Genomic DNA, 56,661 nt, shown 5'->3' with positions numbered 1-56,661 from the left:
AGTTCAGGCCCCACTTGATCTGGGTGGCCGGGTTCGTCTGCCAGTCCGAGCCGACGGACGACATCTTGGAGCCGGGCAGGGCCTGGAAGAGGCCGTAGGCACCGGAGGAGGCGTTGACGGCCTGGTAGTTCCAGCTGGACTCGTGGTCCACGATGTTGCTGAAGCACTGGAACTGGTCACTCGGCACCATCTGGCGCGCCATCGCCTGGATCTGGTCGATGGTGTACGAGCTCTGGATCGGGAAGTCCGCGGAGGAGGACCTGGAGGCCTTCGCCTCGGCCTCTTCGCGCTCCTTGGCTTCCTGTGCCGCCTTCTCGGCCTTCTCGGCGGCTTCCTTCTTGTCGATCGCGGTTTGGGCGGCGGCCTTGCGGGCGGCCTCCTCAGCGTCCTTCTTGGCGGTCGCGTCCGCGGCGATGGCCTGGACATCCGCCTGCGCCGACATGGACTCGATCTGCACCTGGGCCTGCTGGCCCGCGGGTATGTCCGCGAGAAGCGTCGAATCGGCAGCCGTCGCCTCGGCGTCGTTGTTCTGCGCGGTGCTGCCCGAGGCAACGCCGACGACGCTTCCGACAGCAGTGACCGCGGTGGCCGACGCCACTGCGAATCCCCTGACCGAAATCGGACTCACACGGTTTCCTTCCAGCATCGTCCGCTTCGGTGACCCTGGCGGACGCAATCGTGCCCCTGGCGCTGGCCTCCCAACTGCGGGGTCACGGGAGGCACGGACCCGGTGGGCAACTCCCGCGAGGGGAGCGCCGCGTGAAGACTCGGGCGGCATACGACGTCGCTATGCAGTTGGCTGTGGTGCTGCTGTGGTTCCGTACCGCTGGGGGTACAGGTGTGTCGTATGCGGGGCCTGACAGGAGTGAGACTCTGCCGTAACCCGACGCCGCAAGGCAATTCTGTGTTGCGTGTGAAAGCTCACACCTTGTTTGTGCCAGGGGTTTCACGGAAAGCCGCACACGCCGAGGCGCCGCCCGGATAGGCTCACTGCCTTTTCCGAACGGCGCCAACCAACGAGTAGCTACCGCAAGTTGAGCACTTGGGTCAGATCTGCCCGTCTTCCAGCATTTCGGTCACAAGGGCCGCGATCTGGGACCTCTCGGACCGCGTCAGCGTGACATGGGCGAACAGCGGATGTCCCTTCAGCTTCTCCACGACGGCGACGACACCGTCGTAGCGCCCGACCCGCAGATTGTCCCGCTGAGCCACGTCGTGGGTGAGAACCACCCGCGAATTGGCGCCAATTCGGGACAGAACAGTCAGCAGGACATTCCTTTCCAGTGACTGCGCCTCGTCCACGATCACAAATGCGTCGTGCAGCGAGCGTCCGCGGATATGAGTGAGGGGAAGCACCTCCAGCATTCCGCGCGCGGTGACCTCTTCGATGACCTCGCGGCTGGTGACCGCGGAGAGGGTGTCGAAGACCGCCTGCGCCCAGGGGCTCATCTTCTCGGCCTCGCTGCCGGGCAGATAGCCGAGCTCCTGCCCGCCCACCGCGTACAGCGGCCGGAAGACCATCACCTTCTGGTGCTGACGGCGCTCCAGCACCGCCTCCAGACCGGCGCACAGCGCCAGCGCCGACTTGCCGGTGCCGGCCCGGCCGCCCATGGAGACGATCCCGACGTCCGGGTCCAGGAGCAGGTCGAGCGCGATGCGCTGCTCGGCGCTGCGCCCCTTGATGCCGAAGGCCTCCCGGTCGCCGCGCACCAGCCGGACGTTGCCCTCCGGCGTGATCCGGCCGAGCGCCTTGCCACGCTCGGAGTGGATCGTCAGCCCGGTGTGGACGGGCATGTCGGAGGCTTCGGGGACGTAGATGTGTCCTTCCTCGAAGAGGATGTCCACCTGTTCGCCCGGCAGGGTCAGTTCGGACATTCCGGTCCAGCCGGAGGAGTCCGTGATGGCGAGTTCGGCGCGGTACTCCTCCGCGAGGAGGCCGACGGACGAGGCCTTGATCCTGAGCGGCAGGTCCTTCGACACGACGGTGACGTCGAACCCCTCGGCCTGCAGATTGCGGGCGACCGCGAGGATACGGGAGTCGTTGTCCCCCAGGCGGTAGCCGGTCGGCAGAACGCTGGGGTCCGAGTGGTTGAGCTCGACACGGACGGTGCCGCCGAGGTCCCCGATCGGAATGGGGGCGTCGAGGCGACCGTGCCGGACCCTGAACTCGTCCAGCAGGCGCAGTGCCTGCCGGGCGAAGTAGCCGAGTTCGGGATGGTGCCGCTTGGCCTCCAGTTCCGTCACCACGACGATGGGGAGCACGACCTCGTGCTCGTCGAAGCGGTTCAGGGCGTTCGGGTCGGCCAGCAGGACGCTGGTGTCGAGAACGTAGGTGCGCCGGTCTGGCTTGTGGCGCTTTGTGCTGGTCACCACGGAAGGACGTACCCCCTCGGATGAGGTCGGGGAGCGACGGAGTGGAGCTGGACCGGTCGTCGGCCGCCCTGCACGCCATGCACGGGCCGAAAACCGGCCCTCCACTGCTTCTTCCGTGCCGTGACCGCACGGTCGGGCTGGTGCAAAGGGCCTCCCGGGCGGACGGCTCCGGTGCCGCCCGCTGAGATACGACACCCGTGGTTCGGGTGTCGACCTGCTTGGCTTATGCCCTCGAACGTGCGATGCCATGCCAGCGCATATGACGGCGCGCCGGTGAACTCCTTGTTACTTCCGTCCCGCGGTGGGGTGTTTCTCAGCCGCCGTAACGCCGGTGCCGGGCCGCGTAGTCACGCAGGGCGCGCAGGAAGTCCACCTTGCGGAAGGCCGGCCAGAAGACCTCGCAGAAGTAGTACTCGGAATGGGCCGTCTGCCACAGCATGAAACCGGACAAGCGCTGCTCGCCGCTGGTGCGGATGACGAGGTCGGGGTCGGGCTGGGCGCCGGTGTAGAGGTGTCGGCCGATCAGGTCGACGCTGACGGACTCGGCGAGGTCCTCCATCGAGGTGCCCTTGTCGTGGGCGTCCACGATCATCGAGCGCACGGCGTCGGCGATCTCCTGGCGGCCGCCGTAGCCGATGGCGACGTTGACCAGTATTCCGTCGATGTGCGCGGTGGCTTCCTCGGCCTCCTTGAGGCTGGTCTGCATCCCGGACGGCAGCAGGTCAGGCGTGCCGACGTGGTGCACGCGCCAGCGGCCGTCGGCGGCGAGGGTGCCCACGACGTCCTCGATGATCCCGAGGAGCGGGCCCAGCTCGTCCTGCGGCCGTTCGAAGTTGTCCGTGGACAACAGCCAGAGGGTGACGACCTCGACGTCCGTCTCGGAGCACCAGCCGAGGAACTCCTCGATCTTCTCGGCGCCGGCCCGGTGACCGTGCACGGTGCTGGAACCCGCGGCCTTCGCCCAGCGCCGGTTGCCGTCCATGATGACGCCGATGTGCTTGGGCACCTGAGCGTGGTCCAGGTGACCTTCCACCCGGCGTGCGTACAGCCTGACCAGCAGGCCGCGCAGCTTGTCGCGCAGGTTCACGTGATTGTCCGCCCCTCCGTACGAATGCGGTCCCCGCGCATGGAGCGTACCGGGGTTTGGGGTGGGCGCGGCTTTGGGGGTGCGGGTGGGGTATTGGCGCCTTGTGTGGGGGGTGCCCTTGGGTGTGTGGGCGGGTGCGGGGTGGTGGGGGCTGGTCGCGCAGTTCCCCGCGCCCCTTGGGGGCGTGCAGCCCCCGGCGCTCCGATGCACCCCTTGGTTCGGGGCAAAAAAACGGGCCGGTCCGTGGGGGGGAGACGGACCGGCCCGAGGGGGGGTTTCCACCATAACCCTTCGTGAGTGATGCTGCGTGCATCGGCGTGCCACAACTACTCTCCGAAATCGCTCGGCGACGGCCCGCTGGCCCTGAGAGGGCTCTTCCGTGGCCGATTCGCGGCCGCTCAGGGGCGGATTACCAGGGGAAACGGGTGGGATGCGGCCGGATACGGAGGGTTTGGCGTGGCTTGGGGGCCGCTCGTGTGACTTGTCCGCGCTTCCCTCCCCCGGGTGACCCCGACCGCGAACGTCGGCTTGACGGGGCACATGGCTTCGCGGGTCGGACGTCTTTTCGATGCGACGCGCGTCCAGCAGGGGCGGGCGGGAGGGCATGGCACCGCGCAGCCCCCTCCGCTGCGCGGTGCCGCCGCGCAGCTTTGCGTACGCGAATTACCTTGGTCTGAACTTACGTGAGAGATGGGAGGAAATCGAGTCGGCCTCCATAACAATGTGGAGAAGGTGTGGGTTCCTTGGATGCGCAGGAGGCTGAGGCGGTTCGCGTACGGATGCACGGTTTGCACTCGGCTACGGCACCAGTGGCCGCACTTCCTCCGCCGCGAACCGTACGAACGCCTCCGGGTCGGGCTCGTCGCCCGTCGGCTGGAGCACCACGGTGTCCGCACCGGCGTCCGCGAGCCGCTGCACGGCCTTCGCCACGGTGCCGGCGTCCCCGGCGACTCCCAGGTCGGGCACGGATCCGAGTCCCTCGGCCTCGAGTTCGGCCTTGATGCGGGCGGGCCCGTCGGGTCCGGTGGCGGTGAGGAGGTAGACGACGACCTGGTGGGGCGAGTCCGGGTCCGGGGCGCGTCCGGCCGATTCCTGTCCCTCGGCGATGAGTTGCCGTGCCCGCCGTACCCCCTCCGGCGAGGTCGAGGCGGTGAGCAGCGTCCCGTCGGCCGCCTCGCCGGCGAGGCGCAGCGAGCGGGGCCCGGTGGCACCTGCGAGGACGGGCACCGGCTGGGCGGGCGGCCAGTCCAGGGCGACGTCGTCGAGCTTCACGTACCGCCCCTCGACGGTGACCCGCTCCCCGCGCAGCAGGGCCCGCAGCACGTCGAGGTGCTCGCGCAACAGGGTCACCGGCGACTCGACCCGGGCCCCGACCTGCCCCATCCAGTCCTGCACACCGTGTCCGACGGCGAGGATCGGCCGGTCCGGGAACATCCGGTGCAGGCTCGCTGCCTCCATGGCGGTGATGGCGACGTTCCGCAGCGGCACGGGCAGCAGCCCGACGCCGATCCTGAGCCGCTCGGTCCAGGCGAGGGCGGCCGCCGCGGTGGAGACGCCGCCCTCGCGGAAACAGTCCTCCCAGAGCCAGAGCTCCTCAAGGCCCGCGCTGTCGGCGAGTCGGGCGACGGAACGGAGTCGTTCGGGGGCCAGTTGGGGACGGAATACTGCGCCGAGTCCGGTCATGGAATCCTTCCTACCCGGAGGCACTCGGCGGACAACACGGTGGGGAACGGAGCCCAGGAGGCGGCGTCGGATGGGACAGCGGTGGCGGGACGGCCGGGGGACGCTGGTGGTGCACGGGGACCGGGGTGACGTCTGCGTCCCCCTGGAGATCGCCTCGTCGTACCGGGCCCGCACGAAAGGGCTCCTGGGGCGCGACTCCGTCGCCGGCGCGATGCTGCTCACGCCGGCCGGCGGCGTCCACACCTTCCGCATGCGCATCCCCATCGATGTCGCCTACCTCGACCGCGAGCTGAACGTCATCGCCGTACGCACCATGAAACCGGGCCGCCTGGGCCTGCCCCGGCTGCGGTCGCGGCATGTGCTTGAGGGGGCGGCCGGGGTGATGGCGGGGTGGGGGCTGGTGGCCGGGGTGCGGGTGACTGTGGAGGCCTAGGGGGTGTTTTGAAAGTCCCCCTAGTACTTACGGCCCTCGGTCCGCGTCACTCCTGCGAGGCGTCGCAGTCGTAGTCGTTCACCGCGTCGAAGGCGGGAAGGTTCCGCTCGCCGTACAGGGGGTCCACCACATCGCGTACCTTCGCTCCCTTCTTCAAGCCGCGCGCCGAGGTGTCGATCGCCTTGAGCACCACCCGGAACTCGTCGGCGATGTCCTGCGGCGCGTCAGCCTTCATCTCCTCTCCCATGCGGGCGATCAGCACAGCCCTCGTCCGCAGGTCTTCGAAGTCCAACGGCTGCCCCTCGATCGCGGCGCCCACGTCGGAGCGGAAGGTGACGACGCCGACCTGGAAGGCGTCCAGGTCCAGGCAGAACGCCGAGGTCGGTGAGGGCGCCGTGGGACTCGGCCGAGTGGTCGGCGGGCTGGAGGGCTGCGGGGCCGACGCGCGGGGCGATGCCGACGAGGTGGTGTCCGGGGAGTTCGAACAGCCTGCGGCCGTCAGTGCGGCGGCCAGCGCGAGGGGCCAGAGGGGCCAGCTGCGTGGGGCGGTCATGGGCGGAGAGTAGGGGGCGGGGGCCGGGAGGGGTCCCCACGGACGGAGAAGGTGTGGAAGGTGTGGGCAGGGGCTCGGGCGAGCGTCGTCACGGTGTCACGGTGTCACGGGAGCGGAACAGCCATGGGCCTGCGCGGAGTGCTCGGCGAACGCCCTGAGGGCGGTGCGTTCGTAGGCGAGATCCGGATTGCTTGCCGTGTTCCCGCGGTTGTCGTTGCGCTCGTCGGCGACATGCAAGGTGAACAGGGCCGTACCGTCAGCGCACTTGGCGGTCGTCCAGCTGACGCCGCCGTCAGCGTCGCGGTGGTGTGCGGGGACGTCGGGCGACGGCCCGTCCTCCCGTCCGTACTCCTGGTTCCGGGCGAACTCCTCCTGCGCGTAAGGACCGAACTCGGCTTCGAGCACATAGCGCGTATCGAGGTCCGCGTCGGAGAGTCGGCAGACCTCGTACGGGGCGTTCCCTCGGTCGGTTTCGGTGGCGACGGCGACGCCCCGTGCGGTGGGAATGCCGGAGCAGGTCCCCGCCGCCGTGCCCAGTGGTTCGTACGCGTCCTCTTTCACCGGCAGGCCGAGACTGCGTACGGGCCTTCCGAGCTGGGCTCCGCAGTGCCGGGTCTTCGACGCCTTCGCCGCCGTGGAGGTGGCGATCCTTGCGAACTCCGGCCTGTTCGCCGGGTCGTCGAGCGTCTTGTCGAGTCTGGTCTCGACGGTGACGGACAGGCCCTTCACGCTCGCGGTCCCGGCGCACCGCAGGAGCAGGCTCACGGTGACGTCCTCGTCCTCGTCGGCGTCGAGCGAGCCGGTCACGCGCTTCGGCTCCGCGCCGAAGAGCCCTGCCCACCCGTGGCCGACCGGTACGGAGAGCGTCTCTCCGCGCGGCCCGGTGTAGAGGGAGTTCCAGCCGTCCCCGGCGGACGCGGTGTCGAGGACGTGGACCTCGGCGGCGCCACCGCCGTCGACGCGCACCTGGCAGCCCACCAGGCCGGCCCCGGCACGGTCGTCGCTCTCGACCTCGACCGCTCCCGGGCCGAGGACGTCGCGGACCACGTTCCGGTCGAGGAGGCCGTCGCAAGCGCCGTCGAGCGCCGACTCGTCCTGCCACCGCTGGAGGTCTCCGTGGGCGTACAGATATCCGAGGACGCCGACGGCCGTGGCGGTCAGCGCGATGACCGCTCTGAGGACGATCCGCTTCACCGCCATTCCTCCACCTCCCCGAGGATCTCGGTGCCGTGGCACCGCTGCTGCCGGGGCCAGCCGCGCGGAGCGGTGAGGTAGCTGTCCATGAGCTCGCGGGCGTCTTTGGAGTACTTGGTCCGCTGTGCTTCGCTGAGCGTGCGTTCGCTGAGGTCGCCGACCTTCATGTCCACGGTGACCCGGTGGTAGGTGCTGCCCGCGGCGCAGGTCGACCTGGCCCACAGGGCGAGTTCGGTCGGCTCGTTCTCCGGTACGACCTTCGTACGCCGGCCCCGCTGGAAGTCGAAGCTGTCGCCCGTGGAGTAGTACTGGTCGAACGCGGCCCGGCTCAGCGGTCCGGCCCAGCTCGCCGCCGAGACATCGACGACCGCGTCGGGCTCCAGCCAGGGATCGGTCTCGGTCGGGTCGTCAGGATCCACCGCGGCGGCGGTGCAGACGTTCAGCAGCCGGGAGCCCTGAAGGTCGCCGCTGTCCCGCCAAGTGCCGGGGAAGCCCGCGCGTTTGCCGAGCCCACGGCATTTCCGCACGCCCAGGCCCGGCTCGTCGATCCGCACGGTCTCGATGTTGCCGCCGTCCGCATCCGCGGTCGTGTGTTCCTCGTAGGTGTCGATCACCTTGGTCGGCTCGGCCAGCGGGGTGCCGCCGCAGTTCTGCCGCGCGGTGATCCCGTTGGCGACCCGAACGGCGGTGGTGAAGTCCACGAGGTACTGGGCCCGCTTCCCCTTGCCGGGAACCGGCAGATCGACCTGGGCGGTGACGTACATGGCGGTCACGTCACGTACCTGACCGTCGAGCCCGCCCGCGCACTCGGCCACGATCCACAACTGCCCGTCCTCCTCACCGACCCTGCCGGTGAGCCCGGGCACCTCGTACCCCTCGGCCACGATGTCCTCGGCCTTCACCGACATCGGCATCGACGAGAGCAGCGGAACGGCCCGCACCCGCACCGACCCGCGCCCCGGCCACGTCACGGCACAGTTCACCAGCGAGCGACTCTCCTCGCCGGGCTCCAACACGGTGCCGTACTCGCTCACTTCGCCCTCGACCTCGTCGGGTACGAGGCCGCTGAGCTCCTCATACGGCAGCAGCCCGCCGCAGGCACGCCTCAACTGCGCGCGATTCGCCGCCGCATGGCCGCCGCCGTCCGAGTCGCCGGTGCCGTGCAGAACGACGACTCCCGCCGTGAGGAGCAACGCGAGCGGCAGCACGACGAGCAGCGGCTTGCGCCATCGCTGCGGCACCTGGACCACGTGAACGACCCCCGGTAGTGCCGGCGGTTTCGAGTCACCGCCGACGGATCAACACCCGGGAGCCTATCTGCATGAACACGCCAGCGACGCGCCGGTCCGGGGCGCCCGCGGAACGCTTCAGCCCGCCGAGCGCGGGAACGACACCTCCACCCGGCGGTTCTTCTTGCGGCCCGCCTCCGTCGCGTTCGAGGAGATCGGGTACTGCTCGCCGTATCCCCGCACCTCGTACGTCACCGTCGAGTCGCTCAGTTCCGCTTCCAGGATCCCCTGTACGGCGTTCGCGCGCTTCCTGGACAGGACGTCGCCGTGGGCGGAGGAGCCGAGGTTGTCGGTGAAGCCGAAGACCCGGATGCGGGTGGCGTTCTGGGTCTTGATCTCCTCGGCGATCTCCGCGATGCGGGCCTTCGCCTCGCCGGTGAGCTTCGCGCTGTCCTTGGGGAAGAGCACCTCGGCCTGAAGGGCGAACTTCACGTCCGCGTTGGTGTCTTCGCGCCGTTCCTCACCGGCCTGGTCCTCGACGACCTGCTTGATGTCCAGGACCTTGGGTTCGGCCAGGGTGGCGCCTTCCGGGATCTTGAGGTCGGGGTCGTTGGCGTCGACCTCTACGGGGGCCGACGCCGTGGCTTCCGTTCCCGGGGGCACGCTGGGATCGTCGGCCGCGTCGGCTGTCGTGGCCACGAGGAGGTTCGCGGCGACCATGACTGTGGCCGCGGTGAGGGTCAGGGTGAGGCGGGGGGTGCGGGTCATCGGGGGCCTCATCCGGAGATCTGGATGGTGGCGGCGGCGAAGGTCGGGAGCTGGAAGGTGACTTCGGACGTGTCCGTGGGCGGGGCCGGGAACTGCATGAACACGGCCAGGGTTTCGCCGGCCTTGAGAGTCGAGAAGCCCGTGGTCGTGAGCGGGCGGCCGTCCGTGTCGCGTAGGACGTAGTACCGCTTCTTGCTCTTCGAGTCGACGAGTGTGGCGCCCCCGAAGGACCGGCCGTTTCTGGTGATCTCGGTCTCGTTGCCGCTCAGCGCGGACGGGACCGACATGCTCTTGTCCCCGTCGTTCTTCAGGCTGCCGTTCACGGTGACGAAGCCACCGGAGTCACGCTGGGCGGAGGTGATCTGGAGAAGCAGTCCGTCCGAGCCCTTCAGCTCCGCCAGGGGCTCGTCCGACTGCCCCTCCTGGGCGCTCGGGTCGGATCCCCGTTCCGTGGTGGCGGACGCCGATGTCTCCGGCTTGTCGTTGTCGTCCCCGCCGCTGCCGCAGCCGGCCACGCCGAGGGCCAGACCAGCCGCAACGGTCAGCGCGACCATCCCCCTGTGGGCCTTCGTCGTGAACCGAATACTCATGCCTCTGCTTCCTTAGTCATTCGTCAGTCACTCGTCGTTCGCCGGTGAGTCGGCCAGATGGACGTCGAAGAGGTCCTCGGGAGCCGGGAGGGTGGTCGGATCGTCCGGGTCCGGGTCCCAGTTGCCGCTGTCGTCGCAGGTGAGGCGTGGCAGCGGCAGTGTGTCGTTTCCGTCGCCCGGCTCCGCCTCGCCTCCGGTGCCGCCCCCGGCGTCCCCGGCGTCCTCGCCATCCCCTTCGTCCCCGCCAGGGAGGTCGAACGTACAGCGGGGCTCGATCACGGCGGTGGCGGATGCCTTCGACTTGATGTCCTCCGTACCGGGGACGATCGAGTCGCCGACGGGTTTCGTGGATTCGACGGTGACCGTGTAGCCGAGCGGCTCCACCGGTCCACAGCCGTCGACAGCGGCGTCGTTCTGCGCCGCCAGCTCGTCCGCTCGCCAGCAGCCGTCGAACTGCGCCCCGACACCGTCGAAGATGTCCTGCCACTTCGTCGGGTCGAGTACGTCCTCCACCCACATGCCGGCGAGCTGGTCCCGGGTCTCCTGTGCCGCCGCCAGAGCCGCCGCGTCAGCCGCGGTCTGGGCGCCGTTCCGGTTGGCCGCGGCCTGGCCGACCGCGAGGTACGCGAACGCGAGGAAGAGCAGGCCCGCCACCACCGTGATGTAGATGGGGAAAGCCTGCCCTGAGTCGCCGCCGCCGTACCGGGGCCGCCGCATCAACCGCCGGTCACTTCGGTGATCTTGTCCGTGATCGCATCGAAGATCGTCTGGCCGATGTCCGTTCCCACGATGGCCAACACGATCGCCACCACCACCGCGATGATCCCCAGGTACTCCACCGCCGTCTGCCCCCTGTCGTCGCGAGCGGCGCGGGAGCGCAGGTGTGCGGCGGTGGTGTGGATCCAGTTGCTCATGGTGTTCCCCTCTGGTGTTCGGCGGTCGCCGGGCGCTGGGCTCGCAGGTCTTGGGAGAAGTCTTGCGAGAAAAGTAAGCGGAAATACCCGAAACACCAGAGGGTCCCTGGGCCCGATTCCGGACCCAGGCCGAAAACCATCGCTGTGTCATCGCCGTCAGCTCCGTCCAGGGGGCGAACCCGGAGCCCTGCCCGGCCACTTGGCGGTGGCCTGGGCACGGCTGAAGCTGTGGAGTTTGGCGAAGATGCGGTTGACGTGGCCCGATGCGACGGGGTTCATGGTCTGCGCCTCCCTCCTGCTCGGCCGGAACCGCGAGCGATCCGACGACGACTGTCCCACATCTGGTTGCATTTGCGAAAGGTGTTCCGGGAATTTCCTTGCGGTAGTTGACAGTTCGGCCTTTGCTTGCGCTAGTGATGCGGTTGCGCTCCCCCTACTCGCCGGTCAACGAACCGAAGTCCGTCCCCGACCCCAGCAACAACCCCGCCCCCAGCAGGATCATCGTCGCCGGCACCATGAACGTCGTGATCATCAGCGTTGCCCGCGGTACCGCCCGGGCCGCCTTGCGGCGGGCGTTCTGGGCATCGGTGCGGCGCATGTCCTTGGCGAGGGCGACGAGGGTCTCGACGATCGGGGCGCCCAGTTCCTCGCCCTGCTGGAGGGCGGTGACGAACATCGCGACCTGTTCGGAGTCGTTGCGGCGCCGCAGCTCCGCGAAGGCCTGGCGGCGGCTCATGCCGAGGTCCATCTGGCGGAGCGTGATGCGCAGTTCGTCGGCCCAGGGGCCCTCGTACTTCGAGGCGACCCGGTCGAGAGCCTGGCGGAAGCCGAGGCCCGCGCTGACGACGACCGCGAGGACGTCGAGGAAGTCCGGCAGGGTGCGTTCGATCTCGTCCTTCCTGATCCGGATGGCCGACCAGATGCCGACCTCCGTCCAGAAGGCGCCGAAGGCCAGCAGGAGCAGCGCCACCAGGAACTGTCCCCGCAGCAGGAACACCAGGAAGCCGACCGCGCCGAGGAAGCCGTACACCGCACGCCGCGCCGCGTAGCGGTCGATGGTCAGGCCGCCGGGGTTGCCCGCGAGGTCGATCTTGCGGCGGTACCTGGCGACCAGTTTCGGGCCCATCAGGCGCAGTACGGCGGGGGCGTAGCGCATGCCCATGCGGTCGATGAGGGAGTCCACGGCGCCGGTGCGGGTGGCGCCGATCTCCAGGGCCAGCGCCAGATCGCTCGGCAGCTTGGCGTCCGCGCGGTACATGCGGATGCCGGCGAAGATCCCCCACACGCCCGCAGCCATCAGCAGCGCCAGAAGCAGGCCCAGTGTTCCGGTTTCCATCGTCCTCGTCCTTCCGTCCCCGTCCCGTCCCTGTCCCGCCCGCCCCGCACCCGCGCCCGCGCCCGCGCCTCAGACGTCGATCCGTGACATCCGCCGGATGAGGACGAACCCCACCGCGTACAGGCCGAACGCGATCAGCACCGCCGCCTGGCCGACCGGCGAGCCCGTCATACGGTCCAGGGCCCCGTCCTGCACCCCGTTCATCAGGAACAGCGACCCGACGCCCAGCACGGGGACGGCGTACGACGTCATGCTCACCTGCGAGAGCTGGGTACGGACCTCGCGCCTGGTCTCCTTGCGCTCCTCCAGCGTCTCGGTGAGGTTGCGCAGGGCGCTGACCACCTGGCCGCCGGCCCGGTTGGACAGGACCAGCGTGGTGACCAGGACGACCAGCTCGCGGGACGGGAGGCGTTCGGCGAGCTCGCCGAGGGCGTCGTCCATCGAGGCGCCGAGGGCCAACTGGTTGGAGACCTTGGCCAGTTCCTCACCCGCCGGGGCCTCCAGCTCCTCCGACGCCATGCCGATGGCCGTGCGCAGGGCGAGGCCCGCGTGGGAGGCGTTGGCCAGGATGCGGGCCAGTTCGGGGAGTTGGTTGATGAAGCGTTCGATGCGCTTCTGGCGCTGCCAGTTCAGGAACTGGACCGCCGCTCCCACGCCCAGCAGGCCGGCGATCGGGCCGAAGAAGGGGGCCAGGGCCGCCTGGCCGACCAGCCAGAGGCCGGCCACCGTCGCCAGCATGTAGACGAAGAACTCGCCGGGGGTGACGTCCAGGCCCGTGGCCACCAGGCGCAGTTCCAGCCGCTTGCCCGGTTTCGTACGGCGCAGTCGGCGGTCCAGGTCGACGAAGCGGCGTCGGCGGCCGCCCCCGCCGGTGATCTGGCCGGCGGACGTCAGCCGGTCGACCAGGGCCTGGCGCTGGGCCCGGCCGGAGGCGTAGGCATGGATGCCCACGACGGCCAGCGCGCAGGTCAGCAGGGCGATGCCGGTCGTGAGCGTTATGCGGGTCTGGAGATCCATGGTTCTACCTGTTCTGCCTCTTCTGCCTGTCCTACCTGGTCCTGCCTGCTGGTCCTACCTGGTCCTGCCTGCTGGTCCTACCTGGTCCTGACTGCTGGTCCTACCTGGTCCTGGCTGTTCCTGCCTGGTCCTGCCTGGTCCTGCCTGGTCCTACCTGGCTTCTCGGGTCGCGAGTTCGAGCGGTGACTGGGCGACGCCGAAGGCCTGGGGTATCGGCTGGCTCGCCATGTAGAGGCGGTCCGCGGTGCGGCGCGGGAGGGGGTGGTACGCGAAGGCGCCGTGGACGCGGCCGTCCGGCGTCATGGGCTGGGCGTTGAAGCGGGCCACCGTCGCCACCCGGTACGGCTCGGCCCCGTGGCTGTCCAGGAGCGCGATCTCGGTGATCCTGCGGGCGCCGTCCGGGAAGCGGGTCAGCTGGATGATCACGTCGACCGCGCTGTTGATCTGGTCGTGCAGCGCCTCGAAGGGCACCGACACGTCGGACATGGACGCGAGGGTCTTGAGGCGCATCAACGCGTCCTCCGTGCTGTTGGCGTGCACGGTGGCCAGCGAGCCGTCGTGGCCGGTCGACATGGCCTGGAGCATGTCCAGGGACTCGCCGCCGCGGACCTCGCCGACGACGATGCGGTCGGGGCGCATGCGCAGCGAGTTGCGGACCAGGTCGCGGATGGTCACCTGGCCCTTGCCCTCGACGTTGGGCGGCCTGGACTCCAGGCGGATCACATGGGACTGCTGGAGCTGGAGTTCGGCCGAGTCCTCGATGGTGATGATGCGCTCGTGCTCGGGGATCAGCCCCGACAGGGCGTTGAGCAGCGTGGTCTTACCGGTGCCCGTCGCACCCGAGACGATGATGTTGAACTTCGCCTGCACCAGCCCGGCCAGCAGGTACACCATCGGCTCGTCGAGCGAGCCGAGGCCGGTCATCTCGTGCAGGGTGAAGGAGCGGGGGAAGCGGCGGATCGTCAGGGTGGCGCCGGTGAGCGACAGGGGCGGGATGATGACGTTCACCCGCTCGCCGGACGGCAGCCGCGCGTCGACCATGGGGTTCGATTCGTCGACCCGGCGGTTCACCGTCGACACGATCCGCTCGATGGTCTGCATCAGCTGGTCGTGGGACGGGAAGCGGAGCGGCAACTGCTCGACCCGGCCCGCGCGTTCGACGAAGATCGCGTCGGGGCCGTTCACCATGATCTCGGTGATCGAGGCGTCTTCGAGGAGCGGTTCCAGGATGCCGAGGCCCAGCGCCTCGTCGACGACCCTGCGGATCAGCTGCGAGCGCTCGACCGTCGACAGCACCGGGCCCTCGCGGCTGATGATGTGCCCGAGGACGCGCTCCAGGCGGGCCCGGCGTTCGGCCGCCGCCAGCGAGCTCATCTCCGCGAGGTCGATCTCCTCCAGGAGCTTGGCCCGGTACGAGGCGACCAGGTGGCCGTCCTCGCCCCGGCTGCCGGGCTCCTCGGGGGTGTTGATGCGTGACCTCAGGCTCATGTGGATCCTCGTTCAGTGGTCGAGCGGCATGGTCGCGGACTTCTGGGCGGGGTCGAAGTCCCAGCCGGGGACGATGGACGGGATCTGGACCACGGCGGTGACGGTGACCTCGTCGGCGCCCTCCGCGGGCTCGCAGCTGACGGACAGCCAGTCGCTGACCGCGTTCTGGCAGCCGTCCTGCGCGGTTCCCGGTTCGAGCGAGGCGGCGCGTGCCCCCGCCCGGGCCGCCGTGCCGGCCTGCTGGGCGGCGTAGGCGACCAGCCCGAGCTGTACGCCCGCCATGGCCACGAGGACGAGGATCGGGATGAACCCGAGGTACTCGATGGCGACCTGGCCGCGGTCGCGGCGGCCGCGGACTCCGGCGACCCTGCGGACACGTCGGACTCCGGCGACCCCGCGGACCCGACGGACTCCGCCGCCCCTGCCGTCACCGTGGACTTCGGCGTCGTACGACATCTCAGTCCTTCTCCTCCTGCACGGCCCCCGCGTGCCCGTCGACGGTGAACGGGAAGCCGATCGCGCCGGGGAAGAGCACGGGCACCTCCAGGTGGACGTCCGCCGTGGCGTAGCCGCCGCCCGCACCGCACTCCACCGAGGCGCCGCCCTCCCACGCGCCCGGCAGGTGCTGCAGCGCGGCCTCCTCGCAGCCCGCCTGGCCCTCGGACACCGCCCCGGCCCGCGCGGCCTCGTCCGCGGCGTTCCCGGCCAGCGAGAACGTGTAGCCGAGCAGCACGAACTGCCACAGCAGCACCAGCGTCAGGATGATCAGCGGCGTCATGCCGAGGAACTCGATGGTCACCTGACCCCGGTCGTCCCCGCGCCGGCGCCCCCTCACCGCCCTATCTCCTTGCGCCGCCGGAACGTCAGCGCCGCCCGGTCCCCGCCCCGCGCGCGGCCGTTACGGCGCTGCTGGGCGGCCCCCTCGGTGCCCTTGACCAGGCCGAGCTCCCCGGCGAGCGCCCAGAGGGCCTGTTTGACGGTGCCCTTGGCGTCCAGCTCGTGCACCCGGCCGGCGTCGACGGCGCCCTGGAGTTCCTTGAAGTTGGCCGGGACGGCGGTGGCCGCGACCGCCGTGCCGGTGATCCGTTGGATCAGGGCGGGCTGGATCTCCGTACCGCGCGAGTGGCGGTTGACGACGATCGTCGTCTCCTCGGCCTTGCGGATCTGGAGGCGGTCCCACATCCGTACGGTCCGCTTGGCGCCCCGGACGGCGACCACGTCCGGGGTGGTGACGAGGAGCGCGGTGTCGGCCATCTCCACGGCGGCCGCGCTCGCGCCGCTCAGCTGGGCGCCGCAGTCGATGACGACGACCTCGTAGCGGGAGCGCAGGGCGCTGACGATATGGCGGGCGGCGCGGTCGGTGACCTCCTCGCCGCGTTCGCCGTCGCCGGGGGCGAGGAGCAGGGCGACCCCCGTGTCGTGCCGGAACACCGCGTCCGCCAGCACCCGGGGCGAGATGTCGCTGATGGCGGCGAGGTCGACGACCGAGCGGCGGAACTGGATGTCCAGGTAGGAGGCGATGTCGCCGGTCTGGAGGTCCATGTCGAGCAGGGCGGTGGGGCGGCCGGACGCCTGGGCGGCGAGGGCCAGCTGGATGGCCGTGAGCGTGGCGCCCACGCCGCCCTTCGCGCCGCTCACCGTGACCACCGTGCCGCCGACGCCGCTGAACACGTCGCCGCCCGCGCCCAGATGACGCCGAACGCCCACCGACCACTGGGCCACGGCGTTGACGCGGCTGGCCAGCTCCTCGTAGTGCAGCGGCAGGGCGACCAGGCCCCGGGCGCCGTAGTCCATGGCGGCCTGGAAGAGGCCGGGGCTCGCGTCGGAGGTCACGAGGATGACGCCGACCGCGGGGAAGCGCAGGGCGACCTCGCGGATGAGTTCCAGGGCCGGGACGGGGCCGATGCGCTCATGGACGACGACGACCTCGGGCAGTTCGTCGATGGACTCGGCGGCCAGCCGCGCGAGGGTGTCGACGAGCTGGGTGGAGTCGGTGACCGGGGCGACCGGCTCGGCGTCGGGGAGCTGGCTGAGCAGCGTCGTGAGGGACCGGACCGCGTCCGCGTCGCCGACCGCCGGGAGGATCCTCGTGGGCATGGGGGCCTCTCACTTGTCCTTGGCGAGTTCGTACGTGCGGTTCGTCGCGGGGATGTCGGAGTCGTCGCCGGGCGCCACCAGGGCGAGCCGGACCTCGTCGGCGAACGACTCCGCGTACGTGATGCGCTGGGCGTCGACCGGTTCGAGCGCGAAGGTGATCGGAACGGCGTCGGTGGGCTGCCGGCCGCGGTCGTTGTCGTCGGGCTTGAGGGAGGTCAGCTCGCCCACGTCGATGACCCGGGCGTTCTCCACGATGAGCCGGGCCTGGTCGGGTGCCTTGTCGCCGTCGCCCTCGAAGGTGGCGTAGACGTTGACCTTGGCGCCCGCGGTGATCTTGCCGGCCACGCCGGTCGCCGCGTCGATCATGATGGCGATCTCCTGCTCGCCCGCCTGGAGCGCGGGCTGGTCGACGATCATGTCGCTCTGGAGCAGGGAGCCCTTGCGCAGGGTGGTGACGGCGATCTTGCCCCGGATCTCGCGGATGTTGCTGATCGCGTTGTCCGAGAGCCACCGCTCGGGCATCTGGATCTGCTGGAACTGGCTCGCGTCGAGGGGCGTGTAGGGCGCCACGTCCGCCTTGAGCTCGTACGCGACGACCTTGGGGCCGACCTGGGACTTCACGTCGCTGATGACGGACAGGACGCCGGCGAAGGCGCCGAGGGCGCAGACGACGGACAGGAGCAGGAGTATCACGCCGCGGCGCTGACGGGAGTTCATGAACCGTGCAACCTCATTGGGGGAATCGGTCGGGGGCGGTCGGATGGGGCTCGGGTCCGGTCAGCCCGCGCGGGCCGGCTGCTCGTGGGTGGGCGGGACGGCGGAGCAGAAGACGCAGCGGTCACCGATGACGTCGATGCCGCACCAGTGACAGGTGTTCTGCCGTACGGAGGTGACGAGCTGGTAAAGCACCGACAGGTCGGGCAGGTACGCGCAGAACTCGATCAGCTTCGCCGTCCCCCACCAGGCCGTCGACTCGGCGGGCAGCACGACCTCTCTCAGCCCTTGCGCGTTCCAGGACTTGGCCAGCGTGGCGGTGACCCAGTCGGACTGGAGCTGCCCCTGGGCGACCAGCATCGACGTGCCGAACTCCGGGCCGGGCAGGGTGACGCCGGGGGCGATCCGGGCCAGCTGCGGGGACGGGTGGGCGAGCACGCCGAACTGGCTGCCCGGCATCCAGGACTTGGCGTGCGAGCGGAGGTCGACGGGGACGCGGTCGAGCTTGGCGACGGAGCCGAGGAGCGCGCCGGCGTGGAGGTAGTGGGTGAGCAGCCGGCCGGCCGAGGCGAGGACGCCGGGGCTGAGGTCGCAGGAGGCGAGCTGGCGCAGCTGACGGGCCAGGACGGCGAGGCCGAGCGGGGGCAGTTCGGGCCGGAACACGGCGATGCGGTCGCTCTCCAGCAGGGACCGTACGGTGTGCAGCCGCTGCTGGACGCCACGCGGAACGGCCTGCGAGCAGACGACGATGACATGTCCGTGCTGCTCCAGCAGGGTCTGCATGCCCGCCAGCGACCGCTCCAGCGGCTCCCGGTCGAGGTCCTGGAGCACGACGGCGGGCACGGTTCGCTCGTCCTGCGCCGGCAGCGCCATGTCGGCGCTGGTCACGGCAATGGCAGTTGGCACGCGCAGCTCCCCGATGACTTCATTGCGTGACTACCTCAGCACTGTATCCACGGCTCTGTGGCCGGAGAACAGCTTCTCTCCAGCTGATAAGCAACACCTCCGGCACAACTCCCGCCAAAACGGGGCAGATTGCGCACACGAATTCTCCACTACCGGAATCCCTTGACAGGTGAATTGGTCTGGACCAAGTTGTGGAGCATGTCTCTTGTCATGTCCATACGCAGCAGATTCCGGGCGGGCGCGGTCACCGCGGCCCTGGCCCTCGCCTTCCTCCCCGCGGGCCAGGCCTCCGCCGCGGACGTCAACAACGCCAAGAACGCCGGCTTCGAGGCCGGTCTGAGCAACTGGACCTGTTCCGCGAACAGCGGCACGCCCGTCTCCTCCCCGGTGCACGGCGGCGCGACCGCGCTCAGGGCGGCCCCGGCCGGACAGGACAACGCCCGCTGCACCCAGTCCGTGGCGGTGCAGCCCAACTCGACGTACACGCTGAGCGCCTGGGTGCAGGGCGGCTACACCTACCTCGGCGTGACGGGCACCGGCACCACCGACGTGTCCACGTGGACGCCCGACTCGTCCTCCTGGAAGCAGCTGTCGACCACCTTCACCACCGGCGCCTCGACGACCTCGGTGTCGGTCTACACGCACGGCTGGTACGGGCAGGCGGCCTACTACGCGGACGACCTGTCGGTGTACGGCCCCGACGGCGGCGGTGGCACCGACCCCTCCCCCACCGTCCCCGGCGCCCCGACCGGCCTCACGGTCCCGGGCACCAGCTCGTCCTCGGTCTCCCTGGCCTGGAACACCGTCTCGGGCGCGACCGGCTACAACGTCTACCGCGGCGGTACGAAGGTGACCGCGGTCACCGGCACCTCCGCGACCGTCACCGGGCTCGCCGCCTCGACGTCGTACTCCTTCCAGGTCACGGCGACCAACGCGGCGGGTGAGTCCCCGAAGTCGGCGGCGGTGACGGGGACGACCACGGCGGGCCCGGTGGGGCCTGCGCTGCCCAAGCACGCGGTGACCGGGTACTGGCAGAACTTCAACAACGGGGCCGCGGTCCAGAAACTCGCCGACGTCCAGTCCCAGTACGACATCATCGCCGTCGCCTTCGCGGACGCGACCTCGACGCCGGGCGCGGTCACCTTCAACCTGGACTCGGCCGGGCTCGGCGGCTACACCGTCGACCAGTTCAAGGCGGACGTCAGGGCGAAGCAGGCCGCCGGCAAGAAGGTCATCGTCTCGGTGGGCGGCGAGCGCGGCACGGTGGCCGTGAACGACTCCGCCTCGGCGGCGAACTTCGCGAACTCGGTGTACGCGCTGATGCGGGAGTACGGCTTCGACGGCGTCGACATCGACCTGGAGAACGGCCTCAACGCCACCTACATGACGCAGGCCCTGCGCTCCCTCTCGGCGAAGGCCGGCTCGTCACTGGTCATCACGATGGCGCCGCAGACCATCGACATGCAGTCGACGTCGAACTCCTACTTCCAGACGGCCCTGAACATCAAGGACATCCTCACGGTCGTCAACATGCAGTACTACAACAGCGGTTCGATGCTCGGCTGCGACGGCAAGGTCTACAGCCAGGGCTCGGTCGACTTCCTCACCGCCCTGGCCTGCATCCAGCTGGAGGGCGGCCTGGCCCCGTCCCAGGTCGGCCTGGGCCTGCCCGCCTCGACCCGCGGCGCCGGCAGCGGCTACGTGGCACCGTCGGTCGTGAACAGCGCCCTGGACTGCCTCACCAAGGGCACGGGCTGCGGTTCCTTCAAGCCCTCGCGCACCTATCCCGACCTGCGCGGCGCGATGACCTGGTCCACGAACTGGGACGCGACGGCGGGCAACGCGTGGTCGAACGCGGTGGGACCGCACGTGCACGCGCTGCCGTAAACGACGCCTGCCTCACCCCATCGGCCGGTAATGGCCAAGCACCCACGCCAGCTGCCCGAACCACTCCTGCAGCCGCGCCCGGGGCTTGGCCTCCACCACGCCCTCGTAGAACCGGCCGTCCAGGTGGACCACGGCCACCATCAGCGCCTTGCCGTCGGGGCTCGCCCGGTAGTGGACGCTGCGGATCTCCGGCCAGCGGAACTCCAGCGTGTGGCCGGACAGCTCGAAGACGACGCCGGATTCGTCGACCACGACGGCGTTGCGCTTGTCCACGGCCAGGAACTCCGGGCCGGGCGGTACCGGCTGGGGCGGTGGCTGCTGGGGCGGGACCGGGCCGTACGCCGGTTGCGCCGGGGCGTACGGGGGCTGCGCGGGGGCGTACTGCGGTGGGGGCGGGCCGAAGCCCGGGCCGGGTGGGGGTGGCTGCTGGGTCATCCGTCGGGTCCTGGGTCCTTGTTCCTCGTGCTCGCGGCGAACTGCTCGGTGCTGTGGTGAAACATTCTCCCTGCCTCACCGCATCAGTGAAGTGAGGACCTCATCGACAGCCGGCCGGCACAGCAGCAGGGGGAACGCATGAGACAGGCCCGCGCGGACGAGTACGCGGAGTTCGCGGTAGCCAGGGCCGGGCACCTGTACCGCTCGGCCTGTCTGCTGACGGCCGGGGACACCCACCTCGCCGAGGACCTCGTCCAGGAGACCCTCGGCCGGATCTACGTCCGCTGGGGCCGGATCTCCCGGGTCGGGAACCCCGCCGGGTACGCGCAGACGGTCCTCACCCGTGCCTTCCTCGCCCATCAGCGGCGGCGCAGCAGCACCGAGCGGGCCACGGACGCGGTGCCGGACCGGCCGGCCGAGGGCGGTGACCTGTCGCTGCGGCTGACCCTGCTCCAGGCGCTGGCCCGGCTGCCGGCCAAGGACCGGGCCGTGGTCGTCCTGCGGTACTGGGAGGACCGCTCCGTAGAGGAGACCGCCGACGCGATGAACGCCAGCTCGGCGGCGGTACGGACGCGGTGCTCCCGGGCGCTCGGACGGCTGCGCGAGCTGCTGGGCGAGGACCTCGGCGAGTACGCGGCCTCCTGAGCTCGGCCCTGACCCACGACCCTTCCGAGAAACGGTGGTTTGCCATGCCTGTGGAACACGACGAGGAACACTTCGAGGGGCGGCTCGGTCACGCTTTGCACGACGCCGGTGACCGCTTCGACACCGACCGGGCCGCGCTCGCCGCCGCCGGTCAGGCCCGGGGACGGCGGCTGAGGCGGCGGCAGCGGGCCTCGGTGGCCGGGGGCGTGGCCGGGATCGCGCTGGTCGGTGTCGGCGGCGCGCTGCTGGTGCCCTGGGGCGGCACGTCCGCCCCGCTGCCGGCGAGCTCCGGCGTGGCCGGGCAGCCGTCGGGCACGGCGTCCACGGCCGCCCCCGTGACCGCCCGCGAACTCATCGGGACACTCGAAAACCTGCTCCCCGAGGGCAAGGTGAGCGAGCAGCAGGCACAGGGCGCCAAGGACCCGAAGCGGCCGCCGTACGTCCGTCTCGTGCACGACGACGGCAAGGGCCCCGGAGCCATCGGCGTCAGCCTGGACCGGATCGCGCCCGGCAGCGACCGGGCCCGCGAGACGACCGACTGCCCGGACAAGGCGCTGGTGCCGTACGACAGTTGCGTCTCGACCCGGCTGGCCGACGGCTCCCTGCTGAAGCTCTTCCAGGGCTACGAGTATCCCGACCGGCGCGTCGACACCAAGATGTGGTCGGCCGACCTGGTCACCCCGACCGGACAGCACATCGCGGTGAGCGAGTGGAACGCCGCCGCGGAGAAGGACGCACCGGTCAGCAGGAGCGAACCGCCGCTCACCACGGACCGGTTGAAGGAGCTGGTGACGGCGAAGGTGTGGCGCGGCTACGTCGACTCCATTCCCGAGGACCCGAAGACGCCCACGGGAACGGCCACCCCGGCCCACGACCCCGTCGAGCCGACCACCGACGTCGTCCTCGGCACCTTGCTGCCGCTCCTGCCCAAGGGTGTCGAGGTGGTCGAGAAGGGCCACGACTACACCTACGTCGTCCTCGACGACGGCAAGGGCAGGAGCTACCTCCAGATCGACGTCCAGCACGGCATGGGCGACGTGGCGGACGAGCTCTTCGGGGACGACTCCGAGACCCTGCCGGACGGAACGCGGGTCGCCTTCCGGGAGAGCGGCGGCGACAAGGGCGTGGCGGGCGCCGTGATGTGGACCGTCGACACCCTGCGCACCGACGGCTTCCGGGTCGTCGTCAGCACCCTGAACGCCGCCACCCAGCACGACGCCCCGACCCGCGAGACACCCGCCGTCACCGAGGAGCAGCTCCGGAGGATCGCCCTCAGCCCGGCGTGGGACCGGTACCGCTAGAGGGGCCTCTAGAAGAACTCCGTCCACGGCTGGTCCCAGATCTGCTTCACGCACAGCACCAGGAACAGCAGGCCCGCGATCGTCAGCATCACGTTGCTCAGCGGCCCGTTGCGCCACTCCCTGGGCGTACGGGCGGAGTTGAGGAGCCAGATCAGGGTGCCGGCGAGGAACGGGAGGAAGGCCGCGCCCAGGACACCGTAGATGATGATCAGGCGGAAGGGCTCGCCCTGGAAGAGCAGGACGATGGGCGGGAAGGTCAGCCAGAGCAGGTAGGCGCGGAACGGCCAGGAGCGCTCCCGCTCCCCCGAGGCGACCTCCTCGCCCTTCAGCTCCGTACGGGTGCGGTAGCGGGCCACGAAGTCCGCGAACATCAGGCTCACGCCGTGCCAGACGCCGATGAGGGAGGTGAAGGAGGTGGCGAAGAAGCCGATCAGGAAGAACTTCGCGGTCGCCGAACCGTATTCGTCCTCCAGGATGTCGCCGAGCTGGATCAGGCCCTTGTCGCCGCTGGCGATGGCGACGTTCGCGGAGTGCAGCAGTTCGGCGCCGACGAAGAGCATCGCGATGACGAAGATGCCGGTGGTGGCGTAGGCGACCCGGTTGTCCAGCCGCATGACCTTCATCCAGCCGGTGTCCGTCCAGCCCTTGGCGTTGACCCAGTAGCCGTACGCGGCGAGCGTGATGGTGCCGCCGACGCCGCCGATGAGGCCGAGGGTGTTGATGATCGAGTCCTTCTCGTCGGGCAGGACGGGCAGCAGGCCCGCGAAGGCGTCCCCGAGGTTGGGCGTGACGCGGATCGCCAGGTACACCGTCACCACGAACATGACGCCGACCAGCACCGTCATGACCTTCTCGAAGACGGCGTACTTGTTGAACCAGACGAAGACCAGGCCGACCAGTCCGCAGGCGATGGCCCACCATTCGAGGTCCATCACGTTCGGGAACAGCGCCTGCAGCGGCAGGGCGCTCGACGACATCGCGGCGGCGCCGTAGACGAAGCCCCAGATGACGACGTAGGCCGCGAAGAAGTACGTGGTCCAGCGACCGAGGCTGGCCCAGCCCTCGAAGAGGGTGCGGCCGGTGGACAGGTGCCAGCGGCCCGCGGCCTCGGCGAGGGAGATCTTGACCAGGCAGCCGATGATCGCGGCCCAGAGCAGGGTGTAGCCGAAGTTGCTGCCCGCGATGAGGGTGGCGACCAGGTCACCGGCCCCGACGCCGGTCGCGGCGACGACGATGCCGGGGCCGATGTACCGCCAACTGGACTTACGGGGGCGGGAGTCCGCCTCGCCGACCCGTGCTGCCGCTGTGTTTCCCGTGGTGTCCGCCATGACGTTCAAGAGAGCGCAAAGGCGCCCGCCGGACAAGAGGGTGTGCGCGATCTGCACTCGATGTGCTCATGACCGGGAGCACTCGGATCCGCACGTCGCGAGCTCGAACCACACGGTCTTGCCCGGCCCGTCCTGGTGGCAGCCCCAGCGCTGGGAGAGCGCCTCCACCAGGAACATCCCTCGGCCGCTCTCCGAGGCACCCGCGTCCAGCACCCTCGGGACACGGTTGCCGTGGTCCCGGACCTCGCAGCGCAGGATCCCGTGCGCGGCGGACAGGGTGAGCCGGAAGCGGCTCGCGGAGTGCACGAGCGCGTTGGTGGCCAGCTCGCTCACCAGCAGCTCGGCCACGTCCGCGAGGCCGTCCAGGTCCGCGAGCCCCCATCCCTCCAGCTGCCGGCGGACCTCCGCGCGTGCCTCGCGGACCGCGGAGGGGCGGGGGTCGTACTCGACGCTCAGATGGCCGGCTCCCATGGGCGGTTGGGGATACGAGCCGTACTGAGGTCCGGGATCCGGGAAGCGCGCCCCGTAGAGGTGCAGCATGGGTCCACAGTGGCGGGCGCGCGGGGGCGGGCGCACGGGGAGGAATACCCGATTCCCTACCTGTACGCGGCGCTCCCCTACCCGTACTGGAGCCGTACGCTCGTCCCCTCCCGCTCGTCGCGGACGTCGACGTACGCGCACACCTGCCGGGCGAACCAGAGCCCCTGCCCGGGTTCCAGTTCCGTGCTCGGGGGCGGTACGAAGCCGGCCAGCGGGTCGTCGACGCGGCGCGGGGCGCGCAGTTCGCACACGCACGCCGGGGCCGCTCCCCACAGCAGGGGCACCGTCGACCGGCCCGACGGCGGCGGCCGCCTCGGTGACGGCCGTGGCGAACAGCTCGGCGTCCGCGGCGGACAGTCCCTGGACGGCCGCCCAGGTGCGTACGGCTTCGGAGGCGGGGACCGGGCCGGGAAGCCGCTCGGCGTCGGCGGGGGACGGCGGCAGCGGTACGGCGTCGAGTTCGGCGGCGAGCCGGACCGGCTCCTCGTAGACGTCGGTGTCGGGGTGGGCCCGGCGGGCGGCGGCCACGACGGCGGGGCCCGCGACGCGGGCGTCGTAGGCGCACAGGGCGGTCGTCGCGAGCGGGGCGAAGAGCAGGTTGGCGAGGGCCTCGTACCGGATCCACTCGGCGGCCTCCCGCGGCGAGCGCCCCGCCCGGCCGCCCCAGACCGGCTCCATGAGCAGATGGATCCGCCCGCCGGGCCCGGCGTTCGCCGCGAGGTAACCGGCCCCCTGGGCCACCGCGTTGGCCGCCGACCCGGTGTACCACTCGCCGTGCGGCACCAGCGCGACCCCCTTCACCTCGCTGCCGAGCGCGTCCCGCAGCAGGTCCAGGTTCCCGGGCGCGGCGATGACGACGGGCGGCGGTTCGCCGGGCGCGGCGAGGGCCTCGCCGACGAAGGGGAGGGCGGCGGCGAGGAACTCCTCGTCGGTGGCGAAGACGGCGATGCGGTGGTCGAAGGGGGTGGGGGGCGGGGCGGGGTTGTCGGTCATGGGGTGGGGCTCCTTGGTTGGCGAGGCCCTGGGCGACGAGTTCGGCGACCTCGGTCTCGCGGCGGGTGAGGTGGACGCCGGAAGCGGCGGGGGCGGGTCTGGGCCGGGTGGCGTTCGCTTCGCGGGGGACGGTGTCGTGGACGGCGTAGGCGACGGCTGCCGCGAGGTCGGCGCCGAGGCCGCGGCCGTGTTCGTAGGCGCGTCGGAAGCCGGGTGGGCCGAGTGCGGCGCGGGACCGGGTCTCGCTGTCGCTGCGGGTGGCCTTGAGGGTCGCCGATCCCCAGCGGTCGCGGTCGATGCCGGTCCAGGTGTGGTCGGCGGCGCCGAGCAGGACGGCCGCGCGCTCGTGGGCGGCCGTCTCCGTGGCGACGCGGGCCAGCAGGTCGAGGGTGAGGGCGATGCCGGTGACGTCGTGGACGGCGAGTTTGAGGCGCAGGGCGTGCCGGGCGTGGTGTTCGGCCTGCCGCCAGTCGCGCTGCACGGTGTGGGCGAGGGCCAACATCCGCAGCACGTAGGAGTGCACCCACTCCTCGCCGTGCCGTTCGCACATCCGGCGGGCCCGCTCGCAGACCTCGACGGCACGGTCGGCCTCGCCCAGGAAGCCCAGGGCGCAGGCGAGTTCGACCTGGTCCAGGCCGTACAGGCTGAGGTGCTGGCCGGGGACGGGGCCGCGGCCGACGCTGGTCTCGAAGTGTTTCAGCGCGGTCGGCAGGTCGTCCATGAACAGGGTGATGACGCCGATGACGTACTCGGCGTGCGCCGCCTCCGCCTCGTCGTCCAGGTCCTGGGCGAGCGCGTGGGCGTCGCGGGCGAGGGCGAGGCCCGCGGTGAGGTCCTGGGTGGCGGCGGCGAGGAGTCCCGCGATCCACAGGCCGCGCGCCCGTTCCCGGGTCGGGTCCGGGTTGGCGGCGAGCGCGCGGTCGAGCCAGTGACGGCCCTCGCGGGGGGCGCCGCAGGCGTGCCAGTAGAACCACAGGGTGCCGGCCAGGCGCAGGCCTTCGAGGCGTTCGTCCGGGGTGGTGAGGCTGAAGTCGAGGGCGGCGCGGAGGTTGTCCTGGTCGGCACGGAGCCGGGCGACGATCTCCCGCTGCCCCGGCCCGAACCAGGCCCGCTCGCAGGCGGTGGCCCGGCGCAGCATCCAGTCCCGCTGCCGGCGGCGGGCCGCGGACTCCTCGCCGGGCAGTCGGCGCAGCCGGTCCAGGCCGTACTGGCGGAGGGTGTCGAGGAGGCGGTAGCGGATACCGTCGGGGCCGGCCTCTCGGGAGAGTACGGATTTGTCGACGAGGCCGGTGACGGCGTCGAGGACGTCTTCGGAGTGGACGCCGCCCCCTGGACCCCCGCTGTCGGCCCTTCGGGCCTCGTCCTCGAACGCCGGACGGGCTTGATCGCCCGCACACACCGCCTCCGCCGTCTCCAGATCGAAGCCGCCCGCCAGCACCGACAGCCGCGCCCACGCCAACTGCTCGCGCCCGGTGCACAGTTCACGGCTCCAGTCGACCGCCGCCCGCAGGGTCTGGTGGCGGGGCAGGGCCGCGGGGCTGCCGCCGGTGAGGAGGCGGTAGCGGTCGTCCAGGCGGTCGAGGAGCTGGTCCACGTCGAGCACGCGCATGCGGACCGCGGCGAGTTCGATGGCGAGTGGGAGGCCGTCGAGGCGGCGGCAGAGCCGGGCGACGGCCCCGCGGTTGGCGGCGGTCAGCCGGAAGCCGGGGACCACGGCGGCGGCCCGGTCGGCGAAGAGCGCCAGGGCCGGGTAGCCCTCGGGGCCGGCGAGGTCGCCGTCCGGGTCGGGGACCGGCAGGGGCCGTACGTCGAGGAGGTGTTCCTCGGTGAGGCCGAGGCGGTGGCGGCTGGTGGCGAGGATCCGTACGCCGGTCGTGCCGTGCAGCAGCGCGGCGGCGAGCTCGGCGCAGGCCGGCAGCAGGTGTTCGCAGTTGTCGATCAGCAGCAGCAGTCTGCGGTCCCGCAGCCGTTCCACCAGCGCGCTGAGCGGTGGCCGCGCGGAGTGGTCGTGCAGGTCGAGCGCGTCGGCGGCGGCGAGCGGGACGAGCGCGGGGTCGTCCAGGCCGGAGAGGTGCACGAAGCGGACGCCGTCGGGGAAGGTGCGCCGTACCGCGGCCGCGATGCGCGCGGCGAGGCGGGTCTTGCCGACGCCGCCCGGGCCGGTCAGGGTGACCAGCCGTGTCCTGGCCAACAGTTCACGTCCGGCGGCGAGTTCGCCGCGCCGGTCGACGAAGCTGGTCGTCTCGACCGGCAGCCGATGGTCCCGTCGTGGCGCTGATCCGCCCATGATCAGCCGTTCCTCTGAGGGGTGTCGTCGGGGAGTCGGAGGGTGCGCCGGTCCCCGCCTGTGCCGTCGCTCCCACCGCTCCCCCCTTGCGCGGTTCCTCACCATTCCCGCCCCCCGGAGCGGCCCGCACGTCCGGATCACACCCCCGGGTGGACTTCGTCCGGTACCGCTCCGCGCGCAGGCCGCGCGCGTACACTGCGCGGCTGATTTTCGAATGGTTCACGCCGTGACCGACCGCCCTCTCTTGACCTGCTCATGCCAGCAGCCCACGATGAGCGCCACATCCGCACCACGCAGTACGTCGCACTGAACCCCACCCCCCACTCCCACAAGGAGACTTCATGCGACTTCGCATACGCGGCTCCGGCAGCCGCAGCGGCAGACGTACCGCCGCGCTCGCCGCACTGCTCGCCCTCGCCCTCGCGGCACCCCTCTCCGCGAACGTGACCGCGAACGCCGACAGCGCCGCCAAGGCGGCTCCCTCGGCCGACGGCATCCGGCAGTACGAGGTCCATATGCACTCGACCGCCAAGGACCGCACGGCACTTCAGCGGACCGGTGTGACCGTGGACGAGGCTCACAGCCACGGTGTCGTGATCTCGGGCCGGGCGGACCAGATCAAGAAGTTGAGGACGCTCGGCTACGAGGTCACCCCGCTCGGCGCGGTCCCCGACCGGTCCGCCGGCGAGGACGACGTCCGGCTCTACGACTTCCCGTCCGGCGACTCGCGGTACCACAACTACGCGGAGATGACGAGCGAGATCAACTCACTGGTCTCGGCCAACTCCTCGATCGCGAGCCAGCGTGTCATCGGCACGTCGTACCAGGGCCGGAACATCGTCGCCATCAAGATCAGCGACAACGTCGCAACGGACGAGTCGGAACCCGAGGTCCTGTTCACCCACCACCAGCACGCCCGTGAGCACCTGACCGTCGAGATGGCGCTCTACCTCCTGCGCGAGCTGACCTCCGACTACGGCAGCGACTCCCGGGTCACCAGCATGGTGAACAACCGTGAGATCTGGATCGTGCCCGACCTCAACCCGGACGGCGGCGAGTACGACATCGCCTCCGGCTCCTACCGGTCGTGGCGCAAGAACCGGCAGCCCAACTCCGGTTCCTCGGCCGTCGGGACCGACCTCAACCGGAACTGGAACTACCGGTGGGGCTGCTGCGGCGGTTCGTCGGGGTCGGCGTCCTCGGACACCTACCGGGGCGCGTCCGCCGAGTCGGCGCCCGAGGTCAAGGTCGTCGCCGACTTCGTGCGCAGCCGCGTCGTCGGCGGGGTGCAGCAGATCAAGGCCGGGGTCGACTTCCACACCTACAGCGAACTGGTGCTGTGGCCCTTTGGCTACACCTACTCCGACACCACGACCGGCATGACCGCCGACGACCGCAACGCCTTCGCCACGGTCGGGCAGAAGATGGCGGCCAGCAACGGCTACACGCCGGAGCAGTCCAGCGACCTGTACATCACCGACGGGTCGATCGACGACTGGCTGTGGGGCAACCAGAAGATCTTCGCGTACACCTTCGAGATGTACCCGAGGTCCGGGGGCGGGGGCTTCTACCCGCCCGACGAGGTCATCGAGCGGGAGACGTCCCGGAACCGGGACGCGGTGCTGCAGCTGCTGGAGAACGCGGACTGTATGTACCGGTCGATCGGCAAGGAAGCCCAGTACTGCGGCTAGCCGCTACGAGGCGTCGGATTCCTCGAAGTAGGCGTCGAGGACCGCGTCCAGCTGCTCGTCCCACTCCGTGAAGCGGCTCCTGGCCGTCGCCTCGATCTCGATCGGGTACCAACGGCGGTCAGGAGTGTGCACGGTGACGGTGTACCGCTTGCCGAACCGCGGCGCCTCGGTCTCCACGGCGCCGATCTCGTCCCAACGGAACTCGCACTCCTGGTCGTCCAGGGAGAGCCGTACGCCGGTGTGGTCGGCGATGATCCGGGCACGACGGTCGGAGGCCTCGAAGACGGGCCCGTCGACCGCGGGTTCGTCGTCACCGTCGCGGTGATCATCGCGGTCGCCGTCACCCTCCGTCTCGGGCTCCTCGGCGTCCTCGGGGACCGTCTCCTCGAGATCGTCGTCCTCGGACACGTCCTCCTTCTTCGCGCCCTCCGGCGCGGCGGACGCGGGCGAGGTGAGCCCGGGGATGAAGGCCGGATCGAACCCGGCGCCCTCCAGGGGCTGGCTGCCTGAACCTATGCGCTGCTCCACAGCCGAGCAGTATGGTCGACAACCCTGTGTCCCGCACAACCAGCCCCCGCATCGTTACACGAAGATTCACTGAACGCCGGGGCGCGCGCCCGTCGATGCCCTTTCCTCGCCCCCGCCGCCCCTACCCGTCCCATCCCTGGGGGCTCCGCCCCCAGACCCCCGCTGTCGGCCCTTCGGGCCTCGTCCTCAAACGCCGGACGGGCTGAAAGATCTAGCCCCTCCGGCGTTTGAGGAGCGGGGTCTGGGGCGGAGCCCCAGAAGGGGCGCGGGGCTGTGTCCATTTGCGGCTCCGCCGCGTGGGCGCGACCAGCCCCCACCGGGCCGCAGTCGAAGGACGAACCCGGGGTCGAAGGGGCGGAGCCCCTGGGGATGGGACGGGTAGGGGCGGCGGGGGCGGGACCATGGGGGCGCCACCCGCGCCGGGCCCGTCACACGAACAGGCTCAACACCGCCGCCACCACGAAGCCGGCGACCGAAAGGACACTCTCGAGGACCGTCCACGTCTTCAACGTGTCCCGCTCGCTGATGCCGAAGTACTTGGCCACGATCCAGAAGCCACCGTCGTTGACATGGGAGGCGAAGATCGACCCGGCCGAGATGGCCATGATGACGAGGGCGACGAAGGGCTGGGAGTGGTCGCCCTCGGTGAGGAGCGGAGCGACGATACCGGCCGTCGTGACGATGGCGACCGTGGCCGATCCCTGGGCGATCCGGAGGACCACCGAGATCAGGTAGGAGAGGACGATGACGGGGAGGCCCACGTCATTGAAGGTGTCGGAAAGGGCCTGAGCGACCCCACTGGCCTTGAGGACGGCGCCGAAGACACCACCCGCCCCGACCACCAGCAGAATGTTGCCGACCGGCTTCAGGGACGAGGTCGACACCGTCTCCAGGGACTTACGGGACCAGCCGCGCCGGATACCCAGCAGGTAGTACGCCAGCAACAGAGCGATCGTGAGCGCCACGAACGGGTTCCCGAAGAACTCGATCACCGAACGGGTCGTCGAGGGGTCCAGCGCGATCGACGAGAAGGTCGCGGCGAGGATCAGAACCAACGGCGTACCGATGATCACGAGCACCGTACCGAGCGGCACAGGCGTCTCCTGCGGCTCGACACCGGCCTTGCGCTGCTCGTCGATGACCGCCCGCTTCGCCTCGTCCGCCGCCTCGACCATGTCCTGCGGCACGGCGACGAAGATCCGCTTGCCGATCCAGGCCGAGAAGGCCCACGCGGCCAGCACCGCCGGGACACCGCAGACGACGCCCATGAGGATGACCCAGCCCAGCTGGACGTGGAGCAGTCCGGCCGCCGCGACCGGCCCCGGGTGCGGGGGCAGGAAGGCGTGTGTCATCGACAGACCCGCCAGCAGCGGCAGGCAGTACAGCAGGATCGACTTGCCCGAGCGCTTGGCGGCGGCGTACACGAGCGGCGCGAGGACGAAGATGCCGACGTCGAAGAAGACCGGGATACCGAAGATCAGGCCGGTCAGGCCCATGGCGAGGGGGGCTCTCTTCTCGCCGAAGAGGTTCAGCAGTCGCGACGCCAACACCTCGGCACCGCCGCTGACTTCGAGGATCGCGCCGAGCATGGTGCCCAGGCCGATGATGATCGCGACATGCCCGAGGATGCCGCCCATGCCGGACTCGATGGTCGACACGGCGTCGGACCGCTGGACGGTGCCGAAGAGTTCGGTGACCGAGAGGCCGGCCATGAGGCCGACGGCTATGGAGACCGCGAGCAGGGCGACGAAGGGCTGGAGGCGGGTCTTGATGATCAGGAAGAGCAGCAGGGCGATGCCGATGGCGGCGACCGTGAGCAGTCCGGCCGTACCGTCGATCAGGAGGAGCAGTCCGCCGGTGTGGGGTGGTGTCCCGGCTGGGGCGGCTGCGGCGAGCGGAAGGGACAAGGGGGACATTCGGGGGTCCTCGCGTTAAGTACATGGAGCTTTCGGGCAGGGGGGATCGCGGCACGGCGCCCGGTGAGGGCACCGCGCCGGGAGACGTACGGCGTGCGGGAGTCGAGGAGGGACCAGCGATCAGCCGAGTACGGCCAGCGCGTCGATCTCGATGAGGAGCCCGGCCGGCAGACCGACGTACACGGTCGTGCGCGCGGCGGGCGGCTGGGTGAGCCCCTGCTCCTCGAAGTAGGTGTTGTAGATGTCGTTCATCTCGGCGAAGTGGGCGACGTCCGTGAGATAGACGCGGATCATCATCACGTCGTCCCAGGAGGCACCGCCCTCCGCCAGGATCGCCTTGACGTTGGCGAGGGTCTGGAGCGTCTGCTCGCGCAGGGTGGGACCGGCGGGCGTCGGGGGCTTGCCCTCCTCGGCCGGCAGGAAGCCGACCTGGCCGGCGACCTGCAGGATGTTGCCCTTCTTCACCCCGTGGGAGAACTTCGCGGGCGGGGTGGTGTGGGTCTTCGGGGTGAGTGCGGTCTTCTCCGTCATGCGGTGCCTTTCGCTGTGTTTCTGCCGGAGTACTCGCCGCTGATGCCGTCCGCGGTACGGCGGACCAGCGGGAGCAGGGTGAGGAGTTCGTCGGCGGTGACGACGACGTTCGGCGCGGAGACCGACATCGCGGCCACGACGCGGCCGTCGGCACCGCGGATCGGCGCGGCGACGCAGTTGATGGACTCCTCGTGGCCACCGAGGTCGGTGGCCCAGCCCTGTTCGCGCACCTTGGCCAGTTCCCTGAGGAAGGCGTCCGGGTTGGGCGTCGAACGGGCCGTGTACATGGGGTAGTCGAGCTTGTCGGCGAGGGCGCGGCGCTCGTGCTCGGGCAGGTCGGCGAGGAGGAGCTTCGCGACGGCGGCGACGGTGATGGCGACCGGTTTCCCGATCCGCGAGTACATCCGTACCGGGTACCGGCTCTCCACCTTGTCGATGTACAGCACCTCGTCCTCCTCGTACACGGCGAGGTGGACGGTGTGCCCGCACTGCTCGTTCAGCCGTACGAGATGAGGGTGGGCGATCTCGCGGATGTCGAGGTTCTCCATCGCCTCCTGGGCGAGGGCGATGAGGCGGGCGCCGAGGCGGTAGCGCTGGTCGGACTGGCGGTAGACGAGCCCGTGTTCGTGCAGCGTACGCAGCAGCCGCAGGGCGGTGGACTTGTGCACCCCCAGCCGCTCGGCGACCTGGCCCAGGTCGGCGGGGCCCTCGGCGAGCAGCGGCAGGATGCTGAGCGCGCGGTCGACGGTCTGACTCATGGCGTACGTACCTCCTCGTCGGCCCCCTCAACGGCTTGCGTCCAGCCGGGGCCGAGTCGAAGTTTCTCCCACGCGACGTCGTCGAGGGCCACCAGGCGGTCGGCGTGGTCGCGGGAGGGGGGTGGGGCGAGGTCGCCGGGGGCGGTGAGGGTGGCGGCGGCCCAGAGGTGGCCGTGGCGGAGCGCTTCTCTTACGGGCAGCCCGCGGAGTGTGGCGGAGAGAAATCCGGCGGCGAAGGCGTCACCGGCGCCGGTCGCTGCCGCGATGTGGACGTGGGGGGAGGGGACGAACGCTGTTGGCTGTGGGGTTCGCGGGGTGGGCGTGGGCCGGAGGTGGGACGCGCCGCCCGGCACCGACGGGGTGCCACCTCTCTTCGGAGCGGGAGCCTCCCCAGCGGCACGACTGCCCGCAGGCTGGGTGGGACGACTGGCCGAAGGCTGCGTGGGGTGGCCGGCCGAAGGCTGCGCGAGGCTGTCGGCGGCGCCTTGCAACGCCGGAACGCTTCCTGACCTCAGGGGCGCGGGGAACCGCGCGACCAGCCCACGACCACCCGCGGCCGACACGAAAGCCGTAGCCCCCACCGCCCCCTGCTTGACCACCAACACCCCCGGCTCGGGCAACGCGGCCCGCACCCCCTCCGGCCCCCCGGTAACCCCCCACACTTCCTCCGCCTCGTCCTCGCCCACGAAGACCACGTCAGCCCCTCGTGCCAGCTCCAGCAACACGTCCGGCCCGTCGCCGTCCCCCCACAGCCCCACCCGGTAGTTGACGTCGAAGGACACCAGCGGACGCCCCGTACGCCGAGCCGTCAGCTCCCGCAGCAACCCCAGGCACCCCTGCGACAGCGCGGCAGTGATTCCCGAAAGGTGCAGCACCCGACCCGAGCGCACCGCGTCCAGGTCGACGCTCTCCACGGACATCGCCGACGCCGCCGAGCCCGCCCGGTAGTACGCCACCTCGTGCGCGTCCGTGCCCCGGTCCCCGGCCGTGCGGAAGTACACGCCCGTCGGACGCCCCGGATCCCGCCGCACGGACGCGACGTCGACGCCGTACCGCCCGATCGCCTCGACGAGATGGTCGCCGAACCCGTCGGCACCGACCCGGCTGACCCACCTCACCCGGTGGCCGGCGGCAGCCAGCGCGCACGCCACGTTCGACTCCGCGCCCCCGATCGCCCGCTCGAACGACGGCACATCGGCGAGGCGGCCGGGGCGGGTGGGCAGGAACGTGACCATGGACTCGCCGAGCGCGACAACGTCCACGACGTCGAGGGCATTGCAGGGTCCGGTGACAGTCACGATCGTCGTAGCTCCTCGGCGCTTTCGCGGGACGCGGATCCGTTGACCCGCGGTTGGCCGAGATGTTAGACAGCGGTAAGCGATATACGCAACGAGTGTTGCAAGAAATGCAACACCGCAGATCAGGGAGGTTCCATGAGCAACGAGGCACTGGCCCGTCTGGCCGAGGAACGCGTCGACCACCGCTTCAAGGGCCTCCCCCCGGACGCCGACGGCCTCACCGTCGCCGAACTGACGGCCCAGCGCCGCAACCTCTTCACCGACGGCTTCGCCACCCCCGTGCTCGCCCTCTCCGCCGAGCGCCTGGAGCACAACCTCGACCTGATGGAGACGTACGCCACCCGCCACGGCCTCGCCTTCGCCCCGCACGGCAAGACCTCGATGGCGCCCCAGCTGTTCCAGCGCCAGATCGAGCACGGCGCCTGGGGCATCACGCTCGCGGTCCCGCACCAGGTGCGGGTGGCGCGGGCGTACGGCATCCAGCGGATCTTCCTGGCGAACGAACTCGTCGACGCCGCCGCCCTGCGCTGGATCGCGGGCGAGCTGACCAGCGACCCCGGCTTCCGTCTCATCTGTTACGTCGACTCCGTGCGCGGCGTCGAGCAGATGGACGCGGCACTGCGCGCCGCCGGGGCCACCCGGCCGGTGGATGTCGTGATCGAGCCGGCGGCCGGTGAGCACGCCCGGACCGGGGCCCGTACGGAGGCGGTGTGCGCGGCCGTCGCGGACGCGGTGGCCGCCGTGTCCACGCTGCGGCTGGTCGGCGTCGCGGGATACGAGGGCGAGGTTCCGCAGGCGGACCCCGAGCGGGTGCGGGCCTGGCTGCGCCGGGTGATCGCCATGGTCGTCGACTTCGACAAGGCGGGCCGGTTCGCGGGCCTGGACGAGATCGTCGTCAGCGCGGGCGGCAGCGCCTGGTTCGACGCGGTGGCGGAGGTGTTCGCGGAGATCCCCGAACTGTCCGCCCCCGTACTGAAGTTGCTGCGCTCCGGCGCCTACGTCTCGCACGACGACGGCCACTACCGCAAGCTGACCCCGTTCAACCGGGTCCCCGAGGAGGGCGCCCTCGAACCCGCCTTCCGCCTGTGGGCCCAGGTCGTCTCCCGCCCCTCCCCCGACCAGGCCTTCGTCAACGCGGGCAAGCGCGACGCGGCGTACGACCTCGATCTGCCGTTCGCCCAGGTGGTCCGCCGCGACGGCGTCGAGCGTCCGGCCACCGGCGTCTCGGTGACCGCGCTGTCCGACCAGCACGCGTGGCTGCGGACCACCGGGGAGGCGGACCTGGAGGTCGGGGACTGGCTCGGCATGGGGCTGTCGCACCCGTGCACGTCGTTCGACAAGTGGCAGCTGATTCCCCTCGCGCAGGCGGACGGGACCGTAGTCGACTACATCCGCACGTTCTTCTAGGAGGGGGCGGTCATGGAAGAACTCGTCATCCGGGATGCCGACGTCGTGGACGGCAGCGGCGGCCCCTCCTACCGCGCCGACGTCGTCGTGGACGGCGGCCGGATCGTGTCGATCGTGCAGGAGGCCGCCGCTGCCGGGTGCCAACGGCCCAAGGCGCGGCGGGAGTTGGATGCCGAAGGCCTCGTCCTCTCCCCCGGCTTCATCGACATGCACGCCCACAGCGATCTGGAGCTGCTGCGGGACCCCGACCACAGCGCCAAGGCCGCGCAGGGGGTCACCCTTGAGGTGATCGGCCAGGACGGGCTGTCGTACGCCCCCGTCGACGACCGCACGCTCGCCGAGGTCCGCCGCGCGATCACCGGCTGGAACGGCTCCGGCGACGACATCGACTTCGACTGGCGGACGGTGGGCGAGTATTTGGACCGCCTCGACGCCGGTTTCGACGGGCAGGGCATCGCGGTGAACGCGGCGTACCTCGTGCCGCAGGGCACGGTCCGCGCGCTCGCCGTCGGCTGGGAGGACCGGGCGGCGACGCCGGCCGAGCTGGACCGGATGCGGCAGCTGGTCGCGCAGGGCATGGCGCAGGGCGCGGTCGGCATGTCGTCGGGGCTGACGTACACGCCGGGCATGTACGCCGAGGACGCCGAACTGACGGAGCTGTGCCGGGTGGTGGCGTCGTACGGCGGCTACTACTGCCCGCACCACCGCTCCTACGGGGCCGGGGCCCTTCAGGCGTACGAGGAGATGGTGGCCCTGACGCGGGAGGCGGGCTGCGCGCTCCATCTCGCCCACGCCACCATGAACTTCGGTGTGAACAAGGGCCGCGCTCCTCAGCTGCTGTCCCTGCTGGACAAGGCGCTCGACGAGGGGGCCGACATCAGCCTGGACACGTACCCCTACACCCCCGGCTGCACGACCCTCGTCGCGCTGCTGCCGAGCTGGGCGGGCGAGGGCGGTCCGGAGGCGGTCCTGGCCCGGCTGTCGGACGACGAGGCCGCCGAGCGCGTCCGGCACCACATGGAGGTCGTCGGCGCCGACGGCTGCCACGGTGTGCCCATCGAGTGGGACACGATCGAGATCTCGGGCGTGAGCGACCCGGCACTCGGGGAGTTCGTCGGCCGGACGATCCGGCAGTCGGCGGACGCCCGGGGCGAGGCCCCCTGGGTGACGGCCCGTCGGCTGCTGCTCGACGACCGGCTGGGCTCGACGATCCTCCAGCACGTCGGCCACGAGGAGAACGTACGCACGATCATGCGGCACCGGGTCCACACGGGCGGCTCGGACGGCATCCTGCGCGGCACGAAGCCGCATCCCCGGGCGTACGGCACGTTCCCGCGCTATCTCGGGCGGTACGTACGGGAGTTGGGGGTGCTGTCCCTGGAGGAGTGTGTGGCCCATCTGACCGGGCGGCCGGCGGCGCGGCTGCGGTTGCCCGACCGGGGGCTGGTCCGCGAGGGGCACCGGGCGGACCTGGTGCTGTTCGACCCGGCGACGGTAGCGGCGGGCTCCACGTTCGAGGAGCCGCGCACGCTACCGACGGGCATCCCGCACGTCCTGATCGACGGCCGTTTCGTGATCGACGACGGCCGCCGCACGGACGTACTGGCGGGACGGGCGATCCGTAGCACCCGATAGCCCTGGGCCGGTTACGGCTTGGGCAGCACGCAGCCGCTCGCGCTCAGGTCGAGCTTGTTGTCGACGCCGAAGCAGGCGGGGATCTGGTAGGTCTCCTGGGCGTAGTTGATGCCCTGGCGGACGGTGACGTCGCCGCTCTCGTCGACCTCGCACGGGTTGTTGACCGTGCAGCGCTCGCCGTCCTCGTTGCCGGTGTTGTTGACGGCGACGACCTGGTTGGTGGCCTGGTCGATGACGGGGGAGCCGGACGTGCCGCCGATGGTGTTGCAGGCGGACGTGTAGCGGACCGAGTCCTTGAAGGTCCAGTCGCCTTCCTTGAGCTGGTAGGCGAACCCGTCGATGTTGCAGTTGTACAGCCGCTTCCAGTAGCCGGAGGCGACGGTGATGGCGGTGCCCTTGACCGGGTGGGTGTCGGCCACCGTCAGCGGGTTGATGCTGTACGAGCTCTTGATCTGCGCGTACGTGGTGGTGAGCTGGTAGAAGGCGACGTCCGTGTCGGTCATCGTCCCGTAAGCGATCTTGCTGGCTCGCAGCGTGCCGGCCCGGCCACCCGAGGAGTTGAGCAGGGTGAACGTACGGCTGGAGGCCCGGTCGACCACGACCTCGCCGGGGCCCGGCATGCCGGTCTCCAGACAGTGGCCGTTGGTCATGACCAGGGCCGGGTCGTTGTCCTCCGAGTCCGGGAAGCGGACGACGGAGCCGGAACAGTTGCTGAGCGCGACGGTGCCCGCGAAGTTGACGGCCTTGACCTTGGGGCTGTTCAGCACCTGGCCGAGGGTGTCCGCGGTGGAGGCGACGGTGTCGTTGACCACCGACGTGACCGAGCCCGTGTCCACGCCCTTGCCGAAGGAAGCGGGAGCTTCCACGGGAGCCGCGACCGCGGGTGCGGCGCCGGCCCCGGCTATCGCCAGGGCGAGGAGGGCGGCGCCGAGAGGTTTTCTCATGTGGGGGTCCCCTCATACGAGGAGGGTGACCGAAGAATCTCCGGTCACCCGCACTTTTGTCATGCACATTCTCACGCAGGAGGGGGGTGGGGACAAGGAGTTGCTTACCGGCGAGTTCAGTCCGTAGGGCTTTCCCTATCACGGGGAGCGAGGAGCACCGGGGCGACGGCGCAGGACACCCACGGAGAAGTTGACGGGGTCACCTCACGGGCACCGGGAAGTCATGATATCTTCACAGCTCTGTCGGCAAATCTCCCCGCAAATGGTGCCTTACCGCACCCAATAGGCCAATCTGTGAGCCATCCAGGAAAAACGGGGTGTGCCCCGTAATTCTTGGAGAGTGTGACGATGACAGGCCCTGCCGTTTCGGTAATTGTCGCCGCGTACAACGCAATGCCCTATCTGACGCGTTGCATCACTTCTGTCACGGAACAGACCATCGGCCAGGACCAGTTGGAGATCCTGGTCGTCGACGACGGCTCGACCGACGGAACCCCCAAGGAGCTCGACCGACTGGCGGCCCTGTACCCGGAGTTGCTGCGCGTCTTCCGGCAGGAGAACTCCGGCGGCCCCTCCGCACCCCGCAACCTCGGACTCGACCACGCGCGCGGACGGTTCGTGTTCTTCCTGGACGCCGACGACCACCTGGGGCCGGAGGCCCTGGAGCGCATGGTGGCGATGGCCGAGGAGAACGGCACCGACGTCGTGCTCGGCAAGATGGTCGGCGAGGGCGGGCGCGGGGCGCCGACCTCGATGTTCCGGCGCGACCAGCCGAGGACCGACGTCTTCTCGTCCCGGGTGTACTGGACGCTCAACCCCATGAAGCTCTTCCGCCGGGAGCTGCTGGAGCGCCACCGCCTGCGCTTCCCCACCGACCTCTCCATAGGCGAGGACCAGCTCTTCGTGGGCCCCGCCTATCTGCACGCGGCGGGCATCTCCGTCCTGGCCTCCTACGACTGCCTGTACTGGGTGCGCCGGGAGGACGAGGGCAACATCACCCTGCGCACGGGCGGGACCGAGCCCCGGCTGCGTTTCCTGCCCCGCGTGGTCGACATGCTCCTGGAGAACGTGCCGCCCGGCCCCGGCCTGGACCACCTGGCGCACCGGCACCTCACCGTCGAGGTCCGCCAGTTCCTCGACCACCTGGTCCACGAGCCCCGCGGCGAGCAGGAGAAGGCCCTCGCCCGGCTCGCCGAGACCATCGCACCGCTCTGCCACGAGGGGATGGACAAGCAGCTCTCGGCGATGGCCCGCCTGCGGCTCCACCTCGTACGCCATCGGATGCTCGACGAGCTGCTCGAACTGGTGCGGTTCGAGCGGGAGCTGGCGCGGAGCAAGTCGGCGACGCCCGTACTCGTCGACGGGGGCCGGGCCCTCGCCCGCTACCCCTTCCTGCGTGACGCCGCCCGCGCGATCCCCGACGACTGCTACGACGTCACCGCCCAGCTCGGCGTGCGCCACCGCGTCACCCGTGCCGACCTGCGCGGCACCGTGCTGCACCTCGCCGGGCACGGCTATCTGCACCGCGTCGAGACCCGTGACGTCAGCACCGAGCTGGTCCTGCGCGAGCGTGACAGCAAGGTGGAGTACCGGCTGCCCGTCACCCACACGGCGACCCCTGACGCGGGCTCCGACGAGGACGAGGGCAGCTTCACCTACGACCGCGCCGGGTTCGAGGCCACCGTCGACATCACCACGGCCGCCGACGGCGGCGCGCTGGGCGACGGGCTGTGGGACATCTCGCTCGCCATCGGCGCCCAGGGCATCACCCGCGAGGTCCGGATCGGCAGCAAGCGGGCCGACGACGTGTCCGGCAAGGCCACGACGCACGTCGTGGACACCGCCGAGGGGCTGAGCGCCGTCACCCTCTACACCACCCAGCCGCACGGCAACTTCACGCTCGACATCGGCGAACGCAAGCACACCGTGCCGGCGCGGCTCCGTCTCGACGACACGGTCCGGTGGGCCCCGGACGCCCCCACGGAGCTGGAGTTCACCGGCCGCTGCACGCTCGCCGGCTTCCCGGCGGGCGCCCTCGCCGTGACCCTGACGGACGGACAGGGCGGCTCCGTCTCCCACCGGCCGGCCCGGCGCCCCGAGGCGGGCGGTGCCTTCGTCATCCGCGTCCCCGTCTCCGAACTCCCCGTCGGCCTCTGGCACGGCGAACTCCGCCTCGGCAACTGGTCCGTGCCGCTCCCCGCCCTCCCGAAGAACATGCCGCCCGCCAAGTGGCGCCGCCTGGCACTCCCCCGCTACGCCAAGCCCGCCCCTGACAACGGCGGACGCTTCGCCCTCCAGGTCGCCAAGACCGACCTGGTCCGCGCGGTCACCCGACGCGTCAAGGGCTGACCGACGGGCGTACGGCTCCGCAGGTCGAACGGTCTCCGGAGCCACCCGCGCGCATGCGGGAAGCCACACCTTCCCCGGCCCCTCCCCCGGACGGCCACCGCACCCCGCCACCCACCAAGGGCGCCGCACGACCCCGCCCGGCCGCCTGACCACCCCAGCCGAGCAGTCGCGCGCCGCGGCACGGGCCGACAGACGTACGGCCCCGGCGAACCGTCGCCAAAGCCACCCGGGCGCATGCGGGAAGCCACACCTTCCCCGGCCCCTCCCCCGGACGGCCACCGCACCCCGCCACCCACCAAGGGCGCCGCACGCCCTACCCGGCCGCCTGACCACCCCGGTCGGGCAATCGCCCGCCGGCGTCCACGGGCCGACAGACGTACGGCCCCGGCGAACCGTCGCCGGAGGTACCCGCGCTATCGAGGGCCCTTCGTCTTGCCCAGCCCCCGCCCCGGATGATCGTCCCCGCCGTCGTCGCCCGGGGCGGTCGTGGTCGTTGTGGCGGTCGGGGTCGAGGGCTCCGTGCTTGTGGAGGGCGTCGACGAGGGGGTGTTGCCGGTGCGGTCGTCCTCGCCGGAGGCGGCGGGGCTCGGGGAGGTGCCCGGGGCGTCAGCGCGGGGCGCGGCGGTGGCGTCGGGCCGGCGGGGCGAGGCCGGGCCGGTGTCCGGGGTTCCGGTCGGGTCCGCCGAGGGGCCCGCCGTCGGGTTCGTGCCGTCGCCGTTCCGCTCTCCTCGCGAGGCGCCCTCCGGTGAGGAGCCGGACAGGGAGAGCCCCGCGATCAGCGCCGCCGCCGACACCGCGCCCACCGCACCGGCCACGATCACCAGGCGCCGCGAGGCGCGGGCCCGCGCCCTGCGGTGCGCTCGTCGACCTGGGCCCCCGGCCACGGCGGCGACTCCGGCGTCGTCCAGCCGAGGCAGCTCCGCCGTCTCGTCGTACACGTTCTGCCAGCCGTGCGCGGCCGCCGGGTCCGCGTACGCCTCGTAGGCGGGGGGCGCCGCCGGCCGCGGGTGGTACACGTTCGGCCGCCCCTGGGGCGTCACGTTCTCGCGCTCAGGTGGCTGGGACATGGGCGCGCATTCTAGAGACGGGGACGGCCTCCGGGACAGCTACCGGCGATAACAGCCCAAACCACCGCGTCACACGTGGCGGAAAACACGACCCACCGGACGTTACGCAGCCGTAAGCTCCTTGACATGCAGGTGATCCAGTCGACCAAGCTCGCCAACGTCTGTTACGAGATCCGGGGCCCGGTGCTCGAGGAGGCGATGCGGCTCGAGTCGGCGGGGCATCGGATCCTCAAGCTGAACACCGGCAACCCGGCCGCGTTCGGCTTCGAGTGCCCGCCCGAGATCCTGGAGGACGTCCTCCGCAACGTGTCGACGGCCCATGGCTACGGCGACGCGAAGGGCCTGCTGGCCGCACGCCGGGCCGTCGTCATGCACAACCAGACCCTCGGCATCGAGACGGACGTCGAGCACGTCTTCATCGGCAACGGCGTCTCCGAGCTGATCGTGATGGCGATGCAGGGGCTGCTCGACGACGGGGACGAGGTGCTGGTCCCGGCCCCCGACTACCCCCTGTGGACCGCCGCCGTGTCGCTGTCCGGCGGCACCGCCGTGCACTACCGGTGCGACGAGCAGTCCGACTGGATGCCCGACCTCGCCGACATCGAGCGCAAGGTCACCGACCGCACCAAGGCCATCGTCATCATCAACCCGAACAACCCGACGGGGGCCGTGTACGACGAGGCCATGCTCCGGGGGCTGACGGACATCGCCCGCCGGCACAACCTCCTCGTCTGCTCCGACGAGATCTACGACAAGATCCTCTACGACGGCGCCACGCACACCCCGACCGCCGCCGTCGCCCCCGATCTGCTCACCCTCACCTTCAACGGCATGTCGAAGGCGTACCGGGTCGCCGGGTACCGGGTGGGCTGGATGTCGATCTCGGGCCCGCGCGCCCACGCCGACTCCTACATCGAGGGCCTCACCATCCTCGCGAACATGCGGCTGTGCGCGAACATGCCCGGTCAGCACGGGGTCGTCGCCGCGCTCAGCGGGCGGCAGTCCATCAATGACCTGGTGCTGCCCGGCGGGCGGCTGAAGGAGCAGATGGACGTCGCCTACGAGCTGCTGACGCAGATCCCCGGCGTGAGCTGCGTACGGCCGAAGGGCGCGCTGTATCTCTTCCCGCGCCTCGACCCCAAGGTCTTCAAGATCAAGGACGACCGGCGGATGGTCCTGGACCTGCTGCGCAGGGAGAAGATCATGGTCGTCCAGGGCAGCGGCTTCAACTGGCCGGAGTCGGACCACTTCCGCGTGGTCACCCTGCCGACGGTCACGGACCTGCGGGACGCGGTGACCCGGATCGGACGGTTCCTCGACGGGTACAGCCAGCCCTGACGCTCACGCTGTGTGCAATGGACGGTCCTGTCTTGCGAACAGCTCAACTTTAGACGAGATCTAAGCTAGGATGGCTTCCTGTCAGCGCACAGGAGGCCATCCCCATGTACGAACCGATCCGAACCAAGTCGGTCCACAGCACGATGGCCGGCAACACCACCGACTTCCCTCACCGCTCGCGCGAGGAGGAGTTGGACATCCAGCTCGCCGGCCACCTCGCCGCACTGCTCGCCGTCACGGACGAGCTGCGCGCGGCGGCCCCCACTGCCGACCTCGACGCGGCCGCCGAGCGGCTCGCCGAACAGGTGGCCCGACTGCGGGGCGGTCCCGCGCCGACCCGCGCCGGTGCCTCCGGCGGTCAGGCGAGGCTCGCGGCACTGCATCGCCGTGCGCATGCCCTCGCCGGGCGCGCACTGGTGGTCGCCGCGTCCCGTGCGGACACCGCGGTGGCGATTCTGGCCGCGGAGCGCATGGACGCGCATGCTGCCGCGCAGGCTGCCGCGCAGGCTGCCGCGCAGGCTGCCGCGCAGGCCGAGCCGCAGGAGTTGACCGGCGTCGGCTGACACCCCCTGAACGGCCCCGGTCCGCGTGCACCCGCAGCGACGCGCGGACCGGGTGCCATGGCACTGCGTTCGCTTGAGCCGGGGTCGCCGATTCGCCGTGAGGGTTTCAGTCGTGCGGCGGGTGCGGGTTGGTCGTGGCTGGTCGCGCAGTTCCCCGCGCCCCTGACAAGAAGGGCGTTGCAGTGTCCCGCGGTGTAACGGGACCGGGGGGACATCTGCCGTTCATCCTCTTCCCTGTGGCTGTCCTCCAACGACTGTCTGCGGCTGCGGCCCGACGCAGCGAAGAAGGTCGTCTCGGAGACGCCGGTCATGTCGAGTCCCGTCAAACTGTGCCCCCCACAGGCTGAATTGAGCGGTCACCGGAGTCGGTGACCCTCCTGTGGAGACCATGTGGCAGCCGCGAAGATCATGCGATCAAGGCGGCGCGACCGTACAGCAGAACGAAAACAGGCGAGGGCCTGTCGCCGCGTTCCTCCCGTCGGGGCGGACGGGAGCATGCGGCGACAGGCCCACAGCCCCGTACGCCGTTGTACGGAACCTCGCCGGTCATGGGGTGCTTCACCGCGGCCGGCCGTGACGATGTTGCTGGTCAGGGCACGATCGGAGCCGGCCGCGGCGTCTTGGGGGCTGAGCTCAGCCCAGGCGCTGCACCAGCGCGTGGTACTCGTCCCACAGCTCCTTCGGCGTGTGGTCACCGAAGGTGTTGAGGTGGTCCGGAACCAGCGCGGCCTCCTCGCGCCAGACCTCCTTGTCGACGGTGAGCAGGAAGTCGAGGTCGGAGTCGGCCAGTTCGAGGCCGTTGGTGTCCAGCGCGCCCTTGGCCGGCAGGATGCCGATCGGCGTCTCGACGCCCTCGGCCCTGCCGTCGAGGCGCTCGACGATCCACTTCAGGACGCGGCTGTTCTCGCCGAAGCCGGGCCAGACGAACTTGCCCTCGTCGTTCTTGCGGAACCAGTTGACGTAGTAGATCTTCGGCAGCTTGGCCTGGTCCTTGCCCTTGGCCACGTCGACCCAGTGGGCCATGTAGTCGCCCATGTTGTAGCCGCAGAACGGCAGCATCGCGAACGGGTCGCGGCGCAGCTCGCCGACCTTGCCCTCGGCGGCGGCGGTCTTCTCGGAGGCCACGTTGGCGCCGAGGAAGACGCCGTGGTTCCAGTCGAAGGACTCGGTCACGAGGGGTACGGCGGTGGCGCGCCGGCCGCCGAAGAGGATCGCGGAGATCGGCACGCCCTTGGGGTCCTCCCACTCGGGCGCGATGATCGGGCACTGCGAGGCGGGGACCGTGAAGCGGGCGTTCGGGTGGGCGGCCGGTACGCCTGACTCGGGCGTCCAGTCGTTGCCCTTCCAGTCCGTCAGGTGGGCCGGGGTCTCCTCCGTCATGCCCTCCCACCAGATGTCGTTGTCGTCGGTGAGGGCGACGTTGGTGAAGACCGAGTTGCCCCACAGCGTCTTCATCGCGTTGGCGTTGGTGTGCTCACCGGTGCCGGGCGCGACGCCGAAGAAGCCGGCCTCGGGGTTGATCGCGTAGAGGCGGCCGTCCTCGCCGAAGCGCATCCAGGCGATGTCGTCGCCGATCGTCTCGACGGTCCAGCCGGAGATCGTGGGCTCCAGCATGGCGAGGTTCGTCTTGCCGCAGGCGGAGGGGAAGGCCGCCGCCACGTATTTCGACTCACCCTGCGGGGGCGTCAGCTTCAGGATCAGCATGTGCTCGGCGAGCCAGCCCTCGTCGCGGGCCATGACGGAGGCGATACGCAGGGCGTAGCACTTCTTGCCGAGCAGGGCGTTGCCGCCGTAGCCGGAGCCGTAGGACCAGATCTCGCGGCTCTCCGGGAAGTGGGAGATGTACTTGGTCTGGTTGCAGGGCCAGGGGACGTCCTGCTCGCCGGCCTCCAGCGGGGCGCCGACGGAGTGCACGGCCTTCACGAAGAAGCCGTCCTCACCGAGCTCGTCGAGCACGGCCTGGCCCATGCGGGTCATGGTGCGCATGGAGACGGCGACGTAGGCGGAGTCGGTGATCTCGACGCCGATGGCGGAGAGCTTCGAGCCGAGCGGGCCCATGCAGAACGGGACGACGTACATCGTCCGGCCGCGCATCGAGCCGCGGAAGACGCCCTTCTCACCGGAGAAGACCTCACGCATCTCGGCGGGGTCCATCCAGTGGTTCGTCGGGCCGGCGTCCTCCTCCTTCTCGGAGCAGATGAAGGTCCGGTCCTCGACGCGGGCGACGTCGGTCGGGTCGGAGGCGGCGTAGTACGAGTTGGGGCGCTTGATCGGGTCGAGCTTCCTGAAGGTGCCCTTCGCGACGAGCTCCTCGGACAGACGCTCGTACTCGGCCTCGGATCCGTCACACCAGACCACGTTGTCCGGCTGCGTGAGTTCTGCGATCTCGTTCACCCACGAAACCAGCTCCCGGTGGTGGGTGGGGACGACGGGGGGAGCCGCGATGTCGCGCGCCACGGTTGCTCCTAAGAGAGGGATTTTGTCCTGAATATGCCCTTGTATGCCCCGTGGGGGCCACGACCCGGATGCTTCGCGACGGGAGTGGACTGGATCTGCCGTCCCGATCTTTCGCGCTCATCCGGTGCCGACCGCACTCATTTGATCATCCGACGCGTCCGCCCATATGTCCAGAGGGCGTCACAGGTGAGCGGCGTGAGCATCGCCACTCATCCAGATGTTTTCGATGCGTCACCACGGCTTCACCCCAGGTGCGCCCCGCGCGGGTACCCCATGAGAGGATGGCCACTTCCGGGCTCTCATCTCGCCGTGCTGATACGTAACTTACGGTTCCGTAGGTACGATGCCCCCCATGACTGCGCCCGTCCCCGACGCGCAACCGGACACGGCGGCCGCCGGCCGCGCTTCCGGCGCGCCCTCCCTGCCCCACCAGATCGCACAGCACGCCCAGCAGCTCACGGACGAGATCAAGCCCAAACTCCGCGGCTGGCTGCACCTCGGGATGTTCCCCGCCGCGCTCGTCTCGGGCCTCGTGCTCACCGCCCTCGCGGACTCGACCAGAGGCCGGATCGCCTGCGGCATCTTCGCCCTCACGGCCTGTCTGCTGTTCGGCGTGAGCGCGCTGTACCACCGGGGCAACTGGAGCCCCCGCATGGACGGCATCCTGCGCCGACTGGATCACGCCAACATCTTCCTGATCATCGCGGGCACCTACACCCCGCTGACGATGCTGCTCCTTCCTGGTGCCAAGGGCCAGTGGCTGCTGTGGGGCATCTGGGCCGCCGCCGCGGCGGGCATCGTCTTCCGGGTCTTCTGGGTCGGCGCCCCGCGCTGGCTCTACACGCCCTGCTACATCGCGATGGGCTGGGCGGCCGTCTTCTTCCTGCCGGACTTCATGCGCGCCGGCGGTATCGCGGTGCTGGTCCTGGTGATCGTCGGCGGCGTCCTCTACAGCGCGGGCGGCGTGATCTACGGCATCAAGCGCCCGAACCCGTCACCGCGCTGGTTCGGCTTCCACGAGGTCTTCCACTCCTTCACGCTGGCCGCGTTCATCACGCACTACGTCGGGATCTCCCTGGTGGCGTACCAGCACGGATAGCCATCGCACAGCTTCTCCGAGGGCCACGGCTTGCGAGCCGTGGCCCTTTTTTCGCGTTCCCGCACCCCAAGAAGACTGACAGTCCTACTCTTTTGATAGTTACTCTCACTTCATGGCGCCTTCCGGGACCGGCTCGACGTCACCGGGCTGCCCGCGCAGGCCGCCGACACCGCCGGGGAGTCGGTCGTCGCGGCGCACCTCGTCGCCGAGCGGACGGGCTCGGCCGAACTGGTGGCCTGCGCGAACAGCGCGGACGTGCACGGCATGGGCGTCGTCCTCCTGGTGTGCGGTGTCGCGGCCCTCGTCTCCGCCCTGCTGGCGGCGGCGTTCCTGCCGGGCACGCCGGAGGCCCCCGGGCCCGAGACCCCGGACATGGCTGCCGAGGGGGCCGTGCCCGACAATGAGCCCATGCCCCCCGCGCACTCCTCCCCCCTGACCGACCGCCCCCAGCTGGGGCTTCGTGAGCGGAAGAAGATCAAGACCCGGACGGCGATCCGCGAGGCGACGTACGCGCTGATCAAGGAGCAGGGCTACGACGCCACCACGATCGAGCAGATCGCCGAGCGCGCCGAGGTGTCGCCGTCCACGGTCTTCCGGTACTTCCCGACGAAGGAGGACATCGTCCTCACGGACGAGTACGACCCGATGATGCTGGAGGAGCTGCGCGCCCGGCCCGCCTCGGAGTCCTGGATGGACTCGGTACGGCACGTGATGCACCGGTCGATGGACGCGCTGTTGGCCGAGGACCCCGAGGCGGTCCGGATCCGGGCTCACCTGGCGCTCCAGGTCCCCGCCGTCCGGGCCCGGATGATCGAGAGCATGTCGGCGACCGGACGCCTGCTGCGGGGCGCCATCGCCGAGCGCCACGGTCTGGACCCGGACTCCCTCGAAGTGCGGGTCTACGCGATGTCCCTGGTCGGCGGCCTGATGGAGGTCAACATCGCCTGGGCGGAGAACGACTGCCGGGACGACCTCCGCGACCTGGTGGACCGGGCCCTGGACATCGTCGAGCACGGCCTCCCCGCGAAAAACACCTGAGGCCCCGGCCCCGTGCCGTGACATCCTGACCAGGTGAACGGTCCCGAGATCCACGTCGAGTTCGCCCCCGAGCTGCGCGTGTTCCTGCCCAACGGACGGCGCGCGGGCGCGGGCGCCGTCACCACCGACGGCGTCTCGACCCTCGGCCATGTCGTCGAGTCCCTCGGCGTCCCGCTCACCGAGGTCGGCACCCTGGTCGTCGACGGCCGCGAGGTGCCGGTGTCGCACATCCCGACGGCGGGCGAGTCCGTGACCGTACGACCCGTCCGGCACCCCCAGCGGGTGCCCGGCGCTCCCCTGCGCTTCCTGCTCGACGTCCACCTCGGCACCCTCGCCCGCCGGCTGCGGCTGCTCGGCGTGGACACGGCGTACGAGTCGACGGACATCGGCGACCCGGCGCTGGCCGCGCGCTCGGCCGCGGAGCGACGCGTCATGCTGAGCCGTGACCGGGGGCTGCTGCGGCGCCGTGAGCTGTGGGCCGGGGCGTATGTGTACAGCACGCGGCCCGAGGACCAACTCCGCGACGTCCTCGACCGGTTCCGGCCCGAGCTGCGGCCCTGGACCCGCTGCTCCGCCTGCAACGGCGTGCTGCAGGCGGCCACCAAGGACGAGGTCGCGGACCGGCTGGAGGGCGGCACGCAGCGGTCGTACGACGTGTTCGCGCAGTGCACCCAGTGCAAGCGGGCCTACTGGAAGGGCGCGCACCACGAACAGCTGGTGGCCATCGTGGAGCGCGCCCTCGCCGACTACGCGAGTTAACGCCGGGTCACATCGCCCTTCCCACAGGCGATTCCGTCCCGGTTCGGGTCCAGCCGCAGCGGGTCGTCCTTGCCGTTGACCTTGAGGCGGCCGTAGTCGTTCTTCTTCAGCCAGTCGCAGCGGGCCTTCGTCGTCGCCTTCACCGTCGGCGGGAAGTCGGTCGGCACGCAGACGTTGACGGAGCCGTAGTGCCGGTCGCAGCCGGAGACGGTCGGGCTGACCTTCTGGGACTTCCGCTTCTTGCCGGGGCCGGTGACCTTGCCCTTGAGGTTGTCGGCGAAGTCGTGGACGTGGGCGGAGGCGTCCGTGGCGCTCAGGGCCTGCGGGCCCTGGAGGTGGACCCATTGGGCGACCGAGGGCACTCCGTTGGCGTCGACCGCGAAGAGCATGTACCAGCCGGGCGGGGCCAAGTTGGGGTTGCTCGTCACGTTCAGGTCGACGTTGTCGCCGTCCACCGACAGGGGCAGATCCACGAACCGCTGGTTCGGGTCCGAGGAGTGGGTGACGGCGGCCGGGCGGATCAGCTCGGCCTTGGCGATGGGGCGGTCGACGGTGATCCGCTGGGTGTCGCCGTACGTCCACTCGGTGTCGATGACCGAAGTGATCGCCGGGCGCTCGCCCTTGAGGAGATAGGGCGGGGTGTAGACCGACACGTCGTGGTTCCAGGTGCCGTTGCCCGGGTTGTCGCCGGTCGTCATCACACGGCCGTCGGGGAGGAGGAAGGCCGAGGAGTGGTAGCCGCGTTCCTCCGGGTCCGCCGCCACCGGGTCGAAGGTGCCCGTCGCCGGGTCGTAGAGCGACGACTCGTACACCGGGTTGGCCCGGTTGTGCAGCGCGCCGCCGGTCTCCAGGACCTTGCCGTCGGGCAGGAGCACGGCGGAGACGTACATCTTGCCCTGGTTGCCGGTCTGCGGGACCTTGCCGTTGCCGAGGTCGACGGTGCCCTGCGGGAGCGGGGGCCCGGCGACGTAGGACGGGTTGGGCTGCTTGAGGTCGATGACGTCCGTGAGACGGTTGGCGTCCGGGTTGGAGTCGATGTTGCCGCCGCCGATGGTGAGGACCTTCTGGTCCTGGGCCGGGGGCAGCAGCACGCTCGCGGACTGGTCGCGCTCGTCCTTGTTCCGGAGGCCGGGGACCTGGGTGACGGTGTTGGCGTCGTAGTCGTAGATCGCCGAGCCCGTGCCGGGGATGTTGTTGCCGAAGACGTGGCTGCCGGAGTAGAAGAGGCGGCCGTCCTGCATCAGGATCATCGACGGGTACAGGCCCCAGTACGACCAGGTCTGGTTGACCTTCCAGAGCTCCAGCCACTTCTGCTCGGCGTCCGACCACAGCTCGGCGGTGACCGAACCGGACGAGTCCTCCTTCAGACCGCCGAAGGAGATCACGTCACCGTTGCCGAGGATGGTGGCCGACGGGTACCAGTGGCCGTCGTTCATGTCGTTGGTCCTGCTGTAGGTCTCGGTCACCGGGTCGAAGACGTACGAGTCCTTGTAGCCCTGGTAGCCGATCGTGCCGTCGGCCGACGGATAGCCCTTGTTGCCGCTCATCACGAGCACACGGCCGTCCTGCAACTGCACATGCCCGGCACAGAACATGTCCTTCGGCGTGGGGATCTGCTTGTACGTGCCGTTCTGCGGGTCGTAGACCGCGCTGGTGAACGTGCCCGCCTCGAACATCTCCTCGCTGTTGCCGGAGCCGGCGATCAGCAGCACCTTGCCGTTGTTGAGGACGACGGAGTGCATGGAGCGGACCGGGTTCTGGGTGGGCAGCACGTCCCAGCGGCCGTTCGCGCACTCCTCGGCCGTGCCCGTGCACACCGGGTCCGGGACGGGGTCGGCGACCTGGTCCATCGTGTAGTCGTCGGTCGTGACCGAGCCGGTGCCGTAGACGGAGACGCCCCAGGCGATCCGGTCGGTGCCGGTCGGCACCTCGGGCGTACGGACCGTGGCCTCGGTCCAACCGGCCGCCATGTCCAGCGTCTTGAGGTCGGTCCAGTACTGCCAGCCGGCTGTCGGGTCGTGCCGGAAGAGGGTGACCGAGGCGTCCGGGGTGGTCGACCTGTACCAGAGGCCCAGGTCGTACTGCTTGCCCGGCGTGACGACCGGCGCGCACTCGGCGGACTCGGTGATGAGCGCCTTGCGGTCGCCGTCGACACGGCGGGTGAGCTCGACCTTCATGGCCTTGCCGCCGCTGTGGGCGTCGGTGGTCGTGGTGAAGGTGAAGTCGTTGTCGCCCCAGCCGGACTTCTTCCAGCAGTAGGGCATGTCGTCGGTGCCGGCGGTCTCGAAGCCGGGGTTCTTGATGAGGTTCGCGGCGGAGGCGGGCTGGGGCGAGGTGAGGAGCAGACCGGCGGTCAGGGCCCCCACCCCGACCAGTGCGGTCCTTCTTCGGTGTCTGCTGATGCGGTGTCTGCTGACGAGGCGCTTGTTCATGCGGCTCTCCTATGCCGTGCGACTCCCGGGCCGCCGACCTGAACGACGGCTCGGCAGATAGACCAGCGCCTCGGTACCGACGAAGCGCAGGACGAACGTGATGACCAGGGCCAGCGCGGTCGCGGGCAGGACGGCCAGCCCGAACTGGCCGACGAGCAGCGCGATCAGCGGGATGCGCAGCACCAGGTCGGCGTTGGCGAGGAGCGCGAACCGGATGGTGCGGTCGGCCCAGTGGCGGTGGACGCGCCGGTCGCGGAACAGCAGCTTCTCGATGAGCAGGAAGTTCCAGGCCACGCCGAACTGGTTGGCGACGATCTCGGCGGGGAGGTAGTGCAGCCCCGCCCGGGTCATCGCCCACAGCGCGACGAGGTTCGGCACGAAGCCGGTCAGACCGATCAGCCCGAACACGACCATGCGGGCCAGCGGGTCGGCCGTACGCAGCCCGGCGAGGTGCCGCAGGAAGCGGCGCCCCTCCGCCGCCGTGGACTTGGACTCCCCCGCGAACCGCTCCTGGAAGACGAACGGCACCTCGGTGACCGTGCGCGGACGGCTGCGCACCGCGAGCTCCAGCAGGATCTTGTAGCCGAGCGGCTTGAGCGCGTCCGCGGTGATGTCGCTGCGGCGGATGGCGAAGAAGCCGCTCATCGGATCGCTGATGCCGTGCAGCCGGCGCGGGAACAGGGACTTGGTCAGCCAGGTCGCCATCCGCGACACGGCCACGCGGTAGCTGCCCGCGAGCCCGGCGCGGCTGCCGCCCTTGATGTACCGGGAGGCGACGACGAGCCCGGCGTTCGCCCGCTCACCGGTGGCGACCAACTCCGGGACCAGGGACGGCGGGTGCTGGCAGTCGCCGTCCATGACAACGATCCAGTCCGACCCGGCCGCCTTCATCCCCTCGACGACCGCGCCGCCGAGCCCGCCGACGGGTTCGTCGCGGTGGATGACGGTGACCGGGAACGGACAGTCCTGCGCGGCCTCCTTGATGACCTGCGGGGTGTCGTCGGTGGAGTCGTCCACGAAGACGACCTCGCAGGGCAGCCGGGACGGCACGGACTCGGTGATCTGGTGCAGCAACTGCCGTACGTTCCCGGACTCGTTGAAGGTCGGTACGACGACGGTGACGGCGCCCGGCTCGGGCACTTCGGCGGCTTCGACGGACGGTTCGCCCAGCTCGCCCGGGGCGGTGAATTCGTGGGTCATCGCACGCCTCCGGAGGCGGTCTGGATCTGGCGGATCTCGACGCGGTCGTCGCCGGTGCCGAACACGGCGACCGGCGTCGAGTGCTCCATCGCCGCCCGGACGCCCGGCAGGTCGACCGCGTCCCGCCGTACCGTCGGCGAGGCGACCACGTAGTCGAGGTCCTTCCAGCCGCGCGGCATCGTCTTCGTCACGGCGGGGTCGAGGTCGGCCTTGTAGAACCAGATGGCCCCGAGCCCGGGCTCGTACCCGGCGTGCACGAGGTCCAGCCACAGCGCGTCGTCGACGAGGACCCGGGTGCTCGCCGGGTCCGCGACCTCGGTGGACAGCCACTTGGAGGCGGCCTGGTAGGGCGCGTTGGCGTCGGCGGTGACGGCGGTGCGCGCGCCGTCGTACCAGCGCGGGACGACATAGGCGCAGGCGGCGAGCGCGAGGACGGCCGCGAGGGCGTACCGCGCGCCGGTGACGTACCGCTTCTCCCCCTCGGACCGCCGGCGCCGCAGTACGGCGTGGGCGACGGAGGCCGTTCCTCCGGCGAGGACGAGGGCGAGGAAGGGCAGGGCCTGGATGACGTACATGGCGGGCAGGTAGCCGCTGGGGCGCATGGCGACCAGGGCGAGGATGACGACCGCGCACGAGGGTCCGGCCAGGGCGCGGGCGGTGACCGACCAGCGCCAGGTGAGCAGGAGCAGCAGGCCGCCCGCGAGGCCGCCGACGATGAGGACGCGGTCGTAGTAGAGCCACGACTGCAGGACGCCCCAGGAGCCGGAGCCCTGGTCGAGGATGAAGCCCGAACCGGGCCTGGTCATCTGGTACTTGATGCCGTCCCACAGCGAGACGTGGCCGCTGCCCGGGAACAGCTCGCCCTTCAGCAGCGCGAACAGCGGGTAGGAGAGGCCGATCAGCGCGCAGGCGGTGACGGCGCCGGTGAGGGCGAACTTGCGGGTGTCGCGGTGGCTGTGGCGCCACATGGTGACGAAGACCGCGGGGAGGACGAAGAGCATCGTCTCCTTGGTCAGCACGGCCGTGGCGGCGGCGATGCCGGCGCCGAAGTGGTGCCAGAGGTGACGGCTCGGGGAGGCGGCGAGCGCGAAGGCGAGCAGTGTCCACATCACCGCGAGGTTGTCGAGGAAGATCTCCCGCTGGAGCACGACCGACAGCGGGGAGAGGCCGAACAGGACCATGCCGAGTCCGGCCGCCCAGCGCGGCAGCGACAGGCGCCGGCCGAGCACATAGACCAGGACCGCGCTGACCGCGCTGATGACGAGCATCGCGGCGCGCATGGTGCCCACCGTCATCGAGTCGGGGCTGAGCGCGGCGGGTATCCAGGTCAGCAGGGCTATCTGGATCCAGCCGAGGGGCGGGTGGTCGTACCAGTAGGTGTAGTGGGCGAGTCCCCGGCCCTCCTGGACGGCCCAGGCCTGGGCGAGGTAGGTGCCCTCGTCGTCGCTGAGGGTCGGGTAGTCGGCGATGTTCCAGCCCTGCACGACGAGGATCGCCACGAGGAGCAGGCAGCACAGGATCAGGTCGGGGCGGGAGGAGCGGAGCCGGCTCGGCGGCTCTGTTCGGCTGGTCGAACGCTGCGTAGGGACAGGTTGTCTCTGCGCGGGGACCTTCAAAGTGGTCACCGCGGGAAGGGTGGAGGTCACGCGGGGACGTCCTCTCGGAGGTCTCGGGCCGTTCCGGCACGGGTTTCGGCGTGGTCGAGATGCGCGCCGACGTGGCTGGTCAGCTCCCAGTCGTTACGGCCGCGCTGCTCACGCCATACGGCGCGGACGGCGGCCCCGGCGAGGAGCACCTGGTAGAAGGGACCGCCCGCGATGAGCTTCAGATAGTGGACGAAGCGGACGCGCAGTCCGTACTGCTTGCCGAAGTCGTGCAGTCCGACGACCTCGAAGACGAAGGTGACGAGCGCGGTGACGGCCGGCAGGAAGGTGATGAAGGCGACGCTCACCGGCACGTCGAGGAAGACGGCGATCACGATGTTGAGCGGGATGATCAGCCCGGTGAAGGCCTGCATGAAGGGCGTCATCAGCGTGTAGCGGGCGAGCAACCGCTGCCCGAAGGTGGGCAGTTGCCGCCAGTCCTTCTTCCGGTAGACCTGGAGGAAGCCCTGATTCCAGCGGGTGCGCTGCTTGAGCAGCGACATCAGGCTGCCGGGCGTCTCCTCCTTGGTCACCATGTCGGAGTCGTAGGCGACGACGACCTGCTTGCCGACGCTGGACAGCCGTACGCCCAGGTCGCAGTCCTCGGCGAGGCAGTTCGGGTCCCAGCCGTCGGCTTCCCGCAGCACGTCGGTGCGGACGAAGACGGTGTTCCCGCCGAGCGGGATGAACCCCTTCTGCGCGTGCAGGTGCAGGCGCGAGCGGAACCAGAAGAAGTACTCCAGGCAGTTGCGCAGGCTGTACCAGCTGGAGTGGAAGTTGATCAGCTGGACACCGCCCTGGACGACGTCGGCCCCGGTCGTGCGGAACGCGTGGTCCACGTGCGCGAGGAGCTCCGGGTGGACCTGATCCTCGGCGTCGAAGACCCCGACGACGTCGCCGCGGCAGTGCGGCAGCGCCGTGTTCATGGCCTTCGGCTTGTTCTTCTTCTCGTGGGTGTCGACGACGACCCGGACACGCGGGTCGCGTTCGGCGGCCGCCTCGGCCACCGCCGTGGTCTCGGGGTCGTCGTGCCCCACGATCACGATGATCTCGAAGTCGGTGTGTGTGGACTCCAGCAGCCGCTGGATGGTGTGGTCCAGCACGGCCTGTTCGTGCCGGGCCGGCAACAGCAGCGAGAACGACACGTGCTCGCCGCCGTCCGGTCTGCTGAACCGGGTGGAGGCGAGCACCTCGGGCGTACGCCACGCGTGCATCTGCCACCACAGGGTGAAAGCCGCCATCCAGAACAAGGCCAGCGAGACGACGGCTATGAAAACAGACGTCAGCAACAGATCCCCCCAGATCCCCAATGCCCCCTGTCGCGACGGTGAGTTACACCTGTCGCGTCACTGTGGAGACATTAGGGGGGATCTGTGAAGCGCGCAGGCCCTTTCGGTGAAGAGCGCGTTTCATCACAACGGGCCGCGAGAGTGAACAATTCGAACACAGGTTGCGTAACCGCCCCCTGCGGACTTCCGTTTCGCTGCCGTTTCAGCTGCTCAGCGCGGTTCGCAAGCGGTCCGGATCGGTGGTCGGGGCGTCGCAGGTGAAGTTGCGGCAGACGTATGCGGCGGGTTGTCCCTGCTGCAGAGGCCGGTCGGCGAGGAGCGGGAACTCGTCACTCTCCGGAGTCCCCACGGCCACGACCGCACCCGGAGCGGTGCCCAGAAGTGCCGTACGGTGCAGGGTTTTTGTGCCCTCGTCCGTGAGAGACGGCCCCACGACGGCGACCTCGCGCGGCCCGTCGAGGTCGGCCTCGGCGACGGCCAGACCCCAGCCGATGAACCGGGGCACCCGCGGGCCGAGGGCCTTGACGACGCCCAACGCCTTCTCGGCGGCGGTGCGATGGGGCTCCGCGCCGGTCTGCGCGGCATAGCTCAGCAGGGCACCGGCCGCCGCGCTCCAGCCGGAGGGGGCCGCGTTGTCGGTGGGGTCCTGGGGGCGGCGGATCAACTGCTCGGCGTCGGCTGCGGTGTCGTAGAACGCGCCGGACTCCGCGTCGGCGAAGCGGGCGATGACGTGGTCGAGCAGGAACCCGGCGAACTCCAGCCAGACGCCCTCACCGGTGACGGACGCGAGCGCCAGGAAACCCTCGGCGACGTCGGCGTAGTCCTCCAGCACACCCGCGTTGGCGCCGGCCCTGCCGTCCTTGCTGGTGCGGGTGAGGCGGGCGTGGTCGTCGAGGTGCAGCCGAACCAGCAGGTCACCGG

49 protein-coding genes and 2 pseudogenes (2 of these 51 running past the window's edge) are annotated in these 56,661 nt (G+C 70.5%); 13 read left to right on the top strand and 38 right to left on the bottom strand.

Annotated features, from left to right (window positions below; genetic code table 11):
* From AQJ67_RS27910 to AQJ67_RS27895, 4 genes are all read right to left on the bottom strand, one after another.
* A protein-coding gene (locus tag AQJ67_RS27910; protein ID WP_079056213.1) for an aggregation-promoting factor C-terminal-like domain-containing protein crosses the window boundary here: on the bottom strand, positions 1 to 646 show its 5' portion. Its footprint begins 68 nt before the window's first position; the window shows 646 of its 714 coding nt (coding positions 1–646); the start codon lies at positions 644 to 646; the stop codon falls past the left edge of the window.
* Positions 647 to 1,047: 401 nt separating this feature from the next.
* On the bottom strand, positions 1,048 to 2,373 hold the full coding sequence (locus AQJ67_RS27905; protein WP_062722039.1) for an RNA 5'-3' helicase PhoH2: 1,326 nt from the start codon (positions 2,371 to 2,373) through the stop codon (positions 1,048 to 1,050).
* A gap of 313 nt (positions 2,374 to 2,686) precedes the next feature.
* Positions 2,687 to 3,460, bottom strand: coding sequence for an isoprenyl transferase (locus tag AQJ67_RS27900; protein WP_062722038.1), 774 nt, complete (start codon positions 3,458 to 3,460; stop codon positions 2,687 to 2,689).
* Positions 3,461 to 4,258: 798 nt separating this feature from the next.
* On the bottom strand, positions 4,259 to 5,143 hold the full coding sequence (locus AQJ67_RS27895; protein WP_062722037.1) for an LLM class flavin-dependent oxidoreductase: 885 nt from the start codon (positions 5,141 to 5,143) through the stop codon (positions 4,259 to 4,261).
* Between the two features lie 70 nt (positions 5,144 to 5,213).
* On the opposite strand from AQJ67_RS27895, the gene AQJ67_RS27890 reads away from it, so the two are divergent.
* Positions 5,214 to 5,576 carry a DUF192 domain-containing protein gene (locus AQJ67_RS27890; protein WP_062722036.1) on the top strand — a complete coding sequence of 121 codons (363 nt, stop codon included), beginning with the start codon at positions 5,214 to 5,216 and terminating at the stop codon, positions 5,574 to 5,576.
* Positions 5,577 to 5,622: 46 nt separating this feature from the next.
* On the opposite strand, the gene AQJ67_RS27885 is transcribed toward AQJ67_RS27890, so the two are convergent.
* From AQJ67_RS27885 to AQJ67_RS27815, 15 genes are all read right to left on the bottom strand, one after another.
* Positions 5,623 to 6,129: a hypothetical protein gene (locus AQJ67_RS27885; protein WP_062722035.1), complete on the bottom strand. Its 507-nt coding sequence runs from the start codon at positions 6,127 to 6,129 to the stop codon at positions 5,623 to 5,625.
* Between the two features lie 96 nt (positions 6,130 to 6,225).
* Positions 6,226 to 7,329, bottom strand: coding sequence for a hypothetical protein (locus tag AQJ67_RS27880; protein WP_062722034.1), 1,104 nt, complete (start codon positions 7,327 to 7,329; stop codon positions 6,226 to 6,228).
* Positions 7,320 to 8,573, bottom strand: a complete 1,254-nt coding sequence (locus AQJ67_RS27875) for a hypothetical protein (protein ID WP_062722033.1) — start codon at positions 8,571 to 8,573, stop codon at positions 7,320 to 7,322. The genes AQJ67_RS27880 and AQJ67_RS27875 overlap by 10 nt, the downstream gene beginning before the upstream one ends.
* Positions 8,574 to 8,690: 117 nt before the next feature.
* Complete coding sequence (locus AQJ67_RS27870; protein WP_062722032.1) at positions 8,691 to 9,320, bottom strand: OmpA family protein; 630 nt, start codon at positions 9,318 to 9,320, stop codon at positions 8,691 to 8,693.
* Positions 9,321 to 9,328: 8 nt separating this feature from the next.
* Positions 9,329 to 9,910: a hypothetical protein gene (locus AQJ67_RS27865; RefSeq protein WP_062722031.1), complete on the bottom strand. Its 582-nt coding sequence runs from the start codon at positions 9,908 to 9,910 to the stop codon at positions 9,329 to 9,331.
* 27 nt (positions 9,911 to 9,937) lie between these two features.
* Complete coding sequence (locus tag AQJ67_RS27860; protein ID WP_062722030.1) at positions 9,938 to 10,627, bottom strand: pilus assembly protein TadG-related protein; 690 nt, start codon at positions 10,625 to 10,627, stop codon at positions 9,938 to 9,940.
* The gene (locus tag AQJ67_RS27855; RefSeq protein WP_062722029.1) at positions 10,627 to 10,824 is read right to left on the bottom strand and encodes a hypothetical protein; all 198 of its coding nucleotides are present in this window, start codon (positions 10,822 to 10,824) and stop codon (positions 10,627 to 10,629) included. Before AQJ67_RS27855 ends, AQJ67_RS27860 begins: the two co-directional genes overlap by 1 nt.
* A gap of 433 nt (positions 10,825 to 11,257) precedes the next feature.
* Positions 11,258 to 12,160, bottom strand: coding sequence for a DUF5936 domain-containing protein (locus AQJ67_RS27850; RefSeq protein WP_107122991.1), 903 nt, complete (start codon positions 12,158 to 12,160; stop codon positions 11,258 to 11,260).
* Between the two features lie 69 nt (positions 12,161 to 12,229).
* Positions 12,230 to 13,177 carry a type II secretion system F family protein gene (locus AQJ67_RS27845; RefSeq protein WP_062722028.1) on the bottom strand — a complete coding sequence of 316 codons (948 nt, stop codon included), beginning with the start codon at positions 13,175 to 13,177 and terminating at the stop codon, positions 12,230 to 12,232.
* A gap of 150 nt (positions 13,178 to 13,327) precedes the next feature.
* A complete protein-coding gene (locus tag AQJ67_RS27840) occupies positions 13,328 to 14,665 on the bottom strand; it encodes a TadA family conjugal transfer-associated ATPase (protein WP_062722027.1) in 1,338 nt (445 codons plus the stop codon).
* Positions 14,666 to 14,677: 12 nt separating this feature from the next.
* On the bottom strand, positions 14,678 to 15,121 hold the full coding sequence (locus AQJ67_RS27835) for a TadE/TadG family type IV pilus assembly protein (protein WP_079056212.1): 444 nt from the start codon (positions 15,119 to 15,121) through the stop codon (positions 14,678 to 14,680).
* 1 nt (position 15,122) lies between these two features.
* Entirely contained in the window at positions 15,123 to 15,443 is a 321-nt protein-coding gene (locus tag AQJ67_RS27830; protein ID WP_062722084.1) for a septum formation initiator, read from the bottom strand.
* Between the two features lie 53 nt (positions 15,444 to 15,496).
* Positions 15,497 to 16,762 carry a CpaE/TadZ family protein gene (locus tag AQJ67_RS27825; RefSeq protein WP_062722026.1) on the bottom strand — a complete coding sequence of 422 codons (1,266 nt, stop codon included), beginning with the start codon at positions 16,760 to 16,762 and terminating at the stop codon, positions 15,497 to 15,499.
* 9 nt (positions 16,763 to 16,771) lie between these two features.
* Positions 16,772 to 17,479 (bottom strand): Flp pilus assembly protein CpaB, encoded by a 708-nt coding sequence (cpaB, locus tag AQJ67_RS27820; protein WP_062722025.1) that lies wholly within the window; start codon positions 17,477 to 17,479, stop codon positions 16,772 to 16,774.
* A gap of 60 nt (positions 17,480 to 17,539) precedes the next feature.
* Positions 17,540 to 18,349 (bottom strand): hypothetical protein, encoded by an 810-nt coding sequence (locus tag AQJ67_RS27815; RefSeq protein ID WP_244190617.1) that lies wholly within the window; start codon positions 18,347 to 18,349, stop codon positions 17,540 to 17,542.
* Positions 18,350 to 18,592: 243 nt separating this feature from the next.
* Between AQJ67_RS27815 and AQJ67_RS27810 the strand changes: the two genes are divergently transcribed.
* Positions 18,593 to 20,269 carry a chitinase gene (locus AQJ67_RS27810; RefSeq protein ID WP_062722023.1) on the top strand — a complete coding sequence of 559 codons (1,677 nt, stop codon included), beginning with the start codon at positions 18,593 to 18,595 and terminating at the stop codon, positions 20,267 to 20,269.
* 12 nt (positions 20,270 to 20,281) lie between these two features.
* Here the strand turns inward: AQJ67_RS27810 and AQJ67_RS27805 are convergent, their stop codons facing one another.
* The gene (locus AQJ67_RS27805) at positions 20,282 to 20,704 is read right to left on the bottom strand and encodes a hypothetical protein (protein WP_062722022.1); all 423 of its coding nucleotides are present in this window, start codon (positions 20,702 to 20,704) and stop codon (positions 20,282 to 20,284) included.
* 138 nt (positions 20,705 to 20,842) lie between these two features.
* Here AQJ67_RS27805 and AQJ67_RS27800 point away from each other — a divergent pair, with 138 nt between their 5' ends.
* The gene (locus AQJ67_RS27800) at positions 20,843 to 21,349 is read left to right on the top strand and encodes a SigE family RNA polymerase sigma factor (RefSeq protein ID WP_062722021.1); all 507 of its coding nucleotides are present in this window, start codon (positions 20,843 to 20,845) and stop codon (positions 21,347 to 21,349) included.
* 44 nt (positions 21,350 to 21,393) lie between these two features.
* Entirely contained in the window at positions 21,394 to 22,650 is a 1,257-nt protein-coding gene (locus AQJ67_RS27795) for a hypothetical protein (protein WP_062722020.1), read from the top strand.
* Positions 22,651 to 22,658: 8 nt separating this feature from the next.
* Here the strand turns inward: AQJ67_RS27795 and AQJ67_RS27790 are convergent, their stop codons facing one another.
* The 4 genes and pseudogenes from AQJ67_RS27790 to AQJ67_RS50475 all read right to left on the bottom strand — a co-directional run.
* On the bottom strand, positions 22,659 to 23,978 hold the full coding sequence (locus tag AQJ67_RS27790; protein ID WP_062722019.1) for an Nramp family divalent metal transporter: 1,320 nt from the start codon (positions 23,976 to 23,978) through the stop codon (positions 22,659 to 22,661).
* Positions 23,979 to 24,044: 66 nt separating this feature from the next.
* A complete protein-coding gene (locus AQJ67_RS27785) occupies positions 24,045 to 24,449 on the bottom strand; it encodes an ATP-binding protein (protein WP_079056219.1) in 405 nt (134 codons plus the stop codon).
* 630 nt (positions 24,450 to 25,079) lie between these two features.
* A pseudogene (locus AQJ67_RS49605) lies at positions 25,080 to 25,511 on the bottom strand (MEDS domain-containing protein); the annotation flags it as partial.
* A 1,939-nt stretch (positions 25,512 to 27,450) separates the two neighbouring features.
* Positions 27,451 to 27,798 (bottom strand): annotated as a pseudogene (locus AQJ67_RS50475) (ATP-binding protein); the annotation flags it as partial.
* Between the two features lie 341 nt (positions 27,799 to 28,139).
* On the opposite strand from AQJ67_RS50475, the gene AQJ67_RS27770 reads away from it, so the two are divergent.
* Entirely contained in the window at positions 28,140 to 29,489 is a 1,350-nt protein-coding gene (locus tag AQJ67_RS27770; RefSeq protein WP_062722016.1) for a M14 family metallopeptidase, read from the top strand.
* 3 nt (positions 29,490 to 29,492) lie between these two features.
* Here AQJ67_RS27770 and AQJ67_RS27765 read toward each other — a convergent pair whose 3' ends face one another.
* The 5 genes from AQJ67_RS27765 to AQJ67_RS27745 form a co-directional block, all read right to left on the bottom strand.
* A complete protein-coding gene (locus AQJ67_RS27765; protein WP_062722015.1) occupies positions 29,493 to 30,017 on the bottom strand; it encodes a hypothetical protein in 525 nt (174 codons plus the stop codon).
* A 428-nt stretch (positions 30,018 to 30,445) separates the two neighbouring features.
* Complete coding sequence (locus AQJ67_RS27760) at positions 30,446 to 31,933, bottom strand: GntP family permease (protein WP_062722014.1); 1,488 nt, start codon at positions 31,931 to 31,933, stop codon at positions 30,446 to 30,448.
* A gap of 120 nt (positions 31,934 to 32,053) precedes the next feature.
* On the bottom strand, positions 32,054 to 32,464 hold the full coding sequence (locus AQJ67_RS27755; protein WP_062722013.1) for a RidA family protein: 411 nt from the start codon (positions 32,462 to 32,464) through the stop codon (positions 32,054 to 32,056).
* The gene (locus tag AQJ67_RS27750) at positions 32,461 to 33,222 is read right to left on the bottom strand and encodes an IclR family transcriptional regulator (protein WP_062722012.1); all 762 of its coding nucleotides are present in this window, start codon (positions 33,220 to 33,222) and stop codon (positions 32,461 to 32,463) included. Before AQJ67_RS27750 ends, AQJ67_RS27755 begins: the two co-directional genes overlap by 4 nt.
* Positions 33,219 to 34,457 (bottom strand): PfkB family carbohydrate kinase, encoded by a 1,239-nt coding sequence (locus tag AQJ67_RS27745; RefSeq protein WP_062722083.1) that lies wholly within the window; start codon positions 34,455 to 34,457, stop codon positions 33,219 to 33,221. The genes AQJ67_RS27750 and AQJ67_RS27745 overlap by 4 nt, the downstream gene beginning before the upstream one ends.
* A gap of 198 nt (positions 34,458 to 34,655) precedes the next feature.
* On the opposite strand from AQJ67_RS27745, the gene AQJ67_RS27740 reads away from it, so the two are divergent.
* Positions 34,656 to 35,927: an amino acid deaminase gene (locus AQJ67_RS27740; RefSeq protein WP_062722011.1), complete on the top strand. Its 1,272-nt coding sequence runs from the start codon at positions 34,656 to 34,658 to the stop codon at positions 35,925 to 35,927.
* 12 nt (positions 35,928 to 35,939) lie between these two features.
* Complete coding sequence (locus AQJ67_RS27735) at positions 35,940 to 37,562, top strand: N-acyl-D-amino-acid deacylase family protein (protein ID WP_062722010.1); 1,623 nt, start codon at positions 35,940 to 35,942, stop codon at positions 37,560 to 37,562.
* A gap of 11 nt (positions 37,563 to 37,573) precedes the next feature.
* Here the strand turns inward: AQJ67_RS27735 and AQJ67_RS27730 are convergent, their stop codons facing one another.
* Positions 37,574 to 38,506: a trypsin-like serine peptidase gene (locus AQJ67_RS27730; protein ID WP_062722009.1), complete on the bottom strand. Its 933-nt coding sequence runs from the start codon at positions 38,504 to 38,506 to the stop codon at positions 37,574 to 37,576.
* A 393-nt stretch (positions 38,507 to 38,899) separates the two neighbouring features.
* Here AQJ67_RS27730 and AQJ67_RS27725 point away from each other — a divergent pair, with 393 nt between their 5' ends.
* Entirely contained in the window at positions 38,900 to 40,855 is a 1,956-nt protein-coding gene (locus AQJ67_RS27725) for a glycosyltransferase family 2 protein (RefSeq protein ID WP_062722008.1), read from the top strand.
* 413 nt (positions 40,856 to 41,268) lie between these two features.
* Here AQJ67_RS27725 and AQJ67_RS27720 read toward each other — a convergent pair whose 3' ends face one another.
* Positions 41,269 to 41,922 carry a hypothetical protein gene (locus tag AQJ67_RS27720; RefSeq protein ID WP_062722007.1) on the bottom strand — a complete coding sequence of 218 codons (654 nt, stop codon included), beginning with the start codon at positions 41,920 to 41,922 and terminating at the stop codon, positions 41,269 to 41,271.
* 126 nt (positions 41,923 to 42,048) lie between these two features.
* On the opposite strand from AQJ67_RS27720, the gene AQJ67_RS27715 reads away from it, so the two are divergent.
* Positions 42,049 to 43,260, top strand: coding sequence for a pyridoxal phosphate-dependent aminotransferase (locus AQJ67_RS27715; protein ID WP_062722006.1), 1,212 nt, complete (start codon positions 42,049 to 42,051; stop codon positions 43,258 to 43,260).
* A gap of 104 nt (positions 43,261 to 43,364) precedes the next feature.
* Positions 43,365 to 43,823 (top strand): SCO4983 family protein, encoded by a 459-nt coding sequence (locus AQJ67_RS27710; RefSeq protein WP_062722005.1) that lies wholly within the window; start codon positions 43,365 to 43,367, stop codon positions 43,821 to 43,823.
* Positions 43,824 to 44,456: 633 nt separating this feature from the next.
* On the opposite strand, the gene AQJ67_RS27705 is transcribed toward AQJ67_RS27710, so the two are convergent.
* Positions 44,457 to 46,280, bottom strand: coding sequence for a phosphoenolpyruvate carboxykinase (GTP) (locus AQJ67_RS27705; RefSeq protein WP_062722004.1), 1,824 nt, complete (start codon positions 46,278 to 46,280; stop codon positions 44,457 to 44,459).
* A gap of 352 nt (positions 46,281 to 46,632) precedes the next feature.
* Between AQJ67_RS27705 and trhA the strand changes: the two genes are divergently transcribed.
* Entirely contained in the window at positions 46,633 to 47,379 is a 747-nt protein-coding gene (gene trhA / locus AQJ67_RS27700; RefSeq protein WP_062722003.1) for a PAQR family membrane homeostasis protein TrhA, read from the top strand.
* A gap of 105 nt (positions 47,380 to 47,484) precedes the next feature.
* Here the strand turns inward: trhA and AQJ67_RS48680 are convergent, their stop codons facing one another.
* The gene (locus AQJ67_RS48680) at positions 47,485 to 47,640 is read right to left on the bottom strand and encodes a hypothetical protein (protein WP_159058836.1); all 156 of its coding nucleotides are present in this window, start codon (positions 47,638 to 47,640) and stop codon (positions 47,485 to 47,487) included.
* 147 nt (positions 47,641 to 47,787) lie between these two features.
* Between AQJ67_RS48680 and AQJ67_RS27695 the strand changes: the two genes are divergently transcribed.
* Positions 47,788 to 48,417, top strand: a complete 630-nt coding sequence (locus AQJ67_RS27695; RefSeq protein WP_062722082.1) for a TetR/AcrR family transcriptional regulator — start codon at positions 47,788 to 47,790, stop codon at positions 48,415 to 48,417.
* A 33-nt stretch (positions 48,418 to 48,450) separates the two neighbouring features.
* Positions 48,451 to 49,176 (top strand): Mut7-C RNAse domain-containing protein, encoded by a 726-nt coding sequence (locus AQJ67_RS27690; RefSeq protein WP_062722002.1) that lies wholly within the window; start codon positions 48,451 to 48,453, stop codon positions 49,174 to 49,176.
* Here AQJ67_RS27690 and AQJ67_RS27685 read toward each other — a convergent pair.
* The 5 genes from AQJ67_RS27685 to AQJ67_RS27665 all read right to left on the bottom strand — a co-directional run.
* A complete protein-coding gene (locus AQJ67_RS27685; RefSeq protein WP_062722001.1) occupies positions 49,173 to 51,608 on the bottom strand; it encodes a galactose oxidase early set domain-containing protein in 2,436 nt (811 codons plus the stop codon). The two genes, AQJ67_RS27690 and AQJ67_RS27685, sit on opposite strands and share 4 nt — an antisense overlap.
* Before the next feature lie 9 nt (positions 51,609 to 51,617).
* Complete coding sequence (locus tag AQJ67_RS27680) at positions 51,618 to 52,808, bottom strand: glycosyltransferase (protein ID WP_062722000.1); 1,191 nt, start codon at positions 52,806 to 52,808, stop codon at positions 51,618 to 51,620.
* A complete protein-coding gene (locus AQJ67_RS27675) occupies positions 52,805 to 54,454 on the bottom strand; it encodes an ArnT family glycosyltransferase (protein WP_062721999.1) in 1,650 nt (549 codons plus the stop codon). Before AQJ67_RS27675 ends, AQJ67_RS27680 begins: the two co-directional genes overlap by 4 nt.
* On the bottom strand, positions 54,451 to 55,740 hold the full coding sequence (locus AQJ67_RS27670; protein WP_062722081.1) for a glycosyltransferase: 1,290 nt from the start codon (positions 55,738 to 55,740) through the stop codon (positions 54,451 to 54,453). The genes AQJ67_RS27675 and AQJ67_RS27670 overlap by 4 nt, the downstream gene beginning before the upstream one ends.
* A 202-nt stretch (positions 55,741 to 55,942) precedes the next feature.
* Positions 55,943 to 56,661: the final stretch of a thioredoxin domain-containing protein gene (locus tag AQJ67_RS27665; RefSeq protein WP_062721998.1), read on the bottom strand. It continues 1,315 nt past the right edge of the window; the window shows 719 of its 2,034 coding nt (coding positions 1,316–2,034); the start codon falls outside the window, past its right edge; it ends in the stop codon at positions 55,943 to 55,945.

The sequence above is a fragment of the Streptomyces caeruleatus genome (assembly GCF_001514235.1).
In the GTDB taxonomy this organism is placed as follows: Bacteria; Actinomycetota; Actinomycetes; order Streptomycetales; family Streptomycetaceae; genus Streptomyces; species Streptomyces caeruleatus.
This window is presented reverse-complemented; position numbering and strand designations above follow the sequence as displayed.

Excerpts from the sequence above, each read along its gene's own strand:
- AQJ67_RS27895 (WP_062722037.1), bottom strand. The coding sequence starts at position 5,143 with ATGACCGGACTCGGCGCAGTATTCCGTCCCCAACTGGCCCCCGAACGA.
- AQJ67_RS27890 (WP_062722036.1), top strand. The coding sequence starts at position 5,214 with ATGGGACAGCGGTGGCGGGACGGCCGGGGGACGCTGGTGGTGCACGGG.
- AQJ67_RS27885 (WP_062722035.1), bottom strand. The coding sequence starts at position 6,129 with ATGACCGCCCCACGCAGCTGGCCCCTCTGGCCCCTCGCGCTGGCCGCC.
- AQJ67_RS27880 (WP_062722034.1), bottom strand. The coding sequence starts at position 7,329 with ATGGCGGTGAAGCGGATCGTCCTCAGAGCGGTCATCGCGCTGACCGCC.
- AQJ67_RS27870 (WP_062722032.1), bottom strand. The coding sequence starts at position 9,320 with ATGACCCGCACCCCCCGCCTCACCCTGACCCTCACCGCGGCCACAGTC.
- AQJ67_RS27865 (WP_062722031.1), bottom strand. The coding sequence starts at position 9,910 with ATGAGTATTCGGTTCACGACGAAGGCCCACAGGGGGATGGTCGCGCTG.
- AQJ67_RS27860 (WP_062722030.1), bottom strand. The coding sequence starts at position 10,627 with ATGCGGCGGCCCCGGTACGGCGGCGGCGACTCAGGGCAGGCTTTCCCC.
- AQJ67_RS27855 (WP_062722029.1), bottom strand. The coding sequence starts at position 10,824 with ATGAGCAACTGGATCCACACCACCGCCGCACACCTGCGCTCCCGCGCC.
- AQJ67_RS27850 (WP_107122991.1), bottom strand. The coding sequence starts at position 12,160 with ATGGAAACCGGAACACTGGGCCTGCTTCTGGCGCTGCTGATGGCTGCG.
- AQJ67_RS27845 (WP_062722028.1), bottom strand. The coding sequence starts at position 13,177 with ATGGATCTCCAGACCCGCATAACGCTCACGACCGGCATCGCCCTGCTG.
- AQJ67_RS27840 (WP_062722027.1), bottom strand. The coding sequence starts at position 14,665 with ATGAGCCTGAGGTCACGCATCAACACCCCCGAGGAGCCCGGCAGCCGG.
- AQJ67_RS27835 (WP_079056212.1), bottom strand. The coding sequence starts at position 15,121 with ATGTCGTACGACGCCGAAGTCCACGGTGACGGCAGGGGCGGCGGAGTC.
- AQJ67_RS27830 (WP_062722084.1), bottom strand. The coding sequence starts at position 15,443 with ATGACGCCGCTGATCATCCTGACGCTGGTGCTGCTGTGGCAGTTCGTG.
- AQJ67_RS27825 (WP_062722026.1), bottom strand. The coding sequence starts at position 16,762 with ATGCCCACGAGGATCCTCCCGGCGGTCGGCGACGCGGACGCGGTCCGG.
- cpaB (WP_062722025.1), bottom strand. The coding sequence starts at position 17,479 with ATGAACTCCCGTCAGCGCCGCGGCGTGATACTCCTGCTCCTGTCCGTC.
- AQJ67_RS27815 (WP_244190617.1), bottom strand. The coding sequence starts at position 18,349 with ATGGCGCTGCCGGCGCAGGACGAGCGAACCGTGCCCGCCGTCGTGCTC.
- AQJ67_RS27810 (WP_062722023.1), top strand. The coding sequence starts at position 18,593 with ATGTCCATACGCAGCAGATTCCGGGCGGGCGCGGTCACCGCGGCCCTG.
- AQJ67_RS27805 (WP_062722022.1), bottom strand. The coding sequence starts at position 20,704 with ATGACCCAGCAGCCACCCCCACCCGGCCCGGGCTTCGGCCCGCCCCCA.
- AQJ67_RS27800 (WP_062722021.1), top strand. The coding sequence starts at position 20,843 with ATGAGACAGGCCCGCGCGGACGAGTACGCGGAGTTCGCGGTAGCCAGG.
- AQJ67_RS27795 (WP_062722020.1), top strand. The coding sequence starts at position 21,394 with ATGCCTGTGGAACACGACGAGGAACACTTCGAGGGGCGGCTCGGTCAC.
- AQJ67_RS27790 (WP_062722019.1), bottom strand. The coding sequence starts at position 23,978 with ATGGCGGACACCACGGGAAACACAGCGGCAGCACGGGTCGGCGAGGCG.
- AQJ67_RS27785 (WP_079056219.1), bottom strand. The coding sequence starts at position 24,449 with ATGGGAGCCGGCCATCTGAGCGTCGAGTACGACCCCCGCCCCTCCGCG.
- AQJ67_RS27770 (WP_062722016.1), top strand. The coding sequence starts at position 28,140 with ATGCGACTTCGCATACGCGGCTCCGGCAGCCGCAGCGGCAGACGTACC.
- AQJ67_RS27760 (WP_062722014.1), bottom strand. The coding sequence starts at position 31,933 with ATGTCCCCCTTGTCCCTTCCGCTCGCCGCAGCCGCCCCAGCCGGGACA.
- AQJ67_RS27755 (WP_062722013.1), bottom strand. The coding sequence starts at position 32,464 with ATGACGGAGAAGACCGCACTCACCCCGAAGACCCACACCACCCCGCCC.
- AQJ67_RS27750 (WP_062722012.1), bottom strand. The coding sequence starts at position 33,222 with ATGAGTCAGACCGTCGACCGCGCGCTCAGCATCCTGCCGCTGCTCGCC.
- AQJ67_RS27745 (WP_062722083.1), bottom strand. The coding sequence starts at position 34,457 with ATGGTCACGTTCCTGCCCACCCGCCCCGGCCGCCTCGCCGATGTGCCG.
- AQJ67_RS27740 (WP_062722011.1), top strand. The coding sequence starts at position 34,656 with ATGAGCAACGAGGCACTGGCCCGTCTGGCCGAGGAACGCGTCGACCAC.
- AQJ67_RS27735 (WP_062722010.1), top strand. The coding sequence starts at position 35,940 with ATGGAAGAACTCGTCATCCGGGATGCCGACGTCGTGGACGGCAGCGGC.
- AQJ67_RS27730 (WP_062722009.1), bottom strand. The coding sequence starts at position 38,506 with ATGAGAAAACCTCTCGGCGCCGCCCTCCTCGCCCTGGCGATAGCCGGG.
- AQJ67_RS27725 (WP_062722008.1), top strand. The coding sequence starts at position 38,900 with ATGCCCTATCTGACGCGTTGCATCACTTCTGTCACGGAACAGACCATC.
- AQJ67_RS27720 (WP_062722007.1), bottom strand. The coding sequence starts at position 41,922 with ATGTCCCAGCCACCTGAGCGCGAGAACGTGACGCCCCAGGGGCGGCCG.
- AQJ67_RS27715 (WP_062722006.1), top strand. The coding sequence starts at position 42,049 with ATGCAGGTGATCCAGTCGACCAAGCTCGCCAACGTCTGTTACGAGATC.
- AQJ67_RS27710 (WP_062722005.1), top strand. The coding sequence starts at position 43,365 with ATGTACGAACCGATCCGAACCAAGTCGGTCCACAGCACGATGGCCGGC.
- trhA (WP_062722003.1), top strand. The coding sequence starts at position 46,633 with ATGACTGCGCCCGTCCCCGACGCGCAACCGGACACGGCGGCCGCCGGC.
- AQJ67_RS27695 (WP_062722082.1), top strand. The coding sequence starts at position 47,788 with ATGCCCCCCGCGCACTCCTCCCCCCTGACCGACCGCCCCCAGCTGGGG.
- AQJ67_RS27685 (WP_062722001.1), bottom strand. The coding sequence starts at position 51,608 with ATGAACAAGCGCCTCGTCAGCAGACACCGCATCAGCAGACACCGAAGA.
- AQJ67_RS27680 (WP_062722000.1), bottom strand. The coding sequence starts at position 52,808 with ATGACCCACGAATTCACCGCCCCGGGCGAGCTGGGCGAACCGTCCGTC.